The sequence below is a fragment of the Psychrobacter sp. M9-54-1 genome (genome assembly GCF_016613355.1).
GTDB lineage: Bacteria > Pseudomonadota > Gammaproteobacteria > Pseudomonadales > Moraxellaceae > Psychrobacter > Psychrobacter faecalis.
Map to the genome: position 1 here is coordinate 57,672 of NZ_JADGFW010000016.1, position 46,265 is coordinate 103,936.

Sequence of the window (46,265 nt, forward strand, 5' to 3'; positions counted from 1 at the left end):
TTGAAAGACAACCACAGAATAATAGCCATGCTTAAGCAACAAACGCACGGCATATGCAATCCATCTGATTATAAGGGTCAAGACTATATACCTCATAAAGCACGGAATAACCGCAAGACAAAAAGAAGTGGGAGAAGGTAATCCAAATATGGATTATTAACAATATCAGTAACTTGATGGTAGAAAACGCCGCAATAATTAGTTAGTGATATTAGCTCAAAAAATTGCAATACTTTAATTTAGGAGCAACTGATGATTAGTGTTATAAAAACAAGGTTTGGCGAAAGCCCGTCCTTAGAGCTAACCAATGGGGAGTGGCTCAAAAACGGTATGGGCGCTAAAACTGCCAACCTTAACGGCGGTCATGGCGGATTATCTCCTGAAATAAACTGGGAGGATAAAGCGGCATCTGTTGCTATGATTGACGACACGCCAGCCAAATCGCTGGCAAGCATATTGGTATGGGGTGAAGACCCTAATTGGGATTGGTCACGCCATTTTCAGGAGGTGGTTAATTATTTAGCGGCTAACATGATTAGGCGTTGCCAAGAAGACGGTCGCGGCGCACCGCAGGCATGCACTCATAGCCTGACGGAGCTAGCATGGCTGATGGCGCGTATGGTGTTACACTTTGAACTATATGAGTTATGGGATATTTATACAGTTAAAGGGCGATTGGGGTTCTCAGGCATTGCAGTGAAAGCAAGTACGTACACCAATGTATGGCTGACCTACCAAAAGCAGATGACCCATGATTTGTTTGATATGGTTGGCAAGGCTGATTACTGTGTTAGCGAGTATCGCAGACAGCTGAATAATCTTAGCTAATTGATACCGCTTGACCCATGACCCCCGAATGGGGTAGTATTTGTCATACTGGCTTCAGTCGTAAGTACAGCCAATCAAGTTATAAGCGAAAGACACCTCTCCGGTCCTTTCGCTTTTTTATTCAGTGCAAATGCTAACGTAAGCAGCAAATGCCTAGTTGACTGACAAAGCGTCCGGTTAAGGTCGTAAACCATAGCAAGGGATGATTAAGCGGATAGTACAGCGAAGTAGACGTAGAAATCGTCTAGCCCAAGCGTATAGTAGATGAAGATTTATGTTGAAGCATGGATAACAACAAGCGCTTGTTGTTATTTGGAATACGGTTAAATTCCGTGCGTCTACCCCAATTCAAAAAAACCCGTCATTAATTTGATGGGTTTTTTTATGCCTGTCTGATTTAGCCACGGACAGCACATGCCATAGAGGTACCCACTGGCAGTTGGCACTGCAACCAAACTGAAGCCTTCACTGATTGATGCACGTTGCATGTGGCGTGTAGTCATCATGATGTGATGGCAATCCTTACCCACGTTAGAAATAGCGTGGGCTTTTTTATATCTACGATTTAGCAGAGAGTGCTATGTGCGAGCTAACTAACCAACAAGCTTATGATTACTACAAAAGTTTGAAATCGCCAAGTGCTAAAGATTATTGGCTCAACTTTTTGAAGAGTAGATCTAATAGAGGTGGTAAGGATGCTAAGGGCGCGCAAGAGCAGCTCGATAAGATTAAGTCTTATAAGTAATGACGGGCCCATAGCTTAAGGGTAAAGCAACCGACTCATAATCGGCAGATTGAAGGTTCGAGACCGTCTGGGCCCACCATATTGAATAACCAGTTTGCCCTCCTTGATTGGTCAGGGCATTTTTTACATGAGGTAAAAAGCGATGGGGCTCAAAGCGCTAAAACCAAGACTGCACGAGATAAGCAGTACTGGTATCGATAATCATCAGCCAAAGTCACGATGGGGGCATGGCCGTGGTGGTCGGCCTTGGCGTCGCTTGAAGGACAGGATGCTTCTGCGAGATAGGCATACGTGCCAGCACTGCAAGCGAGTAGGTGGGGAGTTGGAGTTAGATCACATTATTAATGTTGCAGCAGGTGGCACGGATGATGAATCCAATCTGCAAATACTTTGTGTCGACTGCCACAAGATAAAAAGCCAAGTAGAAAGCAGTAATGGTCAATACGGTTTAACAAGTAGAGATGATTTCTAGTTAATCAGTGTTAAATAACCCGGGGGGAGGTGATTTTATTTTCCTCTGAAAGCCACAGGACACCTCACGCCATCTCACTTATAAAAAAAACCTGTGTTTGCAAAATATGTTAAAGCACTCCGAAAAAGTTAAAGGAGGTCTTGATGGCGCTCACGCTAAAAAAAAGATTATATGCTGACGCTATCATGGACGGTGAAACTAAAGCTGATGCTGCCTTAATAGCAGGGTACTCAAAGGCTACAGCCTCGCAAGCAGGTTCAAGATTATTCAAAGATGAAGATATTATTCAGTATATCGAAACCAAGACTTCGGAAAAAAAACAGGTCGAAGTTGGTGCGGTCCATGTTAAAAAAAACGTGGTCGACCCTAAAGAAAGGTTGCTGGAATTATTAAACGACCCAGACCCAAAGATTCAACTGAGCGCGGCCAGCACGCTGATGCCATATATGTACGCAAGAATTGCACCGGCCGGTAAAAAAGTAGGCGAGAAAGAGCAGGCCATCGAAGCAACTAAGAGTGGCAGGTTTGCAACACTTGGTCAGCAGTCGGACAAAATACAATAAGGATTTCCCATGCCTATATTCCCAGATCATTACGCTATTAATTTTTATATCAGAAACGATGTAAAGCGGTTTAGTCGCCGCATACTTTCACAAGTTCCAAGCTTTGGCGACACCTTGGTGTTCAATAAGCAGCGGTATCGCATACATAGCGTAGAGTGGTGCTTGGATTATAACGCGACCAATAGAGAGTATCAGGCGCTCATAAATATAGAAATGATAAAAGCGATGGGCGAATAAATCAAAGAATGTACTCCATTAAAATGATAATAGATAACAAGCCGCCTTAATGGGCGGTTTTTTATGGGCGACGATAAATGATTACTAAATGGACCACGGCGCTACCTGATTGGGAGAAGCGCATAGTCCAGAAAAAATCATTATTGCCTTGCGCGCCGCTCAATCAAGAAGTTGCTGATATTGCATTAAGGGTTTTTAACAGTCTTATCTTGGTTGATGTGATTGGCAAGCCTACATTGGGCGAAGCGTCGCTCAAGTGGTCATCGGATTTTGTGGCATCTATCTTTGGTGCGTATGATCCTGAAACCGGCATTCGCATGATTACCGAGTTCATGCTACTTATTGCGAAGAAGAACGCTAAGTCTACGTTGGCCGCCGGCATTATGATGACCGCGCTTATCTTAAATGAAAGACACAGTGCTGATTTAGTGATTATTGCACCAACCAAAGAGGTTGCCAGCAACTCATTCAATCCAGCTCGAGATATGATAGCCGCCGATCCTGAATTGTCAGCTATGTTTAACGTGTCAGAGCACACTCGGACCATTACTCACTTAGGTACGAATGCAAAACTAAAAGTTATTGCTGCTGAATCAGAGGCGCTGGCAGGTATCAAGGCGTCTTATATATTGGTCGATGAGTTGTGGCTGTTTGGCAAACGAGCTAATGCTGGCTCAATGCTACGTGAGGCAACTGGTGGTCTTGCATCTAGACCGGAAGGCTTTGTTATCTACCTAACAACCATGCCTGATGAACCACCAACAGGCGCGATGAAACAGAAATTGGATTATGCCAGGGGCGTTCGAGACGGAAAGATTGATGATCCTCAGTTTCTAGCCTTGCTTTACGAGTTTCCACAAAAGTATTTAGATGATGAGCTTTATCTCAAGCAAGAGAATTGGTATATCACCAATCCCAATATGAATGCTTCGGTTAATGAGAAGTATATTGAGCGTGAGTTTAAGAAAGCGGCTGACGAAGGCAAAGAAGAATTACAAGATTTCACTGCCAAACATTTAAACGTTCAAATCGGCGTATCAATGAGAGCTAATAGATGGGCTGCCAGTGAGTTTTGGGAAAAAGCAGCAGCACCAACCCCATTTACTTTAGAGCAGCTTATAGAGGCGTCAGAAATCATCACCATGGGCATTGATGGCGGCGGGCTTGACGATTTGTTAGGAATGGCAGTTATTGGCCGTCTGCCAACGGTTATCCGTGAGTATGAAGATAAAGTCAGCAAGCAAAAGATACAGGTTAAGCCGTGGTGGGTATGGACCCGTGCATGGTGCCATGAGATAGCATTGGAGCGCCGTAAATCTATCTCTGATACGCTGCGTGATTTTGAGAAGCAAGGCGACTTATCTATTGTCAAAAACATTGGCGATGAAACAGATGAGCTCGCCAATATTGCTAAGCAGGTCTTTGACAGTGGCAAACTTAATAAGATTGGACTTGATCCACTAGGTATTGGGGCGCTGATTGATGAGCTCGTTATGATTGGCATACCAAGTGAGATGCTGATAGGTGTGACGCAGGGCTTTAAGATGTCAGGCTATATTAAGACCGCTGAGAATAAGATTGCGCGTAAAGATATGCTGCACGCTAGTCAAAACATTATGGCGTGGGCGGTTGGTAATTGCCGCACAGTCGTCAGAGGTAGCGGGACGATGCTATCAAAAGCTGAGAGTGGTACCGCCAAGATTGACCCAGTTATTGGCATGCTAAACGCAGTCGCACTGATGAGCGAAAACCCTGATGTTCCTAAGTCAGACGTTCCCACAATGTTTTTTGTTTAAGGACCAACTATGTTAATTAGAATTCTAAGGGCTATATTTTGTGGTTCTTGTGAGTGCCATAGCCCGACAGATACCAAGAAGGGGTGTAATAAGTACGCACCTTGCTTTCGTTCGGTTTATGGGTCAGATAATTACAGTTTTTCAGAGTGTGCACGCCGAGGCTGCTGTGAGTGTTCTGGCTACTCACGACCTACTCCGCCAAAGCCGCAACATCCTCATAAATAACCAACACCGCCAATAAGGGCGGTTTTATTTTGCCCAAATTTTATAACGAGAAACCTTATGACTAAAGCTTATAGCGTACTAAAGGTTAAGGCGATAACCGAAGACGAAGAGACGCGCACCATCACTGGCATCGCATCGACGCCGAAGCAGGATCGTGATAATGACATTTTAGATATGGTCGGCGCTAAATTCGCTTTGCCTATTCCTTTGCTTTGGCAGCACAACTGCAATCAACCGATTGGCGAAGTTACTGATGCAACCGTCACAGAAGAAGGCATTGAGATCACTGCCACTATTGTCAAAATCTTAGAGGAGGGCACTCTCAAGAATCGCACTGACGAGGCCTGGCAGTCCATCAAGTCCGGATTAGTCAAGTGTCTATCCATTGGTTTTAGACCGCTTGAGTACAACTACCTGGAAGACAGTTGGGGTATGCATATCAAAGTTTGGGAATGGTATGAGTTATCTGCTGTCACGGTGCCTGCCAATCCTGAAGCGGTAATCACTAGCGTTAAAAAAATCAAGCAGGCATTTTCGGATGCTCAAAATCATACAACCCCATCTTCAAAAATGAAGACCGAGCTATCGGCAACTGAGCCGCAAACAAAAGCCCCAAGCAGCACCAGCGTTCCAAATTTAAAACAATCTCGAATCATCACCTTAGTTGACCCTAATCAGGGCAGCATACGTTTACTATCTGGAGAATGACCTATGTGGGAAAAACAACGCGCACAACTTCTTGCGACCATTAAGTCTAAAAAAGGCAAGGTCCAAAACATCATGAAAAAAGCGGCTGACGACGACCGTACCGCTGACGACGGTGAAGAAGATGAAATCGCTGTATTAGAAGCAGAAATTGCACGTCTTGAAACCAACTTAGTACGAGTTGAAGGTTTTATTGATGATGCGAAAAACGCACTCAATGACGCAACGCCAGCTGCTGGTGAAAACGAAGAAGAAGCTGCCGCAAGTGCAGAAGGCGAAGCAGACCCTGCCGAATCTGCCAAAGGCGTCAGCGCTGTGAAGCCAAACCATGCCAAAAAAGGCATTGGTTTTGCTCAGCTGACAAAAGCGAAAGCTTTAGCGGTGCTACAACAAAAGAATGGTAATTATGTTAGTCCACTCGCCATTGCCAAGTCACAAGGTATGGACCCGCGCGTCATTCAAGCGCTAGAAAAAGCAGCCGCCGTGCTCGATACCTCTAACTCAAGCGCCTTGATTGTAGAAAATCAGCTCGCCAATGAGTTTATCGAGATGCTACGCGCTGAGACCATTGTTGATAAATTATCATCACAGATGCGCGCCGCACCATTTAACGCAACCATCCCGGGTATGGCGACTGGCGGTATTGCCGCTTGGGTTGGTGAAGGCGAAGCAAAGCCCGCGACCAATCCGACATTCAATACAGTCGAAATCAAGCATCATAAATTGGCTGGTATTGTCGTGCGTACTGATGACTTACTCAAACTATCCACACCAGGCACTGACCAAATGCTACGTGACGATATGATTGAGGCGTGTGCTGCACTTATTGATAACACGTTTATTGATACCGGCGCGCAAACCACCAAGCGCCCTGCCGGTGTGCTCAACGGTGCTACCAAAATCGACCATACTGGTACCACTGTCAATAATTATAAAGCCGATCTTGCAGCTTTACGCGCGGCATTTATTAGTAATAGCTTATCATTAAAAGGCGCTTGTTATGTGATGAGCGAAACCCGTGCCAGTGACATAAGCGAGCTAACCGATGCGCTGGGTAATCCATACTATCGTGGTATGGACGCGCCCTTCGGTGAAAAAACACTCAAAGGCTTAAAAGTCATTGAGTCTGAGACCGCCGCTGATGTCATCGCTTTAATCAAACCGTCTGAGCTGTACTTGGCAGACGATGGTGCGGTTGAAATTGCATTTAGTGATCAAGCAACTATTAATATGGGCACTGACGCTGAGCAATTGCTAGTAAATTTATGGCAACAAAATATGACAGCCATTCGTGCTGAACGTCATATCACTTGGGCGAAACGCCGCGTAACTGCCGCTGCTTATATTGACTACACTAATGTAATTCCATAAAAGAAAAACCTGTTTAAATTAAGACCGACCAAAACCTCAACCATGTGTTGGGGTTTTTTATGAGTAGGTATTGGTAGTGCCCTTCCTTCGCTATCCGTATCTACTCCTAAAAAAATACGAGGTCATTATGAGAATTAAATATATTAAAGACGCGCCAAATGGTCCTGCAGGAATGCTAGATGAAGTCACTGAATTTGAAGGCAACGTCTTAGTATTGACTGGATTTGCTGTCGTCGATGACGGTATCAAAATTAAACCATCAATCGAGCCAAAGCCTAAAACCAAATCAAAGGCTAAAGCAACCACTAAAACTGATAGCGAGTAATAATTATGGGCATGCTTGATTGGTTCACCGGCAAAAAATCTGCAAGCACCGCCCAACCAGTTAATGGCGGTGATGTTTGGCATACCATACATGATCCGTTTACCGGCGCATGGCAACGCAACGAAGAGATTGAAGTCAGCAAGAACGACCAGATGCGCCATCATGCCGTGTTTGCTTGTGTGTCATTGATTACCCGTGACATTGGTAAGCTCAAAATCAAGACTAAAAGAAAGGTTGAGGGCGTCAGTCAGGTCTGTACCAGCTGTATTAACCCTTTGCTAGCTAAGCCTAACGACTTTCAAAACTGGCAGCAATTTGCCGAAGCGTGGGCAACCAGTAAAGCCACATCAGGCAACACATATGTGTGGAAAGTCCGCAACATCTATGGCGAAGTATGGAAATTACAGATACTTAATCCTGAACGCACCAAGCCGTTGGTCGACCCAAACGGCAATGTGTTTTATCAAGTCCGTAAGGATCGTTTGTTTGATTTAGATGAGGATGTTGTGCTTCCTGCGTCTGAGATTATTCATGACCGCTTTAACTGCTTCTATCATCCGTTGGTTGGCCTATCACCTATCGTTGCTTGTGCGTTGTCTGCCAGTCAAGGCATCAGCATTCAACGCAATGCCCAAGCATTTTTTGCGAACGCCTCACGACCATCCGGAATATTGGTTGCGCCGGGGGCAATTACTGAACAGACCAGCAAAGAGTTAAAAGAAAATTGGCAAAAGAACTATTCAGGCAAAGGTAGTGGCGGAACAGCGGTAATGGGCGACGGCATGAAGTACGAACCTATTTCAGTCGCCGCCAATGACGCACAATTGGTAGAGCAGTTGAAGATGTCAGGTGAAATTATCTGTACGGCGTTTAGCGTTCCCGCTTTTAAAGTTGGGCTTGCAGCATTACCCACTGGCAAGGTCAGCGACCATAACGACATCTACTATAGCGACTGCCTACAGCACTACATAGAATCTATTGAAACATTACTCAATCAGCACTTGGACTTAGAAGCCGGTGTCGAAGTTGAGTTTGATTTAAAAGCACTACTTCGCATGGATTCAAACAGTCAGATGTCGTTCCTTAAAGAAGGTATTGGTGCCGCCATACTATCGCCAAATGAAGCGCGCGCTGAGCTTGGCTATGCAGCTGTATCAGGAGGTGAAAGTCCAATGATTCAGCAGCAGAACTTTAGCCTTGCTGCTATCGCCAAGCGCGATAGTAGTGCTGATCCGTTCGCCAAAATACCTGCTCCAACAAATGAAGACCCGAAACAAGGAGAGGATGATGGTTTGGGTAACGCTTGAAGACGCAAAGCATCACCTTCGTTATGACGATGATAGTAATGACCCAATGCTGGTGGCTTATATTGCTGCTGCTGAGGCTGCTATCAATCGATATATCACAGATAAGGTCACGCCAGATACCACTCCTGATATTAAAGTCGCAGCCTTACTGCTAGTTGGTTACTACGACTACCACCGCAACATGGATAAAGATATGCCTAGCGATGGTAATTATTTGCCAGCGCCAGTCAGGACTTTACTTTGGCCGTATCGCAAACCAACTGCTATCTAAAAGATGTTTATAAGGAACTGATTATGTATGTACTTACTTTAAAACGCATGATGATTGGCAGAACCATTGTGCAAAAGGGCGAGACTGTTTCTGTCAGCCAAAATGAAGGTCATAAGTTATTAAAAAAAGGTGATGTGCTTGCCGTCAAAACTCTAGACCCTGCAGACGCAAAGCCTAAAACAACAAAACCAAAAGTCGTATCAATCAAAGACGATCCTAAAGATAACGTAGGGGATTGACAACAATGGCTTGTAAAGGATGCGAGGCCCGCCGTGAGTGGATTAAACAAAGAACCGAAGAAGCCAGAAAACGAGCAAAGCAACTTATTGCCAAGCTTAATAACGCTGGTGACCAAACTGGTCGAACAAAATAACGTACTGATTGAGCAGTCAGCCGAAAAAGAACGGGTGATATTGCGATTGCTTGATCAACACGATGAGATATTAAACGAGCTTGTCGAACAGCAAGACGACGATGAGCAGACAGGCTCTACCTTTTTAGATATGGACGGATGATATGGCAGTAAATGCTGGCGAGTTACGCCATAGAGTGATTATCCAAGAGTATATAAAAGGTGGTCGTGATGATGACGGTTATGAATTGCCATCGCAATGGACCGAATACATTAAGCTTTGGGCAAAGATTACACCGCTATCTACCAAAGACTTGTTAAGCGCTCAAGCTGCGGATTCAGAAGTAACCGCACGTATGAAAGTGCGTTATCGCACTGACATCGATACGACTATGCGTGTTATTTGGAAGGGGCGTATCTTCGCCATTGACTCACAAGGCTTGGATGATAACGACACGGGAGTGGAACATACTACTTTCAACCTAAGTGCTGGGGTCGAAGCATTCAAGGACTAGGCTATGGCAAACGAAATAACCGGACTCGATGAGGTTCAAGCAAAGCTACGTCAGCTTGGCAACCAACGTAAGGCTAAGAATGCTGCTACACGATCTTCACGTAAAGCAATGAACATCGTCAAAAAAGCGGCTGTGCTCAACGCCAAAGCACTCGATGACAAAGACAGCCCTGAAAGGATTTGGAAAAACATTATTACCAAGGCTGGCAAAACCAAAGGTGTTGATAATGTGATGATGAGGGTTGGTGTCAAAGGAGGCGCTAAACAGTATGGCACCAATGCAGACAATAGGCGGGCGGGCCGAGTAGGTCGCAGGTATCAAACCCAAGGAGATAAGAAAAACCCCGGCGGCGATACTTGGTACTGGCGATTGGTGGAATATGGAAGTGCAACCAACAACGCTACTCCTTTTATGCGACCGGCATTAAATAACAATATAGATGCAGTACAAGCTGAATTTGCCAGAGCTTATAAAGAAGAGCTTGATAAGGAGATTGCTAAGCTATGAGTTTTTTACCAATATACCGAACTCTTAAGGCAGATGCTTCCTTAGCGGCACTCATTGATGTTGAAAGTAAAGCGTTTGAAGATATTGCACCGTATGGCACACCGGCGCCTTATGTCGTATGGCAAACCATCAGCGGGCAGGCAAACAATCATTTGGATGAGCCTGCAAATTTTGACGACACGCAGTATCAGTTGATGGTCTACGCAACAGATGCAAAGACCGCTTATGAGTTACGCGATGCTTGTCGAGCTGCGCTCGAAAAAGAATCTTGGGTATCAAATCCATCTATCAGTCTATATGACAGCAAGGCAAAACTTTATGGTCGTGGATTCGATGCAAATTGGATCTTAGAGCGTTAAGAAAACACACTACTCACAGGAATAAAATTATGGCTAAGATTAAAAAAGGCGTACTCACGCAAGGCACGAGTGTTTGGATTAAGCACGGTGAAGCTAGTGCTGCGATATTAACTAAGATGGCTTGTATTACTGGCATTGTATTGGGTGATGATAGTCCAACCGATATCCCTGACACTTGCTTAGAGGAAGAGGATTCAGCAACGTCGACTTATGGACTAAATACACCGGGTGAAGGGTCTATCACGATTAATACCGATCCCGAAAACGCTACTCATATCACTTTACTGCAGCTTGCTGATGACCGTGAAGGTGTAGAAGTATTTGTCGGCTGGTCTGACGGCAAGGTCGTACCAACAATAGAAGCTTTGACTGGCGTAGTAACGCTGCCTGAAGGCCGTACTTGGACCTCGTTCACAGCCTTGCTGAAAAATAGCGCGCCTACCTTTGATCCGGATTCACTGGTTAAGCATACTGTTTCGATGAAGCGTCAGTCTCGAGCTATAACGGCATACAAGACCGCTACGCCATAAAAGCGCTGCATAACATCAATGAAAAATAAGCCCTCTTAATTGAGGGCTTTTATATTTTAAAGGACTCTAAAGATGGAAGTTTTGAATCTAACAGAAATTAAATCAGGTAGCCTCGTCTCACAAATACGTGATGAGACTGTAGTTTTTCGACACAATGGCAAAGAATGTAGTGTGAATATTCGTATCAAGCAACTGCCATTCGTTGAAACTGAGTCGCTATTCTTGCGCTGGGGCAATAAAGAAAACGTTGCATCTGAATGGATTAGTAAGGCTCTAGTCGACGATAAAGGCAAAACGATGTTCACCCAAACTCAGGTTGAGAATACCTTTGTACAGGCGCTAGCGAATGCAGTGTTTGAAATGATATGGAATGCTGACAATGTAAAAAAGCCGGAGGCGAAAGCCAAGAGCAAAGCGGCTTCATAGCAGGCGAAAGTGAGTTGTTATTTGAGCTTGCGTTGGCTGGCATCGGCGGCAATACGGTACATCAAGTGAAAAGCAACTTAACCATGCTTGAGGTTAGGCAGTGGGCTGAATATCGTTATAGACGAGGCAGCCTGAACATAGGCCGCAGACTTGAGCAGGCTGCAGCGCACGTTATGAGTTTTAGTTATAACACTAAAGCCAAAGCAGAAGAGCGAATTGACCCGCTTGAGCTGATGCCACATGAAGACGATATCATTGAGAGTTTTGAGGCGCAGATTGACGATTAGGGGTATGGTTTTCCGCACTCTGAGCATTCCCAGCCATCATGATTTACAAATAGGTTGGCGACTAGTAAGAATGCCACAACGAACAGCCATAGACCAACCGTTACGATAGATAGAATGATATGTAATATCCAATTAAACCGCTCAGCATTACGATGGTGAACGGTTTTTTTGCCTTGTTTCGAACAACGAAGCAGTCTCTGCTCTACAACTGTAGCCATAACTCAATCCTTTTTATTGATTATTTATTATAAGTAATTAAATAAGTTTATACCTGCTAAAAAGCAGGCTTTTTTTTGCCTAAAATAAGGAACGCTATTATGGCAACAAGCTCGCTTGGTACACTAACTCTAGATTTAGCGGTAAAGCTAAGTGAGTTTAGCGACGGTCTTACGCGCGCTGAACGCGAAGCAAGAGATAGCACAAGCAATATAAGCGACTCTGTTAGTGGTATGCGGGACAGTATTGCAGATGACATGAGTAAAATATCAGGCTCATTTGCCGGTATGGCGATAGGTGGGGCTATAGTTGCAGCAGGCGCATTGGCATCAATGGCTGTAGAGGCTGCCAAGGCTGACGTGCAAATGTCTATAATGGCAGGAACCGCTAACACTAGCCTAAAAAACTTTCAGGTGTTGACGCATGCGGCGCAAGGTTTAGGCGTAGAGCAAGATGCGTTAGCTAGTATCTTAGCAGACGTACAGGAGAAACTAGGAGAGTTTAGTGCCACTGGTGGTGGTGGTGCCGCTGATTTCTTTGAAGCTTTGCAAAATAACACTAAAATGACAGACGAAGAAATCACCAATCTTGGTAAGACATTGCAAGGTAAAGATGGAGTGGAGGCTATCCAAGTCATCAAGGATAAAATGGACGAGCTTGGAGCAACGTCACAAGAACAAAGATTTGTTTTTGAAAGCTTAGCTGGCGACCTAGGCAATCTGATGGGCTTGTTCTCTGATGGAGGTCAGATACTTGATGATTATGGCGTAAAACTAACTGATGCAGGCGTCATTAAAACAGAAGCCGCGATCGATCAATCGAAAATATTGGCCGCCGAAACAATGGCAATACAAACCAAGTTTGAAGGCTTAAAAACACAATTAGTAACCGATATGATCCCTGCATTAGGCACACTTGCCACATATTTTGCCGATGGTACGGAGAAGGGCGCAGATTTTAAGGACGAAGTTTCGGAGGTCGGTAAGGCTGTAAATGGCACTGCCGCATTGATTGTTGGTTTGGCAGCCGGCGTTGGTATATTTAGCTCAGTGATGCAGCAATTTAGCATTCAGGCTGGAAGTTTAGGTCAAACGGTAGAAGATTTTTATAATGCCGATGGATTAAAAGAGAAAGGCGCAGCTTTGGCCGCTGGCATGACTAGGCAGGCCGCGGCAGGTGTGGCTGGTTATATGACTATCACCAACCAATATAAAAGTGCAGTAGATACAATTAATACGCTAATGGATGGTCAGAAACTTAGACTTAGTGACCTAGGGCAAACTTATTACACTACGAATAATTTTCTTCAGAGCTACAACGAAGGTTTGGAGGTTAGCACTAAGCAAGCTGATGCCAATGCTAAAGCTGAGGAAGAGCGCGCTAAAGCGATCGACAAAACTGCAAAGGCACAATCTAGGCTAGTCGGTATTAGTGGCGATACGGGCATTGGCAGCGCCCATCTACACGTACAGTATCGAGATAAAAGCCGAGCCGTAAGTGCAGCAGATTTAGCTCGTTTCCAAGTCGGAGGAAAAAATATAACCGACTATAGAAAAACCAGTGGTTACGGGCCGAGAAATACAGGCATTAAAGGTGCGTCAACATACCATCGCGGTACTGATTATGCCGTACCTAAAAACACGGATATTACGACGAGTGTACCAGTTAAGAATGTCAAAACATGGCTTGATAAAAAAGGTGGCGGCTATGTATCGACTATTACTTTTGGCGATGGTGTGGTTATTGATCTGCTTCATCAGATGCCTGGCATCATGGGTATCGAAAAAGGCGAGACTACAGGTAACAATCAGATAGATGGCGCTATCAAGAAAGCCGATGCAATGTGGCAGAAGTCAGCAGATGACGCCGCACGGGCACAAGAAAAAGCGGCGGCAGACGCAATTAGAGCGCAAGAAGAAACTTTGCGCAAGCAAGCATCTGTCGCTGGCAAATGGGCTCATAAGAAAGAAAAAATAGAAATCGATTATCAAAACAACAAAGCTGAGGTTGAACAAGCTCACGCTAAAGGTTCCGCCGATTACATCAAGTATATGGCTCGCGTGGAAGAGAGATACATCAAAGACAAAAATGCAGGCGTGCTCTCACTGTCTGAGAAATACTTTAGTGAAGAGCAGCGTATTCATGCTGATCATAAAAAAGCTATGGAGGTAATTGAAAAGACCTACATCGAAGACGACAATCTTCGCCAATACTACGTTGACGCGCAAAACGCAGCCTATGAAAAAGATTTAGAAAACTTTCGATGGGCTGCTGGCGCAAAAGCCCGTGAGCAAGACAAGATGTATCAGTCCATTGCTAATAGCGCAAAAGCCAATGGAGCAAATGCTTTTGATAATGGTTTGGATAGCATGGCTCAGCGCACCATGAGCAATGATGATTATGCAGTTTGGCGAGTGGGGCAAGATTATCGAGAGAGTTCTAAATCAGTCAATGACCAATACACTAATCGGAAGTCTGAAATTAATGATACTGACGAACGTGGCGATTTTAAGCTACCAGCACTTGAACGGTTTGAGTTGTTAGAACTCGCTAAGCAAGAGCACCTGGATAATATGTGGGCGATGGAGCAAAACCACGCCTTAAAAGAAAAGTCCCTTAGTGAGCAACTGCAAAACGCTAAGCTTGAAAATTACAGCACAACATTAGGCGCCATGGGAGGATTGCTTGGCGCGTTTGCTGGCGAGAACAACCGAGTCAGTCAGATGATGTTTGCGGCTCAAAAAGGTTATGCGCTCGCCCAAATATTTATGAATAACAAAGTGGCACTGTCAGAAGCTTGGGCGTCGGCACCATTCCCATACAACGTGCCAGCTGTAACCATGGCTGCGCTTGAAACAGGTGCGCTAGCTGCGGCCGCTCAAGCTATAACGCCAATGTTCAGCGGTATTGCCCATGGTGGTCTTGATTATGTTCCAAAAGAGCAAACGTACCTGCTCGATAAGGGTGAGCGCGTACTGTCACCCAATCAGAATAAAGACTTTACCAATTTCATGCAGGGCAATAAGGGTGGTAATAGCTATAGCGGTGATGGTGTGGGCGAAGTTAACATTGTTGTAACTGTAGATGCCAAAGGTAATGGTTCTATGACCGGTGATACTGCTAATGCCTTTGCTAGAACGATGGCGAAGCAAGTAGAGCAAACGGCTCGGAATGTGGTTAGAAAAGAGTTAATGCAAGGTGGTATGATAGACAATCGTCTTAGAAGATAAGCTTGCTATTGGAGCAGCTTTACATAAAAAGGAGATGGTTGTGAGCGATATTGAAAGCATAGTGGAAGGTTTTGGAGAAGGCATTAAGCCTTTGTTAGAAAATCTGGTTAGCCTAGATTATGCAAATACCTTTTTGGTCTCGGTGCTGGTAAAACACTTGATTGATGAAGGTGTTATTAATCTTGATAAATACTTGGAGAGCAACAAACACTACGAAGAATTGCTTAAAGAAGGGTTTTTAAAGCAGGGCCCTGAAAGTGAATCAGCGCAACAAAATGTGATGATGCTTGAAAAAACCTTTGCTGGCCACAGAAATGATCTTGCCAAACCCGAGTGAGAGCTTTTATTATTAATTGAAAAAACCACCCTAATCGGTGGTTTTTTAATGGATGAAATATATGACACTCAGAACGTTTACATGGTGCATCAATGCAGGTGCAACGCAAAATACCGAGATTAAAACCCATACCACGCGCTTTGGCGATGGTTACGAGCAAGTTTCTAGCTTTGGTATCAATAATGCCCGTAAGTCATGGCAATGCTCAAAAACAGCATTGTCGCCCGAGATTAATGAAATACATGATTTTTTGTTAGAACATAATGGCGTCACTCCGTTTATTATGACTATCGATGGTGAAACCAAAACATATCGTACTGAAGGTGATATCAGTAAGACCCACATTAGTGGTAAAGTTTGGCAAGTATCATTCAATATCCGACAGGTTTTTGTTCCTTAGTTCCGCAAGAGATCCTACCTACACCATAAAAGCCCACCTAAAATAGGTGGGTGTTTTTTTGTGCCTAAAATTTGATAGATAAGCCCAAACTTGGGCACATCTAATAGCGCATATTTAGGGTGTTAAAAATGAATGTGCTGAGCAGTTATAAGACCACTGCTCAAAGTTGAGCAGTGGTAATGCGTTACGAGGTAACACTGATAAGACCTTCAACACCTTTATGATCAAGGTTCCGCATTTGAAGTGCGGAATACATGGGTCCATCCTCAGTTTGAGGTTAGATAAACGACATCCTCAAACTGGGGAAGCTGGTTTATAGGGTTTTCTAAAAAATAGTACATACTTAGGGCGTACCATCTGGTACACCCAACCCAAACCTATAGCACCAAAAATCCTCATTAGGGGACGTACAAAAGACGCTGACGAGATGCATCCAAATTTGGATGTATCTATTTGCTAGGCTCACCTGCATGGAGAAAATCACCATACAGATGGCTTTTATTAGATGCCCCCAATTTTGGGGTTATCTGTTTAGATATGCCCAAACTTGGACGCATCTATTTAAATGTCCTCAAACTTGAGGGTATCTTTATATAGACGTTTCCGTCATTGGCGGTAGCGTTATTCAACTTCCGCCAATGACGGAAGTTAAGGGTATGCTAAAAAATAGAATACCCTTGCTGGCATGAATATCTATCCTCAACTTGAGGTTGGACAATCTAGGAGTGTCATAATTATAACGATACGCTATACATGTGTTTTATACATCCCCCATTGGGGGTTGTACTAATAAACAAGGGTCTCCTAAAAAATAGGGGGCCTTTGCTAGCAATATTATTCAGTCGCCACTGGTGATTAATAATCTAGGGGGTGTCGTCATAATTACGACACCCCTTTTTTTAACTTCCACACTGTGTGGGAGTTAAGAGGCCTGCCCAAAGTTGGGCAGGGGTGGATGGCTAGTTGATCCACTGCCCAGCTTTGGGCAGTGTAGGATTTATAGGGGTCGTCATGATGACGAGCCCTATTCTTGCCAGCAACTTAGCTAGGAAATCTGCTGAACATAAGTCAAATTGTTGTTGATTGCGGTTATTTGCAGTGCTATGGTCGAATTTACTTTATCCGACTATTAAGGTAGTAGCCTATGAAAATGTGGTCAGCACTTCTTATTTCTATGTTTATGATGGCGCCAATGATGGAGGCGAATGCTCGCAACTATCCTTGCTCTAAGAGCATGGGCGGTGTATCGCATTGCAAAGATGGTAAGTTCGTTTGTAAGAATGGCAAGATTAGCCAGTCTAAGAAAGTTTGTAGTGGTTATTAGGTTCTGGTATGTTGCAGGCAATAAAAAAACCCGCTTGATGGCGGGTTTTTTATCGTGTTTAGTTCTATCTATAATATGCGTAAGCGCGGTTTATCTACTACCTTTTCATTATTAAAAAATCCTTTTGGTAAGGAACAAAGCTTCTCTAGCTCTGTTTCACTATAAAAGGTTCTTTCAACAAGATCTTCTTTATCAAATCCTCCTTCATTAAGAAGTAACTCGATAGTATTCTTCATTAATTTGGGGTATTCCACTGGGGTTGTATCGTCATAAGGTTCGCTCTTTCTCCACTTACGGTAACTATAGTTTTTAAACAATCTCACTTTATAATCATCTGAAATGATACCTAAATTATGATACTGCATAATTAATGCTGCAACTGACATACCCCAGCGCTTTTTCTCAAGCAATAGATTGTCTAATGTTATGCTTCTAAAAGATAATGAGAGAGCACGTCTTGGGGCTAGGAAGTGCGTAGCAAATAAATGTGCTTGTCTCTCAACTTCTTTATAGCGATTGGTGGTTTTTAAACAGTCATCTTTAGTAAGATTCTTGTGTAGTATGATATGACCTAGCTCATGAGCGATATCAAATCGACCACGAAAAAAATTACTCTTATCTTCTGCTACCCAGATGAATGGACGATCAATCCATGTTGAAACACCATCCATACCATCATGGTCAATGCGCTCTTTAGCAACAATAATGCCATTAGATTCGATAGTTGCAATTAAATTCTTAATAGGCCTATCTCCGAGCTTCCATAATAGGCGCAATTTATTTGCATACTGTTCAATATCATCATCACTTAAAGCCAGTGCCTGATTTCTAGTAGGTGATGGAATAACATTAACTTCTGGATAATCAACCCATTCTTCAAGTGAAAAGCTAATTTCTTTAAGCCAGTTCAGCCGTGTTTCTACAATCCCTCTCAGAGTTTTAGTGGCAGTGGCATTAGAACGAAATTGATATACTTTATCTTCTGTCTGTAAGGTTTTTAATGCAAACCACTTTACTGGTAAACGTAGTACCTCTGATATTTTAATAATTGTTTCTGCATCAGGACTGCTACTTCCAATCTCCCATTTACATATAGTGCTTTTAGATTTATCAATAATTTCACCTAATCCTTCTTGAGTCAAACCTCGTGCCTTTCTTGCCTCAATTAAGCGATCTGGATTAAATTGCTTTACCATATTTGCCCCCGTTTTACTGCTTGTTGCATTACGCGTTCTTGACTATCTTGTCGAGCTCAAGTAGCGATTTTTTAAGTTTTGATGTTGGATTAACCTCTGCATCTTTAGTATCAGATACTGTTTCGATATCACTTATAACGTCTTCCAGAGATACCGTTAAGTGAATGTCTTTCAAGTCACTACTAGGAACAACGAATTTGATATACACCTTATCTAAAAAACAGATATCTACAATTACTAGAATTTTATTCGTTATATAATTACTATAGTTATCCGTAGTCGCTGTGGTAGTAGGTGTGAATAAATCATTTTGCTTGAAATTCAAATTTTCATTTTGATTCTGCTTAGCAAGCTCCCGCATGTATTTTGCTTTATTCCATTCTTGACGGGTTACTGAACGTCTTGGGAGTAGGGCAATGCCTTCTAACTCAATTAAAGGAAAAAATGCACCTTTAGCTTCAGTCTCCACTAGATTGTACTTAATATTAGTGTTGTCGAATACATCGCAAGTAGCTTGCTGGATAGCAAAGTGTTCATTCTGACCTGCTGCAGGCCCTTTGATGTTAGGGTGAGATAGCTCTTGGAGCACATAGCGACTTACGGCATCGAGCTTTGCATATAAAGTATCGTGATAATCTAATATCATCTCTATAGGCATCTCATGATGAATGGATTTTATAAGTTGTTTTTTGACACGCTCTAAATCAATCATAAGACAAATTCCAGTAAAGTTTCATTTATCGGAATAATAACTAAAAAAGTTTCTTATAGCAATAGGCAGTGTTAAAGCTTCTATTCTAAAAATATTTAATATTTTAATTTTCAATGACTTAAGAGGTTGTAGTATTAATTCATTATGGTAAAGAAGTAATTACCACAAACACATGAGCGACTATTTGCATATTTACATATTCGGAAATTCACATTAAAAAGTTTCTTTTATAAAGACTGATGTTTAGTAGAGTTGTAATAACTATGAGTGATAGACAATAGAAAACCCACCGTGAGGTGGGTTTTTATAGATTGGAGTAACTTAAAAATATTTTGAACTTATAAGCCGCGCATATAATGGTGATTTTTAACATTTCGTTCTAATGAGTTATTTTTACTAAACTCAATTAGATCTATGGCTATCTTGCTACTTTGGCGGCTTGCTGCTTGAAGAGCTCTTTTTAGGTCGTTGGGTGTCTGATAGGGAGTTATCACTTCCTTCGGAAGCTGGCTCAAGATCACTGTTGTTGTATGGTTCATTGTCACTCTCCTGGTAAAATTTATTATTAATAATTTCACAATGTGGCATGGGAGAATCTATATAGTATCTAATCATACCATCTATTTTCTTAAGCCATGCAATTTCATCAGTGTCTGGTTGTCTTACATTTTTAAATATTGTTGTTGCTTCTTTTCTATCAATTACAAAAGCATGTGAGGGATAACCTGAAATGAGTGTGATCACTCCGAATTCTTGTAAGTTGTCAAATTTAACCTTCAGTAGGTTGCCGTATTTAAAAGCAATTTCTGTAGCTCGTTGTATTTCGCCAAGCCTTAAAGGGTCAATCTGTGAAAATATAGGCGCAAAGGCACCAACAGCAATCTGAGAAGCAGCTTCGCTAGCAAGCTTTGTTGATAAACGGCTTTTAAGTTTAAGGTTGACTGTAATCGTATTAAACATCTCATATGCTTGGGATGTGAGTACATTAAAACCCTGTGTGATATCCATGCCTGATGAACGTTCGAACATTTCGTCCGATTTTACCAACTGGACATCCAATGGTCCTAGCTCGCCACGATCAGATAATACCAGTTCACTTGCACCAATTGCAATCAAAGTTCCAGCAGATTTACAATAGTGTGGCACGAACAAAGTTATTCCTTCTGTAAAATAATGTTGTAAACAGCGAGCAATCCTAAACCCTGCATCAGGATCCCCTCCATACGTAGATAAAATCAAATTTACCTTCTTAGGGTAGGGCTCTACTAATGTTTCACATACTTGAGACATTAGTTCATAGCCATATCTATCAATCGGTCCTGCATAAATAATATTTAAAGAATCTGTATTATGTAAAGACATATTAGCCTCTTAAGTTATTTTCAATTAAAAATTTGAACTGCCTTTGAATTTCTTAATACATCTCATCACACAAGCTCAACCCAACCTCTACAGCCTCACTCAAGTCAGCACCTTCCTTAATACTATAAGGCACATTAGGCTTCATACCATCGCGCTTTAGAGCTTTAGCTGCGGCTTTATTAAGCGGCGTACCGATAGATGAGTCTTTACTGTAGCCTGCAGGTTCAAAATACACTTCAATGCCAAAATCAGGGTAATAGACACACGATATTTCGCCTGACGTGGTGAAAGGGTAAGGCGTCTTATGATCAATACTCCAAAACACTTCATGTACCACAGTATTACCAGAAACAAACTTACTAGCGTAACTCCTATCTTGGGAAGGAGTGCAGGCAGTTACGGAGAACAGTGCAACGGCGCTAACTAACCACCTGGACATATTGATTCACATGGTACACCGTCCTTGTCACGGTCCAGTTTAGTATTGCCACACTTAAGCGCTTGCTTGGCTTGCTCGCAGCTCACCATCTGACCACAAGTTCGGGGCAGGTTCTTACATTGGGAACCGCCTTTCCCTTTGGCAAATAGCGGATGATCAACTTCGACAGACTCTTTTAAGGCGGTATTGCTTTGAAAAGGATTATCAATCGTTTTAACTTCAGCATTGGCTGATAAGGCAAAGAAAAATAGTGAAATAGCCATGAATTTATAGTTATCCATATAAATTGCCTTATGAACTTATAATATTTTACCCAACTTTAACTGATTAGTGAGATTTGAGCAATATCAATACACACCTATAAGCTACGACAAGCTATTAGATGCGTTTTAATGCGCTTGGTTAAGTAACCATAAGTTTCTAAGCGAGTAGAGGTAACACAATCAATTACAAAATAATTTTTAGTTAATATGGTAAACATTGAATAGCAGCAAAATCAAAAACGATTGTTGGTATTATGGTTGGTATCGTCTATTTTTAAATAATTTATATCTATATTTATCAATGACTTGTGTATGTGGTTTGGTTTCCGCCATCTCCACCAAATACTAAAAATCCGATCACTTAATGTGGTCGGTTTTTTTTGGTTTTAAATGTGTTTTATATTAAGTATTTATGAGGTCTAAAAAAGAGTTTTGGCTAATCGGAGCAAACTATTAGTCATGAATAGGATTTATGAAAAGTAGTAGGGATCTAAGCAGCGGAGTCAATCTATTATGGAAATGATACTGCGGACACTTGGGTGGTGATGGTATTCTGCAAGCCGCCATTAATCACCTGAGAGACATAGTTTGGCATCGCTTAGATGGTTTGGTTTCCGGTTCGCGCTTGGGTGATACCGATATAGGTGCTGCTGACAAAGACCGGTTTACTTGGATAAGGGGCGTAAGGGATGATGTCCTTTAAGATAAAGCTAGTCGTATTATATGTCTTTGATAGCTATATGCGAGTAAGCACTTCTGTTACTTATTTAATATTATGAAAATATATGTTTTCGCTATTCGAACATTCATAATAGAAGTGAAAACCAGCAGCCATATCTTGCTCAACTAACTCATCAACTTCTTTTTTATAATTCTGTATGTAGCTATTGCAATCAATTTTATAACCGTTTTCTGTATACAAAAATCTGATAGTTTCATGAGTAGGTATTTTGCTACCTTCTAATAAACTACCTATTTCTAGCAAACCAGACTGGTTTGCTAAATTATCAAGTTTAGTGTTTAGATTGACATCGTCGTATCTGCCCATATAGTCTGAACCCATAACCTGTTCAATAGACTCTATTTCAAAAGATAAATCTGCTTCGTCGATTTTTTTCATTTCTGACCAAGAGCCAATTGCTCTTAAATCTTCATCTAGGAATTGTAAACTATAAAGGAAATAAGAATCATCTTTAACAAATAAGTAGTACGTAGCCTCATTTAAGCCCTGATTTCGAGACAAAAAATATTTCCCATCAATTTTTTCAGGACTGAAGGTTTTGCAAGATTTGTTTTCATTACATTTTTTACTAGAAAAGTAGATGCCTGTTTCAATACTGTTATTCGTATCCGAGTATGGCTGAATGGTATTCGACTCTAATTTTGAGTTTATGTCATTGCTATTATGTGAATCAATCACGGGAAGCTGAATAGTAGTATCGCCACAAGCTTGTAGAGTTAACATAATAAATAAAAGTATTGTTTTCTTCATAAAATATAGCTTCTTATTTATTGAGGAATTTCTAGATGAAAAGCTGGTTCAGCTTTGTCTCTAAGAGGAGATATAAAGCTTGAAAGCTTACCTTGATTTAAAGCTAAGTCACAAATCTCTTGAAATTTTCGTTTTTGTGCATTGGAAGTGAATCCATTGCTATTAACACCCAAATCGATAATATTCTTTTTAGCATAGGTTTCAAAACTAACACAATGTTTGGAGACTCTTATACCTTTTTTGTCGTACTCTAAAATCTTAGATACCATGTTGTTAATAGTCTTAGTTTTACCCAATCCTTTCTTTATACCATTTTGACAAATACGAGTTACTTCCGCTCCTGGCGCAGCATATCTAATAACTCTACCGTTAGCAATGTTGTTGTACATCGCTCTTGCTTGTTCTTCAGGTGTTCTTAAAGTACTGGTTATATATATTGTTTTCATTCCGTACTGAGAAGCAAGCTCACGTAAAATATTTTTAGATTTTTCTGTGACTACATTGGTTCTTTTTGTTTTAAATTTAACTTCAATATTTGGTGTCTCAGGCTTCTTAGCCTTATAAACATAAGGAATATCATTCCGATCAGTACTTGCTGTAATGACATCTTTTTCAACATCCTTACCGTCTTCATACACCAGTACGGTTATATCAATACCTACTAGCGAATCATGTATTCTACCTCTAGTACCATCTTTTCCTGTCACAGATGTATTCTTACCATATTTAGTAGACTGAGTAATATATGAAAGCCCTGATAGTGGCTTATTCGTTGCTTCATCAACGAACTTTATGGTGATTTTAGCCTCATCTGAGGCAACCTCAAGCGTCGGCCCTGTCTCTGTCTTTTTTTCAACTTCTGTTACCTTCGGCTTTTCTACTTTGATAACAGGGTTTTGCTCTGTTTGAGGTTTTGGCTTGTCCTCTTGTTTACTGGTCTCTGGAGTAGTCGATGCTTCTTGACTCAAGGTATCGCTGATATCTTCTTCGGTGATGTCTGTGCCTATGATCATAGTCCATTGTTTAGAGCCATAGGTAACAATGGCGGTTGTTTGAGCTCTATCTTGTCCATCGATAACGGTAAGCTTTTGACCAGCAAGGGCTTGTATAGTGCTAATACCTTGACGGTTGGCTCTTTTTATAGCAGAGTGTCTGCCACGATATAGGGTTTTAAACTCGTAATGGGGTATGGGTTGATTGTTGTTGTCGACAAATTTGATGCTAAAAGAAACGACAGGGACTTTGAGTACTTTAGTCTGTCCGTTTAAGTCACCTGTGACCGGGAATGCCATTCTGTAAATAGATTGTTTTTTACCATCGTCATCATCAAGGTAGACGCTGATAGATTGGCTAACATCAGCTGTTATACCTGATTCGATACCTGAGCTATCGGTTTTATGGGGTTTGATATTGTTCTTGTACTCGAGATGGTAGGTTGTATTGGGTAATGGCTTACCTGTGTCGCCTTCTACTAGTTTTATGTTGAAGGTGACTTCGTCTAATGAATTATTAGTTCTTGTAGTTTGCTCTTTGTCTTTAGCACCCTGACTATTTTCCGATTGACTTGAATTAGTAGCAGGTGAAGTTGGCGCAATAGTTGTATGAGGTATAGTTGTCGTATTAAACTTACATTCATAATCCCTTAGTGTGACCTTTTTAGGCTTACCATCAGCAATTATATTAGTCTTGCATGATGTTTCACCAACAAAAAATTCAATAGTTGATTTTTTTCTAGCATGTATATCAGGTATTTCACCTTTATTATTAGTTGTATACTCTTTTACAAAATATTTGCCTAGTCTATCTGTTACTTTAATAGTTATCTTTTCACCCGATATTGGACTATTTACTATATTTAGAAGTGAAATTTTGATAGTGGATCCATCACCCTTATAACGATACCAATTGAAGTCGTCTTTATTAGTACCGTCAATATAAACTCTTTCTAGCTGACTAAAATCCCAAGGTGGTCTTTCCTTATATTTTCTTGGATTTTTCTTATGTAATGCTGTTTGTGCTTTCGGACTATAGTATAAGCTTATCATACCTGTTTCATCTGGAATTTTTTGGTTGTATATAGGCTCTACAAGCTCAATGATTCTTTTGCTTAGATTGTCAAGTTTTCCAGAACTCATAGCGCTATAGACAACTTTGTAATTAGGGCTACTCGATCTATCAGTATAAGCATCGTAACCTGAATATTTTATAACTTCAAAAGCATTTGTACGTGATGTCCATTCACGAAACCCAATACGTGTAATTATTGATCTAGCTACAGTCCTAATTGCTTCATCGCTTGAACCTCCTGCTTCACCTGCAATAGTACTACAATATATTTTAAACTCTTCTTTATAGGACATTGACATATTTCCTTTACTTACTAAAAATACAAGGATTGGCGAACCTGAATTTTTTATTAGAACCAGTTTTCTGTTTTACATTTATGACTAACATGTCATTGTCGAAGTAGCTATTATTACTATAAAACCAAATTGGTATTGCAGAAACATATGCATTATCATCCAACTTTAAGATTACCTTAGACTTATTTGAAAAAACTGTTCTTGCTGTAAATCTTTTATTCTTAAGGTTATATTCTATTAGGCAATGTCCTCTATGAGCGACAAGTCTATCAGTCCAGTCTTCTAAACCTTTATTATTAATAAATACATTGTTGTTACATGGGTTTCCACAGCTATAGATAATTTGATATAAATCATTATCAACTTTTTTAATTCGATGTATACCTGGCTTGTCATCAAATATTTCAATCTTATCAAAATGTTGTGAATAGATAGCGCAATCACTATCTAAGCAGCTACTATAAAGAGAAAAAGTTTTGGTTGCATTTAAGTTAGAGTCCGTAGCATTACTTTCTAAAATTAGAAAAGTAGAAAAAAAGATCATTAAAAGGTATTTAGCAGCAGTCATTTTCATTGTCATCGTCTTCAATTTCATCTTCATATTCTAAGTCCTCACATTCTAATGCAATAGCATCAATAAGCTCTAACTCAATCTTTTCAGCCTTATCACCAAACACTCTTAATGTCTGACCATCTTCATCAAGCTTACCTTCAATTTCTGTACCTCTTGTATGATTAATAAGCTTATAGCTGATACCTTGGTCTATTAAATCTTGAGGAATAAGCTTTTTTAAATCAAACGCTTTACTAAACAATCCCGAGGTCGGTAAAGCAACCACTGGCGCATTCACTTTAGCCCCACTCACCAAACCCTTCTTCACCGCTTTTATCTTAATCACCCCCGGACACACAAGCTTAATTCCACCGTCATCGATTGTGATTGAAGCCCCACTTGACGTTTGCAGCTTAATACGCTTCGGACTCGACACATTCACCTGACCCGACTCACTACCAATCGTCATCGACTGCTGACTATGCAATTGCAGCTCACCACCTTGTGACTGTATGGCTACAGGTTTGGTATTGGCGCTGATATGTAACCCTGATAGATCGGCTTGACCACCAATCCCAGAGAGGGAGTCAATCGTATTTGCCATCAGCGTATAATTACCTGCCACCACATCCGACTGCGTGCTACCTGACTGCCTGACGATAGTCTTTGCCGTCCATAGTGTATTATTTGCAGATGCGAGGACACTGTCTTTACTGACTAGCAATACATCAGGTGCGCCAAGCACTTCCGTATTTAGCGTCTCATCGATCACTTGCGCACTGGTTTTAAAGGCTTCTATCGTTTGGTTGGTATCGCTAAGTTTTGCCGTAGTTTGCAAGTGTGCTTGCTTGGCTTCTTTGAAAGTCTCACTTAGCTCAGTCCCCATTTTTAACTGGCGTTGTCCTGCATCATTGACCCAAGCAGACTCGTGCTCGCTTTGACTATGTCTGACACCAAAGGTGGAGAGCAGTACGCCTGTGTCGCCAGTGATTTGCAAACCATGGTCGGTGGCTAGATTAATCCCTTGGCCACTGTCTGTTGATTGATGATTGCTAAAGCGATGACGCAGTATGCCAAGCTCAAGTACGTGCTCATCAGGGGCAAAGGTGGTGCTAGAAGTGATGGTTGGTGTTTCAGCATTGGCACGTGCGCCAGTATTGACGGTCCACTGTAGACCAACTTTATGTGGCGTGTCATCGAAACTTAGGCTCACCTCAGAGTCAGACGTCAGCCCATATTGCGCAATACCGGATATCCAACCACTGTGATTATCATCCTCTTGAATTTGTGAATGACCCAAACCACCACCATGCCAACGAGGAGAAGATCCGCCTTGCAAGTTATGGCGATTAGACCGCCCTGCATTCAAACAAGTGATATCTTTGTCATCCACATCGCCCATACCGATACCGTCATAAAACGATCTGCTAATTACAGGACTGTCTATATCGCCATACCAGTAATTAAGGAGTACCGACTGTCCAAGTCTTGGCGCAAACTGCCAACCATGACTGCTACCGGATGACAGTTGCAGTGCGCGCAGGGGCGAGGTAGTGCCGTCATCATGAGGGCTGATACCTGACCAGACAGGCGTAGTAATGGTTTGCTGTAAACCATTGTCAGTAACGTGTGATTCATAACTTGGCGTGGTAGTGTCACCAGTCCGTGCTTGGGTGAGACCTGTATAGCTATTGCTTACTAACGATAAGCTGCTGGGATAAGGGGTGTAAGGGATGGTCGCACGTAAAAGGGTTGCAGATGCCCACATGCCAGTTTCAAATAAAATCTCATAACCGTGCTCAGGAATACTGATGAAACAATGCCGGGTAACCTTACGTAGCCAATCTTGAATAAAAGTGCGATGGTTATAAGAGACGCTATCACTGTCCGGCTCGATACCCATCACATGAGATTCTAAACAATAAGCAGACAGACCACCTATCGCAGGTAAGTGACTTATACTCACCAGAGATCCCGTATACACTCCTCGCATAGCACCCGTAGCTCGGTAAGTTTCGCGCTGACAATTATTAGCAGCAACCCATTGAGCCGCGAGCTGCGCTGCTGCTTCATCGCTATTAATACGAGAGGGCGAGCCAAATAATACAGTGCTGTCCTCTAATGCTAAGGGCGACTCATCAGAAGCTTGACCTTCATAAATAATATCCGCCTCCAATCCATCAGCTTTTACCTGAACAGTAGCACTACCTAATTGTTTGACACTCATTTGTAGCGTATTAATCGTATCTTGTCCCGACTGGATAGAAGACTGGGCATAACGATAGTGCGTCCCTGACTGCTCAAGCGCATCTAAACGACTGGTCAAATACCAAGTACCGAGATTGTCTACCGAATCACCCGGCTGCCAGACGGCAAAAGCCCCAATATCCGTCAATATACCTTTTATAAAGTCCCAGTCACTCAGGTTAAATTGAGTGCGCATCGGAAGCGAAGCGTGCAAGCGCTCTGAGGCCAATAGCGCATCAGAAACCTGCCAATCAAAGTCATAATCCGTAAGAATGCTAGTGATAATACTAAGCGTAGACTGCTGTATGAATGTACGACTATGTATTGATTGGGTCAATTGCCAATCAGGCGTGACAATATCTAACGTATAAAAATGCAAGCTACCATCGGAGTGCTGATAGTGAATTGCCTGAATAACACCTGTACGGTAGGTTATGCCTGAATCAGCCAAGAAACTAGACAAGCAAACAGATGTATTTAATAGAGATAAACATTCGTTTGAATTTATAAAGGTGTAGCTATAAGCCAGTAACTGATTGGGTAATGTCTCATTAATAGCACTTGACCATGAGAAGGCGATCAAACTAAAAGTAGGTGCATCTCCAAAGTCTTTGTTTATAGATATTTCGTGGGTATTATTAGTCTTGGGAGGCATAGGTGATATTCCGATAACTGCATAAATACTACGCAGCCGGTCGCTTAAGGTAAGCACTGCTAAATTATTTGCTAAGAAAATTATAGAGTTTATTGAAATATTGTCAAGTATCTGTATAATCAGCTCAAATATAATTATGAAAAAGATAAACTTTAGTTAAAATTTATCAATTTTATTGCTGGTTTTTTCTTATTTTTGCGTTCTTATTGATGGCACTTCGCTTATGAATAATATCTATGCTACTAAGCTTTCTACTATAAGTTTATTGTCTATTGTGTTGAGCACTGGGGTGTTAATAACAGGTTGTAGTATCGGTGCCAAAAAAACATCACAACCTAGTACATCACAGCCGCTGATCGCTAAAAAACTTCAGCCGCCATCATGGTCTTATTTGCCAGACGTCATTGCAGTAGGTGATGAGAGTCAACTAACGGCTGCGCAATGGATGCTCATTGCACAAAAAAACTACCAAGCACAAAAATATGCGCGCTCATTGCGAGCAGCCAGCAAAGCTTTAGAGTTTGATGTGCAGTCGGTAGAAGCGCGTCAGCTAGCGATGTTGTCTGCTGTCAAAATCACTGAGACTAATATTGATAGTTATCAAGATGATGTGACGCTGAGTAGTAGTGATAAAAGGGACCTGAAAACAACTTTAGAAAATTTGACAACATTACTAAATACGTCAGATGAGTAGAGTTGGATAGTAGAGTACGTCAATGAATCAAAAAATTTGGTCTGCGGTGAGTAATCTTATGATAGGTAATGTCAGTAAAGTGACAAAATCGGCTATTGCTGGTTTTATTATTGTGTGTTCAACGATGAGTGCCGCCCATAGTGAGCTTTCAATTCAAGAAAGAGAGCCGGAATCTAGTATTGCCAATCAATATGCGGCACTCAAAAATGCAGACGAAAAATCTGAGCCGCTACATCAGCTGATTGCAGAATTGAACCGAAGAGTTACGATCAATCCTACCGATTCCTTAGCGTGGGAGCTGTTGGCTCAGATTTACTATAACAATGGTTATCATGCTAATGCTGTCTATGCCGCCAGTGAAGCTGTTGAAAAAGGTTATAGTACGCCGACCTTAAAAAGAATCCTGCTAAACAGCAGTGCTATCGTGGCTCAAAATCAGCTCAAAGAGCATTACTTAGCGACTGATGTAAACGAGGATTTTATAAAAGAGTATCAGAACGCTCTTAGTAAGATATACGGCTCAATATATAACTTTAACTATGATGAGTCTTTACCAAAACCTCCTGCGCCCATTGTAAGACCGAAAGCGCGTCAAATGAAAAACACATCAAGTTCACGCTACCGTGCGCCTGTACCGAAAAAAGTAAAAACAACTGCTAAGAAAAAGACAGTAGTACAGAAACCACGAGTTGCACCAAAAATGCCACCCGCTAAACAACCGATCAAAAGCTTGCCCTCTAATAGAGGCAAATCAAGTACCACCGATCCATTCAAGATCTTACGTTAAAACAGATGCGTTTTATTCGTTGTGATAAAACCAGAATAGCAATTGCTTAGGTGACTTATATGGCCAATCAAGACAGTGTACAAAAGAAACTCGCAAAAGTACGTGCGCCTCGGGTGCATCTGACTTATGACGTTGAAGTGGGCGACTCGATAGAGACGAAAGAGATTCCTTTTGTGGTGGGAGTATTAGGGGAGTTCTCTGGTGACTCTGTACTTGAACAACCGCGTCTAAAGGATAAAAAGTTTGTCGAAGTGGACTTGGATACCTTTGATGAGGTGATGTCAGGTTTAGCACCGCGTGCGACGTTTCGGGTTAGTAATGACTTGAGTGATAAAGGAGGCGAGTTTGCCGTTGATTTGGCATTCAATCGCATTGATGACTTTCGTCCAGAAGCGGTAGCCGCGCAAATTGAGCCATTGAAGCAGTTGGTACAAGCACGTGATCGACTGGCTGATTTGCGCAATAAAATTTCAGCCAACGAAAAGTTGGAGGATTTATTGGACGAGGTACTTAAAAATACTGAGCAAGTCAGAAAAATGGCCGAACAAAATCTAAGCGATGGGGAATAAGGTATGAGCGCTCAAGCCCAGTATGGTTCAGATGTTATAGAAGAAAGCTATGACTTACTCGAAGACATCGTAAGTAAGAGTAACATTGCTAAATCCGATGATGAAAAAAACCGTGCCAAGTCACAAATTGCAGAGCTTGCTAATGAGGTGATGCAAGGAACGGTAACTTTATCAGATAATTTGGCAGCATCGATTGATGCGCGTATTGCCCAAATTGATGCGCTGATATCGAAGCAATTGACAACGGTTATGCACGCGCCTGAATTTCAAAAACTAGAGTCTAGCTGGCGTGGTCTGCATTATTTATGCAGTCAGACACCTTCTGAATCTATGCTAAAAATACGCATGCTCAATACCACCAAGCGTGAACTGACAAAAGATTTCCAGTCGTCAATCGACTTTGATCAAAGTACGCTGTTCAAAAAGATATATGAAGAAGAATTTGGTAGCTTTGGTGGCGAACCGTATGCCGCTATTGTCGGTGACTTTGAGTTTACGCGCCAAAATGCTGACATGTATTTACTCGAACAACTGTCTCACGTAGCAGCTGCTGCGCATGCGCCATTTGTATCAGCGGCTTCAGCTGAGATGTTTGGGCTTGAGTCCTTTACAGATATTGGCCGCCCTCGTGATTTATCAAAGATATTTGAAACGGCGGAATATATACGCTGGCGTGCTTTTAGGCAGTCTGAAGATGCGCGCTATGTAGCGCTTACGGTTCCTAGATTTTTAGGCCGTCTACCTTATAACCCTAAAGATGGCACAGTGGTCGAAGGTTTTAACTTCACTGAGGAAGTCTCTGGTAATGATCATAATGATTATTTATGGGTCAATGCCGCCTATGCTTTCGCGTCAAGACTGACCTCCGCTTTCTCAGATTATCGCTGGTGCGCTGCCATTCGCGGTGTCGAAGGAGGTGGGTTGGTTGAAGGCTTGCCTGTGCATACCTTTAAAACCGATGAAGGTGACTTGGCGCTCAAATGCCCAACGGAGATATCTATTACCGATCGCCGTGAAAAAGAATTAAGTGATTTAGGATTTATACCGTTAGTGCATTGCAAAAACACCAACTATGCTGCCTTTTTCGGTGCGCAGTCTGTACAAAAAGCCAAGACTTATCAGAATGATGATGCCAATGCCAATGCGGTGTTGTCCACTCAGTTGCAGTACATTATGGCGGTCTCACGCATTGCTCACTACTTAAAAGCCATGATGCGTGACAAAGTTGGTAGTTTTTTAGCGCCTGGTAATGTTGAGTCGTTTTTAAATGACTGGATTTCACGTTACGTCTTGTTAGATGACGGTGCCTCTCAAGAAGCAAAAGCCCAGTATCCGCTGCGCGAAGCTTCTGTACAAGTTGTAGAAGTACCGGGTAAGCCTGGTGTCTACAAGTCCGTGGTCTTTTTGAGACCACACTTTCAACTTGACGAATTGTCTGTTTCTTTGCGACTGGTTACTCAACTGCCGCAGTCTAGCAACAGCTGATCGTTTTTTAAAATCCGACGTTAATATTAAACTTCTCAAACAAGGTATGTGATATGAAAGATATTTATATTCAGTTCCGTGGCAAATATAAAATTGATGGCGAGTCTCGTGATAGCGAGCATAAAGGTTGGCTTGAAGTGAATACTTGGGATCATTTGATCCGTCAGCCAAAGTCAGCGACAGCTAGTAGCGTTGGTGGTCATACTTCTGAGCGCTGCGAACACGCTGATATGACCTTTATGAAAGATTTGGATTCGACCAGTCCTAAGTTATGGGAAGCATGTTCTGCTGGCTATACTTTTGATGAAATTCAAATTGATTTTTATCGTGCCAACGGTGATAAACGAGTTAAGTATCTTGAAGTGAAGCTGAAGCATGCACTTATTGCAAGTGTTGAGCCTACGGTACGTTCAGAAGGTGTGCCAATCGAAAAAGTCGGTATTAAGTATGCGGCGGTCGAGTGGACGTACACTCAGCAGGATATCGATGGTACTGCTAAAGGCGCAGTGACTAAGAAGTGGTCACTTGCCAATAATACTGCTACTTATACCGCTTAGTTTAGGTGGTTTTAGGTGTTATCTATTTATCTATCTTGCCAAAAAGAAAGGTTTATATTTAGGCCTTTCTTTTTTATTTATTCAATTAGGAACGATGGTATCAATGAATTACGCTGCTAAGGCCTCTAATAAAGAAATGGGTTTTCGCCCAAACTTGTTTGAACAGCTGTTTGATGATCAGCCTCGGCATTTAGCGCATGAGCTCGTGGTTCGCAGGCTTAATATTGATGAATTGAAATCGTCTGTCGCCCACGATTTGGAATCTTTATTAAATACCCGCTGTGTGGTGTCAAGTAGGCTGCAAGCCTATCAACACGTGCGCTCGTCGATATTAAACTTTGGTATATTGGACTTCGTTGGATTAAGCAGTGCTAATCCTGTTGATTGTGATTATATCTGTCGTCAAATTGCGCAAACGGTTGAGCAGCAAGATACTCGATTAAAAAACGTTCGAGTCTCATTAGATATTGGCGCGGTCGATGTCAATCAGCTATGTTTTTCTATTGAAGCTTTACTAAAAGTTTATCCAGCGCAAGAGTTAGTCAGTTTCGATGCGTTCTTTGAGCCAAGCTCTCAGCGTTACTTAATAAAATAATTATTATTTATTTAATGCAATCATCACTATTACCGCTCAATCTATGTCGTTGGCAGCGAGCAATATACTGAGGCATCATGGACAGTTTACTTCCTTACTTTGAGCATGAGCTTAGCCTGTTTAATAAACAGTCAAAAGAATTTGCCAAGAAATATCCCAAAATAGCCAATCGGCTATTGATGGGGCACGATACGGTAGATGATCCACATATTGAGCGCCTTATTCAGTCTTTTTCGTTGATTAGCGCGCGCATCAATAAAAAACTGGATGACTCCTACGCTGACTTTACCGAATCCTTATTAGAAGTGGTTTATCCTGATTACCTCAAACCTTTTCCATCAGTTTCTATCGCGCAGTTTAATTTAGGCGTACAGGGCAATGCGATGGGTGAAGCGGTTTTAGTTCCTAAACAAAGCCCATTTGCCACACAAAAAATAAACGGGACGCCGTGTCAGTTCCAGTCAACTCAAGATGTGACTTTACTGCCGCTGCAAATAGATAATGTCAGTTTTGAGACTCATCAAGAAGTGTACGACAATCAGCATGGACTACTGAACGGTTGTATTAGTATTAAATTTAAAGCTCTTAATCCGAGCTTCGATTATCAAGCGTTATTAAATCATTCGCTAGACTTGTATATCGATGAAGATGCCAGTCAAGGTACAAGCCTTTGGGACTTGCTTTGGTGTGATGTGAGACAAACCCATCTGCAGGGCAAGCAGGTCAACAAGATAAAGGGCAGTCCGTTTGAGGTGATAGGTTTCGACCCTGAGCAGCAAATCCTGCCCAGTCATCGAGTGAGTAATGCCGCCTCTGCTTTATTAAAGGAATACTTTTATTTTCCTGAAAAATTCAATTTTTTACGTCTAAATCTTGGCAAGGTTTGCCCTGATTTAAAGATCGATAGCAATGGCTTTGAGATGCGCTGTTATTTTAAATTTGATAAAAAAAACACCATCCGGCTAAAAAATCTGCAGCAACTGAGTGCCAGCAGCATCAAGCTGTTTTGCACACCCGTCGTCAACTTATTCAATGCAGCCGCCAAACCTATTCAAGTCACTCATCGTTCTATCTATTATGATTTGGTGCCCGATACCCGTGCACTGTTTCAGCATGAAATCTATGAAGTTAATAGAGTTATAGAATCCAAACAGAGTGACAATCGTTTAATACAGCGTGAATACCATCCATTTTATGCACTCAATCACTATGAACAGCAAGATGACGGTCGTTATTACCATATCAAACGTGATAAGGATATGGCTGAGTTTAAGCAGGGTTTTGAATATCAGATTATGTTTGTGGAAAAAAACCGTGAAGATTTATCCGGCGCGGTGAGCATGAGTGCGTCTTTATTATGTACCAATAGAGACTTGCCCGCCCAAGTGGTGTTCGGTCAAAGCCGCGGCGATTTGTTTAGCGAAGGGATGACAGGTTTTAGCAGTTTGTCGTTATTAAAGCAACCGACCAGAACGGCACGGTTTGAATATACAGGCGAGGAGCGTTGGCGCTTGATATCGCTTATTAGTCTAAACTTTTTATCATTGGCTGCTCAAGATGCGGAGCTAATGAAAGAGTATCTGTCGCTCTATGATATTACCCAATCCGCTTCTAATAAACTATTGGTTGAAGGTGTTGTCTCTGTTGCGACCAGTATCAAAGCGCGACGTATTCAGCGTTTGCCGCAACCTGGGTTCGTACGCGGTACGGTGATTGATATTCAAATTAACCAAAAGAATTTTGCTGGGGTCAGTATCCGCCAGTTTGCCCATTTACTGGCGCATGTTTTTGGCTATCACGCCAGTTTAAATAGCTTTGTTGAAGTGTCCATAAGCGACGCTGTTACAAAAGAGGAGATATATAGATGTCAGCCACGCAGTGGTCTCAGTCCTCTTATTTAACCGATCTAATCGCTGCGCCGCAATCTTATGAGCTATTGCAAGCGCTGCGTTTAATTGAGCTCGAAGTCAGTATGGGGTATGCGCCTATTGAAGTGCGCTACCGAGCTTCTTTGTCACTGGCGTATCCGCAGGCTGAAATTGAGTCGATGGCGCTCATCGCTCAAGAGAATATGGAAGGCGGTGCTAGTTCAGTAAAGGATGGTCGAGTAAAAGCCAGTTCACTAAATGCTAGGCAGATAGAGGTTTATCCAGCAGTTATCGGACTCACAGGCCCATTGTCAGCCTTGCCATCGATGTATACCGATCATCTGGCATCGCGAGTCAATCATGTAAAAGATAAAGCAGCACCGGCATTTTTAGATTTGTTTAATCATCGTTTAACCGATTTGTATGTGCAAGCGAGTTGGTTTTATAACTTACCATTACAGTATGAGATAAATAATAAAAAGGACAGTTATCTACTGAGCTTGCGAGCGCTTGCGCGACAGCCGAAGAAGCTCACAGCAATCGATAGCTTGATTGCCTATGCTGGCATGATTGCCCCAGGGCGTCTGACTGCCGATCAGTTGTCGCATGTGTTGTCGTATTTTTTGGATAGTACAGTCAGTGTCGAGCAGTTCGTGCCTGAATGGTTTGATCTGCCCGCAAGTGAGCGAACATCGCTTGGTGGGCAGCACGCTGCCCTTGGATTGTCTGCATTTTGCGGTGCGCGTGTCGTACAGTTTGATAGCAAAATTAGAATTATCTTTCACCAGTTAGATGCCAAGCGTTATTTAAGACTGTTACCAGCGGGAGATATGTATCACGTCATTATTGATTTTATTCGCAAATGGTGCGGTGTGAGCTTGGCAGTTGAGATGCAATTGGAGTTAGATAAACAACATATCACCCCTTTGTCATTATCTGAAAATCAGTTTGGTGGATTAGGGCAAGGCGGATTTTTGGTGTCGCAGCCTGCGGCGAAGCATCATGATGACACGCGTTATGCGTTGCCTATTCAGTAAATATTTTATTACCTATGGATAGGTTGCTTGTCTATTTATCAGCAATCCTAAGTTTTATATAGGTAGGTTTTACCTATTGTGAAGAGCCATAAATTAGTTTTACAAAAATGATATGCAGTTTATTAAAAATGCCAAAGGAAAAGGTTTATGAGCCAGTTAAAAGCTGTAATTACCCGCTTGAGTCCAAGTTGCCGACAGTGTTTGCAGCAGGCTGCTAGGCTTTGTATCAATAACGGGTATCGTGAGGTTGATACCGTCCATCTGCTGCATGAACTGATTGCTGCGCCGCAAAATGATGTGGCTCAAATACTCAAAGTAAATAAAATCAATCAGCAGACGTTGCTAGCCGACATAACTGATTTGCTAAATACCTTTGGTGAGGCTACAGGCTCAACGCCAGTGTTTAGTCAGGGTCTAATGGCCTTGTTAGAAGATGCTTGGGAGCTTGCTAGTAGCCAATATAATAAAAATGATAATAACAACTCTCTAGAAATCCGCTCTGGGCATATATTATTGGTACTATTGGCGTATGAGCGTTATCAGCCATTACTTAAAATCCTTCCTGTGCAGCTCCAGTATATAGATCGTTTTACCCTAAAAGATGATTATGAACGTCAATGTCTTGGCAGTACCGAAGGTAGTGGCTCAGCTAACGTTAATATAAGCATGACTAATAAAAGCGCTGATGTGGATGGCTATGCAGAAAGTCATGAATCTTTACACGCAGCTCAAGCAAACGTCAAGCCAACCCCTGCATTAGATAAATACACCTATGATTTAACGGCTAAAGCTGATGCCGAGCAAATAGATCCAGTCATTGGGCGCGAGTTTGAGATTCATCAGCTGATCGATATTTTGATTCGTCGCCGTCAAAACAACCCTATTTTGACGGGTGAAGCTGGCGTAGGTAAGACAGCGGTAGTTGAGGGATTGGCGCAAAAAATAGTCGGCGGTCAAGTGCCTGATCAGCTCAAGGACGTGACGATACGCAGTCTCGATATGGGCTTATTGCAAGCAGGAGCAAGTGTCAAAGGCGAGTTTGAAAACCGTCTAAAGCAAGTCATCGAAGAAGTGCAAGCGTCGCTACAGCCGATTATTCTGTTTATCGATGAAGCGCACACCTTGATTGGTGCTGGTGGGCAAGCGGGTCAGAACGACGCAGCTAATTTATTAAAGCCTGCACTAGCTCGTGGTGAGCTTAGAACCATTGCCGCGACGACGTGGTCAGAGTACAAAAAATACTTCGAAAAAGATGCGGCATTGTCACGTCGCTTTCAAGTCGTCAAAGTCGACGAGCCTGATATCGATACGGCAGTGGCAATGATTCGTGGATTGAGTGTCAAGATGCAGGAGCATTTTGGCATATTGATAGATGATGACGCGCTGCAAGCGGCGGTTGAGTTATCCGCACGTTATATCAGTGACCGACAGCTACCCGATAAAGCCGTTAGCGTATTAGATACAGCAGCGGCTCGGGTGAGCTTATCAAAAACCGCCATACCCAATCAGCTTGATAGGCTACAAGCCAAAGGCGTGCAACTAGAGCAGCATATTAATAATCTTAGTCAGCAGCTTGAACGTATCGGTGGCATTGACGAAAAAGAAAAGATTAGCCAAAAAATTGCTGTGATTGATGAGCAGCGTCAGTCTAATAAACAAAGCATTGCCGATATGACAGCCCGCTGGCACGAACAACGTCAGCTTAATGACCAGCTTGATGTAATCAATCAGCAATTGAACGGAAAAGCAGATGACGCTGATGCACTTAGTGCAAAAGAGCGCTTAGACAAACAAGCTGAGTATCAAAGTATCGAGCAGTCGTTAAAACAAATACAAGAGACACATCGCCTAATCCATCCTGTATTAGATCGTCAGGTTATCAAACAGATCATCTCAGATTGGACTGGTATCCCACTGAACGATATGGCAGGTAATGAAAAAGACCATATCCTAAATTTGGCTGATACTTTGCAAGTACGTGTCATCGGCCAAGATCATTCTGTGGCTGCTATCGTTAAGCGGATTCATACCGCTAAAGCGCGCCTAGATGATCCAAACCGACCGCAAGGGGTATTTATGCTCGTCGGGCCAAGTGGCGTGGGCAAAACGGAAACCGCATTGGCGCTATCTGATGTACTGTATGGCGGTGAGCGTAATCTTATCACCATCAATCTGTCAGAGTATCAAGAAGCCCATAGTGTTGCCTCCTTAAAAGGTTCGCCACCAGGCTATGTTGGCTATGGTGAAGGTGGCGTATTGACAGAAGCTATTCGCCGTCGTCCCTATAGCGTGCTCTTACTTGATGAAGTCGAAAAAGCCCATCCAGATGTACTCGATTTGTTTTATCAGGTCTTTGATAAAGGGGTAATGGAAGACAGTGAAGGGCGTTTAATTGATTTTAAAAACACCCTTATTTTATTGACCAGTAATGTTGGTTCATCACAGATTATGCAGGCATGTATCAATACTGACCCTAGCATTACGGAATTTAGCCTGCCAGACAGTGATCACCTAAAACAAGTTATTAATCCGCATTTGTACAAAGCCTTTAAGCCTGCATTTTTAGGTCGTTTAACTGTTATTCCTTATTATCCATTGACGGATGATGCGCTCGCAGAAATCATTCGGCTTAAGCTGGATAAAATTACTGGCCGTATTCGTGATAATTACGACGTCCCTTGCGTCATTGAGCCTGAAGTGATTGAGCTGATTTTATCACGCTGTCATGAGGTTGATTCTGGTGCCCGTAACGCCGATGCCATCATAAGTCACACCTTGCTACCGCAGCTGGCAGGTCAGCTACTGGATCATGATGACAGTCAAAGTGTGCTAAAGAAAATTACCGTATTCGTCGATGCGGATGATAATTTTGCTTATCGTCTGGATACCGATGCCGTCGTACCACTGAATAAAATGGCGCAATACAGCGAAGATGAAACTGAAGATCAAGTTGCGAAATTACCAAGCAAACCATTTTTACCTGAAAAGCCTGCCGTTAAAAGACAGCCAGTGAAAAAAACGGTCAGTAAAAAGGCTATTAAGAAGGAGTCATTATAATGGATACTGATAACTTTTTAGCAGCCAATATTGGTACCCTTATCGCGCCTATCGATGGCAGCCATCATGGGGTGGGTGAAGACCTGATGTTTGATCCACGTATCGATGCTATCGTTGCTGCTCGTCAAGAGGATGATCCATTACTGGCGCAAGGAAATTGGGTTACTGAGCTAAAAGTAGCCGATTGGGATTTTGTCAAAAACCAATGTGCCGAGTTACTCAGCGATACCAGTAAAGACATGAAGCTGGCACTTTGGTATGTCGACGCATTGAGTCATACCGATCATTTAGCCGGTATCAGTCAGGGTTTGAGCCTACTGCAGGCACTGAATGATGAATATTGGCTGACCATGTATCCGCCACTAGATGGCGAAGAAGACAGTATGGATATCAGAGCAGGACTACTGTCATGGTTCGTCAAAGCGCTCACTGATGATATCAAACAACTATCACTTGCTGATACGAAGTTAGAAAGCTACGACTATAACTACTACCTAACTGCTCGTGATCATGATAAGCAGCATCAGCAAAACCCCGATAGCGAAACCTCCAATCAACTAACATTAAGTGACTACAACCACGCCATAAAGAACAGTAGTGAAGCTTGGCAAAAAGCACTCATGAGCAATCTTAATAAGGTTACTGAGCAGTGGCAGGACCTGACTGATCAGCTCAATGATCTGATGGGTATGGATGCACCAGTATTTGCGCCAGTCACGGACTTATTAGTTGCCCTGACCCAACATTTGCGACCGTTGATACCAGAGTATGCCGATACTACTAATAGTATTAGTCAAGAGGGCGTAGCCGATACTGTAGGCAGTGAAGGTGATAATGAAAGTACGATGTTGGACGGTAATAAATCATTAGCTAGCACAAAAAATGTCATCTTAACTGATTTTAATCCTAGCAACCGTGATCATCAAAGCAATCGTCGGCAAGCGCTTAAATTGCTGGCTCAAATCCAAGAGTATTTTGCGACCAATGAGCCACACAGTCCAGTGACTTTTTTGCTAGGTCGAGCGATCGATTGGGCGGATATGCCGCTGGACCAATGGCTCACTCATATCATCAAAAATGAAGATCAATTATCCATGATCTCTGACATGGTTGGTATTCAACCGAAACGACAGTCGTCTGACGATAGCTATTGATGATTATTAGAGTTGGATTGACAAGGATATTGGTTAACTAGAAATCTATGCAGGATTTTTAAACTTCTAATATTAAACTTTGCGTCTTTGAACTAATAGAGAAGGGCTTATCATGGTATGGACACAAAAAAATCGGCATCTGCAAATTAGTAGTGCCCATCCTGATATTGCCAGCAGTCTCATTCAACAGGCTGACTTGCTTGAAAGCTTGCTCGGTATGCCATTGCCCGACAGCGTTTGGAGTAAGCCCGCGCTTATGCCAGCGCCTGATGCCTATCCAAGTCCTTATCATCATGACCAACGAGCGCAGTCCTATCAGCAGCGCCAGCTTGCACTGTATTGCGGCTACCGTATTAGTATCACGTTATTGCATCCACGAGTAGGGCTGGATATAAAGGAATGGTTAGGGCAAAGTATCGCCATACACTGGCATACGGGTGACACGCTACTACCAAGCCAAATTCGCCACGGCATTATTACCGAAGCCGTCGCTCTAGGTAGCAACAGTGGCATGGCCGCCTACCGCATTATTTGCGAGCCTGCCCTTAGTCAATTACGCCTATCCAGTCATAATCGCCGCCACCATCATCTCAGTTTAAGTGAGCTTATTAGCCAAATCCTCAGCCCGTATAATATCGACATCGAGCTTGACGAACGCCTTAGCGATGATAGTAATTACCATATTCAGCATAGCGTTCAGTATAATCAAACAGATTTATCTTATCTAATACAATACTTGGCCCTCTACGGTGTCACTGGCTACTACCGTCATGAGAACGATAAGCATACTTTGGTTTTATTGCCACACGACGCTGCAGTCTTACGTCCAGATATAAACGATATTCAAAGTATCTTAAGTCAAAACCCTGCCAATCTCGCCGATAGACAAGACCGTATCACTGCCATTCGTCCACGTATTGCTCAGCATACCCAACGAAGCAACCTATATCGCTATGATAACCGCCTGATGGGTACTTATACAGGCAGTAGCAGTAGCGAGCAACCTATTGACTCATCAAGTAGCACCCATCAGCGCTTTTTGCACAGTCATAGCCATTTTGATGATGAGGGTCTCGATAAGCTCGCTATCCGCTACCAGCAGAACGCGCAGCAGCTTGCCAATCTAGGTAGCTTAACAGGCAATATCCGACACCTGAATCTGCCAAGTGTTCATTACATTGATGGCAATCCTTATGTGACTGAGCCCATAAGCCTAGTCTCCATTCACCATCATATCAATAATCATATTCCAGCAGATTGGTTGGGGACAGCACCCTTTGATCCCATTGCTCTACAGCCCAATGCGAGCCATAATACTGATGACGACAATGATAACAACGTCCATCATATCAATGCCTGCTACCTACCGTTTCCGCATCATCACCATATTCCTTATGGAGAACAGCTTGCTACAATTGGGCAACCGCATCCGGGTCTGACAGGTCTTATGAGCGCCAGTATCATTGATACCGATAGTAACGCCATTACTCATGATCGTAACCACCGTGCCCATATCAGATACCATTGGCAATCAGATGACAGTAATGGAAGTGACAGCGCGCACTGGATACCCATCGCCAGTCACCTCGTCGCCGACCACATGGGACAGACTCATCCTCTACGTCATGGACAGCATGTCCTCATCGACTTCATCGGTGGTGACATCACTCATCCCATTATCATCGGTAGCACCCATAACGGACAAGGTAATTCTGACGCTCAGCACAATAGCATTGCCAGCGATACCGACACGATTGATGCCACCAGTCCAGCATGGTTTATTAATCAAAGCCATGCTTATCCCATAGATGGGATTAAGACTCAAAGCATTGATAGCAGCCGAACAGGCGAGGCGACCAAAGGCAGCCTTGTTAACGGCTATAACCAGCTGATGTTTGACGCCCATCCTGACAGTCCGCAGATTAACGTCTATAGCAGCAGCTATCAAAGTAGTCTAACTATTGGACATCTGTATCAGCACACCGACCATACTCGCGGTCAAGCTCGTGGACAAGGCATCAGCATAGAAACTCAAGCCGCCGCTAATGTGCAAGGTAGTATGGGTATTCATATCAGTAGCCAAGCATCAGATCCCTTATCAAAATCTCATATGAGTCATGACAGTCATAGCAAACTACAAACTGCTGACCAGCATCAACAAGCTTACGCCCAGCTTGCCGAGACTCATCAGCCAGTGGGACTAGAGGGCAGCAATAATAAAAGCAACAGTAAAGAAGACGCACAAACCCCCTTTGCCGAACTTAGTAAAGACACTAACGATAGTACGCTTAGCGAGTCCGGACAATGGCAACAACCTCACCTCTTGATCGACTCCCAGCGTCATCTCGCCATGCTCAGCGGACAGCATAGTCAGCATACCAGTACCCAAAGTACGCATAGCCACGCCACTGATAACACCCATCATCACAGCCAAACCCAAATGAATCAGCTGGTAGCAAGCGATATTCACTACTACAGTAATAAAGCCCAAACCCATACCGCTGCTCATGGTGATGTGACCATACAAGCGCATCAAGCACAAATGCGACTCGATAGTGAGCAAGTGTTGCGTATCCATAGCCGAGATAATATTGAGATTGTCGCGCCTGATACGCTGACGCTAAAAGCGGCAGGTAGTGGTATTGAAATATCAGGTGGTAATGTGACCTTTATTACGCCAAGCCAAGTGGGGTATAAGGCGAGTAAGGTGGATTGGGGCAGTGGGGGTGAGCTTTCGTTAAGTAAGGTTAATCTAATGCAGGCAAAAATATCTGATAGTCTTTTATATACGACACAGTTCACATTATTAGACTCAGATAAAAAACCTCAACCAAATATAAAGTATGTAGCATTTTTAGAAGACGGGGAAGTTGTATCAGGTATTACTAATGCTAGTGGAGAAACTCAACAATTTCAAACCGAAAACCCAGAAGAAATAGCAGTGCATTTTGCTACTGAATTATTGAGTGGGGTTGAAGTTACAAGGTCGGGGGATTAAACGTGGGTGAACAAACTGTAAGCGGTACTTTTAAGCTTGAATATAAGAACTCGAATGGTAGACATGACTTTATTGAGGCACATTATAGAATAGTAGATAAAAGAGGAAGAGTATTAAGAACCGGTAAAACTAATGAAGATGGAAAGACTGAATCAGCCACTATAAAGAAAGGCGAACCAATCTATATAGAGTTAAGAGATTTATCTACAAACACATGGGAGTCTGCAAGTCCTCGAAAAAAAATGGGTTACACACCAACTAAATCAGGACAAAGCGCTACTGTTTTGGTTTCCAACTGCTATTTTCAAGCTAAGCTAATGGCTAACAAATGGGTCAATTTTAAAAAACCTTGGCGTTATGAAGTGGTATTTCAAGGAGACAATAACAAAAAAATCAGATTGAAAGGTACATTAGATAAAGAAGGTAAGACTAAGATTTATGATTCACAAAAGATGCCGATGGCTAAGAATCACGAGTATACAGCAATAGCAAGATTTGAAGAACTGGCTATAAGCAGTCAACCCAATGTTGAAATAGTATTTATTGAACCTATTACAGGCGAAAGGTTTACTGACTCTAAACGCGTTATTCCTATAGGGTCTGATAAAAAATATCGTGAGTTTCAGATTCAACTAACTCCGAGCACTACGAAGGTTTATAGCGAAAAAAGCACCGTTCAACTGCAAGAACAAAAACAACGAAGAACAATCATACTTGATGTAGATATAACAGCGGGAGCAACGTATACGGTAACTCGAGAAGATAACAAAAAATTCTTCGACAATAAATTAGCGGAAACGAAAAAATCTGTTTTTAAAGACGGCACACCGCATACTGTCTATATTCCTAAGAAGTACAATGGGAAAGTACTACTTAAAAAAGGCAGTAAGACTATTGCGACTTTTCCATTAGAAGCCTTAGACCCGAATGATACAAACGCACCAATTATTTTCTGTTTAAGTAATAAGTCTACTAGTATACCAAAACGAAAAGTATCGACAAATGGTATCGATGAAACAGAGCCTATGATGTGGCATTTTCAGACAAAAGAATCACTAGCAGAAGGGCTCTATGAATTCGATGAAAAAAGTAAAGGCTCAACCAATGATCTAAAAAAAATTGCTAATACTGTCTTTGGTTCAATAGCTTTTGATGGCGTTTTACTACCTACAGTTGGGGAAGCGCAAAATGCACTAAAAGCTAACAACAGAAGTTTTATCTATGACGCATTTAGAAAACTCAAAGTCGGTAAAGATAAGCAAGATATATTAAGATTTTACATTAAAAAGTCTAAAACTGGAGCCAATATGATTGTGTTTAAAGGCTACTCTGGGCTTAGAGGTTTTTTAACAGGTACAAGATACGGTATTGATAATATGAAAGTCGGTATGATTGCTTCTGCATCTAGCGTTTATGCAGCGGCAACATCAGTAGGTTTAGGAGCAGCAGCTAAGACGACAGCATCTACAGCAGGCAAAAGTTTAGGCGGTATTGGGTTTGGTATAGTTGCCGCTTTTGAGATTGCGGAATGGCTCACTTCAGATGATCCATTTAACAACTGGTCAGACCTGTGGATAGGACTTGGTAGTAGTGCCATTAAAGCGGTTGTCGCTACAGCAGCAGGATTGGCTATTGGAGCAGGAATCATATTCCTCAGTGCATCAGCGGCTCCAGCTATTGCTGTCATTGCAATAGGCGCTGTTACTGTCATTGGTATCTCATTTGGTCTCGAAGCACTAGATTCAAGGTTTCAAATAACTAACAGAGCCAAAGGTTATATGGATGAGCTTGGCTACTAAATTAGGAGTATTATTTTGAAAAACATACAATGCCAACTACCTGATCCAGTAGTGTTTCCAGAAAAGCTATATATGCATTTTAAAGGGAAAGGTGTTATCCCGATGATTGTAATAATGGCATCTTGGTTTTTAGCATTCGCTCATTATTTAAATGGCATTAGTCAACTATGGACGCTTGTGATATTAGGGGTTTTTTTAATATATGCAGTTATTCCCACTAAATGGTATATGCAGAATATCTATCGTTTTTTTATTGGTTCTTTTATTGGTATTTTTTTTGGTTCATTGTTATTTTATTATATTGGCTGGCTTTTTTTTATAAGTATAGATATTGATATACCAATATCGATGTTAGTGCTAAGTACAATAATTATATACATTTTTGTATTCAGTATAGAGTTATATCAGTTCAGAAATAAAATTAATGTGTATCAACAACTAATAAAAAAAGCAGTTACAAGTGTTGATGATAAAACATCTATTTTCTCATTTGATATATGGATTGCGATTTTGAAGAATTCATCTGTAAACTTGGGCAGTGGAATTTCTATATATATACTTTTTATTTTGACAGTACCTGTACTTATAATAGGTTTCTTCGGTGGCAACCCTCTAATATCTGCAAGAATTATTTTGGACAGTAATCAAGATTTTTTGGCTTACATTGTTATGTGCCTTGTTTCTATTGCCTTAGGCGTTTTTTTAATAACGTTTGCAGTGAGAGAATTGCTTAAAGTAATTGCGCTAATACAGTTAGATGATTGAAGCGTGCCGTCAAATTCATGGACATTACCTTGGGAAGCTTTAGTCACGCATTCTGACAATAAAAGTTAAACCACACCTGTCTTGGCGGTTTATGGCCCAAACCCTTTTGAATTCTCGTTTGGCTGTAGTACTGATTTCCCCTATCAGAGTGAACGATTAGCCCTTTGCTTGGCCGCTTGTTCTTAATCACCATATTGAGTGCACAGCATACCAAATCTGCGGTCATGTGTTTATTAATGGCGTAGCCGACTAGATCCTTGGGTAATCCCCCCAATAAATAAGAACACTTA

General features: G+C 42.0%; 46 protein-coding genes and 1 tRNA gene. 36 read left to right on the plus strand and 11 right to left on the minus strand.

The annotated features are described in order from the left end of the window. The first annotated feature begins 252 nt into the window (after positions 1–252). Positions 253–828 (plus strand): hypothetical protein, encoded by a 576-nt coding sequence (locus tag IQ457_RS07205; RefSeq protein ID WP_200662636.1) that lies wholly within the window; start codon positions 253–255, stop codon positions 826–828. Between the two features lie 338 nt (positions 829–1,166). On the opposite strand, the gene IQ457_RS07210 is transcribed toward IQ457_RS07205, so the two are convergent. Further along, on the minus strand, positions 1,167–1,334 hold the full coding sequence (locus tag IQ457_RS07210) for a hypothetical protein (RefSeq protein ID WP_200662637.1): 168 nt from the start codon (positions 1,332–1,334) through the stop codon (positions 1,167–1,169). A 243-nt stretch (positions 1,335–1,577) separates the two neighbouring features. Here IQ457_RS07210 and IQ457_RS07215 point away from each other — a divergent pair. From IQ457_RS07215 to IQ457_RS07320, 22 genes are all read left to right on the plus strand, one after another. Continuing rightward, positions 1,578–1,652 (plus strand) — tRNA-Ile (locus IQ457_RS07215). A gap of 63 nt (positions 1,653–1,715) precedes the next feature. After that, a complete protein-coding gene (locus IQ457_RS07220; RefSeq protein WP_200662638.1) occupies positions 1,716–2,045 on the plus strand; it encodes an HNH endonuclease in 330 nt (109 codons plus the stop codon). A 143-nt stretch (positions 2,046–2,188) separates the two neighbouring features. After that, positions 2,189–2,608 (plus strand): terminase small subunit, encoded by a 420-nt coding sequence (locus IQ457_RS07225; protein ID WP_200662639.1) that lies wholly within the window; start codon positions 2,189–2,191, stop codon positions 2,606–2,608. A gap of 9 nt (positions 2,609–2,617) precedes the next feature. Further along, a complete protein-coding gene (locus IQ457_RS07230) occupies positions 2,618–2,845 on the plus strand; it encodes a hypothetical protein (protein WP_149491831.1) in 228 nt (75 codons plus the stop codon). Positions 2,846–2,922: 77 nt separating this feature from the next. Beyond that, positions 2,923–4,641, plus strand: a complete 1,719-nt coding sequence (locus IQ457_RS07235; RefSeq protein ID WP_200662640.1) for a terminase large subunit — start codon at positions 2,923–2,925, stop codon at positions 4,639–4,641. A 282-nt stretch (positions 4,642–4,923) separates the two neighbouring features. Continuing rightward, on the plus strand, positions 4,924–5,574 hold the full coding sequence (locus tag IQ457_RS07240) for an HK97 family phage prohead protease (protein WP_200662641.1): 651 nt from the start codon (positions 4,924–4,926) through the stop codon (positions 5,572–5,574). Positions 5,575–5,577: 3 nt separating this feature from the next. Then, positions 5,578–6,942: a phage major capsid protein gene (locus IQ457_RS07245; protein WP_200662642.1), complete on the plus strand. Its 1,365-nt coding sequence runs from the start codon at positions 5,578–5,580 to the stop codon at positions 6,940–6,942. Positions 6,943–7,069: 127 nt separating this feature from the next. Next, positions 7,070–7,267: a hypothetical protein gene (locus IQ457_RS07250; RefSeq protein ID WP_200662643.1), complete on the plus strand. Its 198-nt coding sequence runs from the start codon at positions 7,070–7,072 to the stop codon at positions 7,265–7,267. Between the two features lie 5 nt (positions 7,268–7,272). Beyond that, complete coding sequence (locus tag IQ457_RS07255) at positions 7,273–8,574, plus strand: phage portal protein (protein WP_200662644.1); 1,302 nt, start codon at positions 7,273–7,275, stop codon at positions 8,572–8,574. Continuing rightward, positions 8,552–8,845 (plus strand): head-tail connector protein, encoded by a 294-nt coding sequence (locus IQ457_RS07260; RefSeq protein ID WP_369811262.1) that lies wholly within the window; start codon positions 8,552–8,554, stop codon positions 8,843–8,845. Before IQ457_RS07255 ends, IQ457_RS07260 begins: the two co-directional genes overlap by 23 nt. A 23-nt stretch (positions 8,846–8,868) precedes the next feature. Then, complete coding sequence (locus tag IQ457_RS07265) at positions 8,869–9,084, plus strand: hypothetical protein (protein ID WP_192518822.1); 216 nt, start codon at positions 8,869–8,871, stop codon at positions 9,082–9,084. 33 nt (positions 9,085–9,117) lie between these two features. Then, positions 9,118–9,360, plus strand: coding sequence for a hypothetical protein (locus tag IQ457_RS07270; RefSeq protein ID WP_149491825.1), 243 nt, complete (start codon positions 9,118–9,120; stop codon positions 9,358–9,360). 1 nt (position 9,361) lies between these two features. Next, on the plus strand, positions 9,362–9,712 hold the full coding sequence (locus IQ457_RS07275; protein WP_192518824.1) for a phage head closure protein: 351 nt from the start codon (positions 9,362–9,364) through the stop codon (positions 9,710–9,712). A 3-nt stretch (positions 9,713–9,715) separates the two neighbouring features. Then, positions 9,716–10,219 carry an HK97-gp10 family putative phage morphogenesis protein gene (locus tag IQ457_RS07280; protein WP_200662645.1) on the plus strand — a complete coding sequence of 168 codons (504 nt, stop codon included), beginning with the start codon at positions 9,716–9,718 and terminating at the stop codon, positions 10,217–10,219. Further along, a complete protein-coding gene (locus IQ457_RS07285; RefSeq protein WP_200662646.1) occupies positions 10,216–10,578 on the plus strand; it encodes a DUF3168 domain-containing protein in 363 nt (120 codons plus the stop codon). Before IQ457_RS07280 ends, IQ457_RS07285 begins: the two co-directional genes overlap by 4 nt. Before the next feature lie 29 nt (positions 10,579–10,607). Then, a complete protein-coding gene (locus tag IQ457_RS07290; protein WP_200662647.1) occupies positions 10,608–11,108 on the plus strand; it encodes a phage tail tube protein in 501 nt (166 codons plus the stop codon). 72 nt (positions 11,109–11,180) lie between these two features. Beyond that, the gene (locus IQ457_RS07295; protein ID WP_200662648.1) at positions 11,181–11,534 is read left to right on the plus strand and encodes a phage tail assembly chaperone family protein, TAC; all 354 of its coding nucleotides are present in this window, start codon (positions 11,181–11,183) and stop codon (positions 11,532–11,534) included. Positions 11,535–11,548: 14 nt separating this feature from the next. Beyond that, the gene (locus IQ457_RS07300) at positions 11,549–11,821 is read left to right on the plus strand and encodes a hypothetical protein (protein WP_242465384.1); all 273 of its coding nucleotides are present in this window, start codon (positions 11,549–11,551) and stop codon (positions 11,819–11,821) included. Between the two features lie 317 nt (positions 11,822–12,138). Then, a complete protein-coding gene (locus IQ457_RS07305) occupies positions 12,139–15,267 on the plus strand; it encodes a hypothetical protein (protein ID WP_200662649.1) in 3,129 nt (1,042 codons plus the stop codon). Positions 15,268–15,307: 40 nt separating this feature from the next. Further along, positions 15,308–15,604: a hypothetical protein gene (locus IQ457_RS07310; RefSeq protein ID WP_200662650.1), complete on the plus strand. Its 297-nt coding sequence runs from the start codon at positions 15,308–15,310 to the stop codon at positions 15,602–15,604. 61 nt (positions 15,605–15,665) lie between these two features. Beyond that, positions 15,666–16,004 carry a phage tail protein gene (locus tag IQ457_RS07315; RefSeq protein ID WP_200662651.1) on the plus strand — a complete coding sequence of 113 codons (339 nt, stop codon included), beginning with the start codon at positions 15,666–15,668 and terminating at the stop codon, positions 16,002–16,004. A 1,144-nt stretch (positions 16,005–17,148) separates the two neighbouring features. After that, complete coding sequence (locus tag IQ457_RS07320; protein WP_200662652.1) at positions 17,149–17,328, plus strand: hypothetical protein; 180 nt, start codon at positions 17,149–17,151, stop codon at positions 17,326–17,328. A gap of 68 nt (positions 17,329–17,396) precedes the next feature. On the opposite strand, the gene IQ457_RS07325 is transcribed toward IQ457_RS07320, so the two are convergent. The 9 genes from IQ457_RS07325 to IQ457_RS07365 form a co-directional block, all read right to left on the minus strand. Further along, positions 17,397–18,524, minus strand: coding sequence for a helix-turn-helix domain-containing protein (locus tag IQ457_RS07325; RefSeq protein WP_200662653.1), 1,128 nt, complete (start codon positions 18,522–18,524; stop codon positions 17,397–17,399). 28 nt (positions 18,525–18,552) lie between these two features. Next, positions 18,553–19,236: a hypothetical protein gene (locus IQ457_RS07330; RefSeq protein WP_200662654.1), complete on the minus strand. Its 684-nt coding sequence runs from the start codon at positions 19,234–19,236 to the stop codon at positions 18,553–18,555. Between the two features lie 426 nt (positions 19,237–19,662). Continuing rightward, positions 19,663–20,598, minus strand: a complete 936-nt coding sequence (locus IQ457_RS07335; RefSeq protein ID WP_200662655.1) for an SDH family Clp fold serine proteinase — start codon at positions 20,596–20,598, stop codon at positions 19,663–19,665. A gap of 52 nt (positions 20,599–20,650) precedes the next feature. Beyond that, the gene (locus tag IQ457_RS07340) at positions 20,651–21,037 is read right to left on the minus strand and encodes a hypothetical protein (RefSeq protein WP_200662656.1); all 387 of its coding nucleotides are present in this window, start codon (positions 21,035–21,037) and stop codon (positions 20,651–20,653) included. After that, the gene (locus tag IQ457_RS07345) at positions 21,022–21,300 is read right to left on the minus strand and encodes an excalibur calcium-binding domain-containing protein (protein WP_200662657.1); all 279 of its coding nucleotides are present in this window, start codon (positions 21,298–21,300) and stop codon (positions 21,022–21,024) included. The genes IQ457_RS07340 and IQ457_RS07345 overlap by 16 nt, the downstream gene beginning before the upstream one ends. 763 nt (positions 21,301–22,063) lie before the next feature. Continuing rightward, on the minus strand, positions 22,064–22,792 hold the full coding sequence (locus tag IQ457_RS07350) for a hypothetical protein (RefSeq protein ID WP_200662658.1): 729 nt from the start codon (positions 22,790–22,792) through the stop codon (positions 22,064–22,066). A 17-nt stretch (positions 22,793–22,809) separates the two neighbouring features. Continuing rightward, on the minus strand, positions 22,810–25,152 hold the full coding sequence (locus IQ457_RS07355; RefSeq protein ID WP_200662659.1) for a hypothetical protein: 2,343 nt from the start codon (positions 25,150–25,152) through the stop codon (positions 22,810–22,812). 13 nt (positions 25,153–25,165) lie between these two features. Then, complete coding sequence (locus tag IQ457_RS07360) at positions 25,166–25,729, minus strand: hypothetical protein (RefSeq protein ID WP_200662660.1); 564 nt, start codon at positions 25,727–25,729, stop codon at positions 25,166–25,168. After that, positions 25,710–28,610: a contractile injection system protein, VgrG/Pvc8 family gene (locus tag IQ457_RS07365; RefSeq protein ID WP_200662661.1), complete on the minus strand. Its 2,901-nt coding sequence runs from the start codon at positions 28,608–28,610 to the stop codon at positions 25,710–25,712. The genes IQ457_RS07360 and IQ457_RS07365 overlap by 20 nt, the downstream gene beginning before the upstream one ends. 223 nt (positions 28,611–28,833) lie before the next feature. Between IQ457_RS07365 and IQ457_RS07370 the strand changes: the two genes are divergently transcribed. The 13 genes from IQ457_RS07370 (at position 28,834) to IQ457_RS07430 (ending at position 45,975) form a co-directional block, all read left to right on the plus strand. Then, a complete protein-coding gene (locus tag IQ457_RS07370) occupies positions 28,834–29,304 on the plus strand; it encodes a hypothetical protein (RefSeq protein WP_200662662.1) in 471 nt (156 codons plus the stop codon). Positions 29,305–29,326: 22 nt separating this feature from the next. Next, a complete protein-coding gene (locus IQ457_RS07375) occupies positions 29,327–30,091 on the plus strand; it encodes a hypothetical protein (RefSeq protein ID WP_200662663.1) in 765 nt (254 codons plus the stop codon). 59 nt (positions 30,092–30,150) lie between these two features. Beyond that, a complete protein-coding gene (tssB, locus tag IQ457_RS07380) occupies positions 30,151–30,660 on the plus strand; it encodes a type VI secretion system contractile sheath small subunit (RefSeq protein ID WP_200662664.1) in 510 nt (169 codons plus the stop codon). A gap of 3 nt (positions 30,661–30,663) precedes the next feature. Next, a complete protein-coding gene (gene tssC / locus IQ457_RS07385; protein ID WP_200662665.1) occupies positions 30,664–32,145 on the plus strand; it encodes a type VI secretion system contractile sheath large subunit in 1,482 nt (493 codons plus the stop codon). 53 nt (positions 32,146–32,198) lie between these two features. Continuing rightward, a complete protein-coding gene (locus IQ457_RS07390) occupies positions 32,199–32,702 on the plus strand; it encodes an Hcp family type VI secretion system effector (protein WP_025651832.1) in 504 nt (167 codons plus the stop codon). Positions 32,703–32,805: 103 nt separating this feature from the next. Beyond that, the gene (gene tssE / locus IQ457_RS07395) at positions 32,806–33,297 is read left to right on the plus strand and encodes a type VI secretion system baseplate subunit TssE (RefSeq protein ID WP_200662666.1); all 492 of its coding nucleotides are present in this window, start codon (positions 32,806–32,808) and stop codon (positions 33,295–33,297) included. Positions 33,298–33,374: 77 nt separating this feature from the next. Beyond that, the gene (tssF, locus tag IQ457_RS07400) at positions 33,375–35,198 is read left to right on the plus strand and encodes a type VI secretion system baseplate subunit TssF (protein WP_200662667.1); all 1,824 of its coding nucleotides are present in this window, start codon (positions 33,375–33,377) and stop codon (positions 35,196–35,198) included. Further along, a complete protein-coding gene (tssG, locus tag IQ457_RS07405) occupies positions 35,162–36,202 on the plus strand; it encodes a type VI secretion system baseplate subunit TssG (RefSeq protein ID WP_200662668.1) in 1,041 nt (346 codons plus the stop codon). Before tssF ends, tssG begins: the two co-directional genes overlap by 37 nt. Before the next feature lie 147 nt (positions 36,203–36,349). After that, positions 36,350–39,259, plus strand: a complete 2,910-nt coding sequence (gene tssH, locus IQ457_RS07410) for a type VI secretion system ATPase TssH (protein ID WP_200662669.1) — start codon at positions 36,350–36,352, stop codon at positions 39,257–39,259. Next, positions 39,259–40,413 carry a type VI secretion system protein TssA gene (gene tssA / locus IQ457_RS07415; protein ID WP_200662670.1) on the plus strand — a complete coding sequence of 385 codons (1,155 nt, stop codon included), beginning with the start codon at positions 39,259–39,261 and terminating at the stop codon, positions 40,411–40,413. The genes tssH and tssA overlap by 1 nt, the downstream gene beginning before the upstream one ends. Before the next feature lie 112 nt (positions 40,414–40,525). After that, positions 40,526–43,411: a contractile injection system protein, VgrG/Pvc8 family gene (locus tag IQ457_RS07420; RefSeq protein WP_200662671.1), complete on the plus strand. Its 2,886-nt coding sequence runs from the start codon at positions 40,526–40,528 to the stop codon at positions 43,409–43,411. Positions 43,412–43,413: 2 nt separating this feature from the next. Next, positions 43,414–45,210, plus strand: a complete 1,797-nt coding sequence (locus IQ457_RS07425) for a hypothetical protein (RefSeq protein WP_200662672.1) — start codon at positions 43,414–43,416, stop codon at positions 45,208–45,210. A 15-nt stretch (positions 45,211–45,225) separates the two neighbouring features. Beyond that, entirely contained in the window at positions 45,226–45,975 is a 750-nt protein-coding gene (locus IQ457_RS07430; RefSeq protein ID WP_200662673.1) for a hypothetical protein, read from the plus strand. Positions 45,976–46,018: 43 nt separating this feature from the next. On the opposite strand, the gene IQ457_RS07435 is transcribed toward IQ457_RS07430, so the two are convergent. Continuing rightward, the coding region (locus IQ457_RS07435; protein WP_342343310.1) for a DDE-type integrase/transposase/recombinase at positions 46,019–46,265 on the minus strand (247 nt) is incomplete at its 5' end.

Coding starts and splice junctions, on each gene's coding strand:
- IQ457_RS07390 (WP_025651832.1), top strand. CDS start 32,199: ATGAAAGATATTTATATTCAGTTCCGTGGCAAATATAAAATTGATGGC.
- tssF (WP_200662667.1), top strand. CDS start 33,375: ATGGACAGTTTACTTCCTTACTTTGAGCATGAGCTTAGCCTGTTTAAT.
- IQ457_RS07295 (WP_200662648.1), top strand. CDS start 11,181: ATGGAAGTTTTGAATCTAACAGAAATTAAATCAGGTAGCCTCGTCTCA.
- IQ457_RS07330 (WP_200662654.1), bottom strand. CDS start 19,236: ATGATTGATTTAGAGCGTGTCAAAAAACAACTTATAAAATCCATTCAT.
- IQ457_RS07345 (WP_200662657.1), bottom strand. CDS start 21,300: ATGGCTATTTCACTATTTTTCTTTGCCTTATCAGCCAATGCTGAAGTT.
- IQ457_RS07360 (WP_200662660.1), bottom strand. CDS start 25,729: ATGAAAATGACTGCTGCTAAATACCTTTTAATGATCTTTTTTTCTACT.
- IQ457_RS07365 (WP_200662661.1), bottom strand. CDS start 28,610: ATGCCTCCCAAGACTAATAATACCCACGAAATATCTATAAACAAAGAC.
- IQ457_RS07320 (WP_200662652.1), top strand. CDS start 17,149: ATGAAAATGTGGTCAGCACTTCTTATTTCTATGTTTATGATGGCGCCA.
- IQ457_RS07315 (WP_200662651.1), top strand. CDS start 15,666: ATGACACTCAGAACGTTTACATGGTGCATCAATGCAGGTGCAACGCAA.
- IQ457_RS07220 (WP_200662638.1), top strand. CDS start 1,716: ATGGGGCTCAAAGCGCTAAAACCAAGACTGCACGAGATAAGCAGTACT.
- IQ457_RS07260 (WP_369811262.1), top strand. CDS start 8,552: ATGATGGTTTGGGTAACGCTTGAAGACGCAAAGCATCACCTTCGTTAT.
- IQ457_RS07205 (WP_200662636.1), top strand. CDS start 253: ATGATTAGTGTTATAAAAACAAGGTTTGGCGAAAGCCCGTCCTTAGAG.
- IQ457_RS07230 (WP_149491831.1), top strand. CDS start 2,618: ATGCCTATATTCCCAGATCATTACGCTATTAATTTTTATATCAGAAAC.
- IQ457_RS07290 (WP_200662647.1), top strand. CDS start 10,608: ATGGCTAAGATTAAAAAAGGCGTACTCACGCAAGGCACGAGTGTTTGG.
- IQ457_RS07210 (WP_200662637.1), bottom strand. CDS start 1,334: ATGATGACTACACGCCACATGCAACGTGCATCAATCAGTGAAGGCTTC.
- IQ457_RS07265 (WP_192518822.1), top strand. CDS start 8,869: ATGTATGTACTTACTTTAAAACGCATGATGATTGGCAGAACCATTGTG.
- IQ457_RS07240 (WP_200662641.1), top strand. CDS start 4,924: ATGACTAAAGCTTATAGCGTACTAAAGGTTAAGGCGATAACCGAAGAC.
- IQ457_RS07235 (WP_200662640.1), top strand. CDS start 2,923: ATGATTACTAAATGGACCACGGCGCTACCTGATTGGGAGAAGCGCATA.
- IQ457_RS07355 (WP_200662659.1), bottom strand. CDS start 25,152: ATGTCCTATAAAGAAGAGTTTAAAATATATTGTAGTACTATTGCAGGT.
- IQ457_RS07245 (WP_200662642.1), top strand. CDS start 5,578: ATGTGGGAAAAACAACGCGCACAACTTCTTGCGACCATTAAGTCTAAA.
- IQ457_RS07275 (WP_192518824.1), top strand. CDS start 9,362: ATGGCAGTAAATGCTGGCGAGTTACGCCATAGAGTGATTATCCAAGAG.
- IQ457_RS07305 (WP_200662649.1), top strand. CDS start 12,139: ATGGCAACAAGCTCGCTTGGTACACTAACTCTAGATTTAGCGGTAAAG.
- IQ457_RS07335 (WP_200662655.1), bottom strand. CDS start 20,598: ATGTCTTTACATAATACAGATTCTTTAAATATTATTTATGCAGGACCG.
- IQ457_RS07280 (WP_200662645.1), top strand. CDS start 9,716: ATGGCAAACGAAATAACCGGACTCGATGAGGTTCAAGCAAAGCTACGT.
- tssC (WP_200662665.1), top strand. CDS start 30,664: ATGAGCGCTCAAGCCCAGTATGGTTCAGATGTTATAGAAGAAAGCTAT.
- tssA (WP_200662670.1), top strand. CDS start 39,259: ATGGATACTGATAACTTTTTAGCAGCCAATATTGGTACCCTTATCGCG.
- IQ457_RS07420 (WP_200662671.1), top strand. CDS start 40,526: ATGGTATGGACACAAAAAAATCGGCATCTGCAAATTAGTAGTGCCCAT.
- IQ457_RS07340 (WP_200662656.1), bottom strand. CDS start 21,037: ATGTCCAGGTGGTTAGTTAGCGCCGTTGCACTGTTCTCCGTAACTGCC.
- tssG (WP_200662668.1), top strand. CDS start 35,162: ATGTCAGCCACGCAGTGGTCTCAGTCCTCTTATTTAACCGATCTAATC.
- tssB (WP_200662664.1), top strand. CDS start 30,151: ATGGCCAATCAAGACAGTGTACAAAAGAAACTCGCAAAAGTACGTGCG.
- IQ457_RS07325 (WP_200662653.1), bottom strand. CDS start 18,524: ATGGTAAAGCAATTTAATCCAGATCGCTTAATTGAGGCAAGAAAGGCA.
- IQ457_RS07375 (WP_200662663.1), top strand. CDS start 29,327: ATGAATCAAAAAATTTGGTCTGCGGTGAGTAATCTTATGATAGGTAAT.
- tssH (WP_200662669.1), top strand. CDS start 36,350: ATGAGCCAGTTAAAAGCTGTAATTACCCGCTTGAGTCCAAGTTGCCGA.
- IQ457_RS07285 (WP_200662646.1), top strand. CDS start 10,216: ATGAGTTTTTTACCAATATACCGAACTCTTAAGGCAGATGCTTCCTTA.
- IQ457_RS07225 (WP_200662639.1), top strand. CDS start 2,189: ATGGCGCTCACGCTAAAAAAAAGATTATATGCTGACGCTATCATGGAC.
- IQ457_RS07350 (WP_200662658.1), bottom strand. CDS start 22,792: ATGAAGAAAACAATACTTTTATTTATTATGTTAACTCTACAAGCTTGT.
- IQ457_RS07370 (WP_200662662.1), top strand. CDS start 28,834: ATGAATAATATCTATGCTACTAAGCTTTCTACTATAAGTTTATTGTCT.
- IQ457_RS07250 (WP_200662643.1), top strand. CDS start 7,070: ATGAGAATTAAATATATTAAAGACGCGCCAAATGGTCCTGCAGGAATG.
- tssE (WP_200662666.1), top strand. CDS start 32,806: ATGAATTACGCTGCTAAGGCCTCTAATAAAGAAATGGGTTTTCGCCCA.
- IQ457_RS07255 (WP_200662644.1), top strand. CDS start 7,273: ATGGGCATGCTTGATTGGTTCACCGGCAAAAAATCTGCAAGCACCGCC.